This window comes from Thiobacillus sp. SCN 63-57 (genome assembly GCF_001725555.1).
Lineage (GTDB): Bacteria > Pseudomonadota > Gammaproteobacteria > Burkholderiales > Thiobacillaceae > Thiobacillus.
The window spans coordinates 1-56,828 of sequence record NZ_MEGP01000009.1 but is presented as its reverse complement, the minus strand read 5'-3'; the positions used below and the strand labels follow the sequence as shown (position 1 = coordinate 56,828).

At 62.1% G+C, this 56,828-nt stretch carries 58 protein-coding genes, 1 tRNA gene and 1 pseudogene (1 of these 60 running past the window's edge); 50 read left to right on the top strand and 10 right to left on the bottom strand.

The window, feature by feature from the left end:
• The 4 genes in view from bamC to ABT23_RS04435 are tightly spaced (at most 43 nt apart) and all read left to right on the top strand, a layout consistent with a single transcriptional unit that may run on beyond the window.
• A protein-coding gene (bamC, locus tag ABT23_RS04450; protein WP_296631748.1) for an outer membrane protein assembly factor BamC crosses the window boundary here: on the top strand, positions 1 to 999 show its 3' portion. It extends 102 nt beyond the left edge of the window; 999 of the gene's 1,101 nt are visible here — the last part of the coding sequence; its start codon lies beyond the left edge, outside the window; the stop codon is at positions 997 to 999.
• Positions 1,000 to 1,015: 16 nt separating this feature from the next.
• Positions 1,016 to 1,774 carry an MBL fold metallo-hydrolase gene (locus ABT23_RS04445; protein WP_296631745.1) on the top strand — a complete coding sequence of 253 codons (759 nt, stop codon included), beginning with the start codon at positions 1,016 to 1,018 and terminating at the stop codon, positions 1,772 to 1,774.
• A gap of 43 nt (positions 1,775 to 1,817) precedes the next feature.
• Positions 1,818 to 3,206 carry a DEAD/DEAH box helicase gene (locus tag ABT23_RS04440; RefSeq protein WP_296631741.1) on the top strand — a complete coding sequence of 463 codons (1,389 nt, stop codon included), beginning with the start codon at positions 1,818 to 1,820 and terminating at the stop codon, positions 3,204 to 3,206.
• The gene (locus ABT23_RS04435; protein WP_296631738.1) at positions 3,203 to 3,547 is read left to right on the top strand and encodes a DUF3301 domain-containing protein; all 345 of its coding nucleotides are present in this window, start codon (positions 3,203 to 3,205) and stop codon (positions 3,545 to 3,547) included. The genes ABT23_RS04440 and ABT23_RS04435 overlap by 4 nt, the downstream gene beginning before the upstream one ends.
• Positions 3,548 to 3,598: 51 nt before the next feature.
• Here ABT23_RS04435 and ABT23_RS04430 read toward each other — a convergent pair whose 3' ends face one another.
• From ABT23_RS04430 to msrB, 3 genes are all read right to left on the bottom strand, one after another.
• Positions 3,599 to 4,537 carry an MBL fold metallo-hydrolase gene (locus ABT23_RS04430; protein WP_296631735.1) on the bottom strand — a complete coding sequence of 313 codons (939 nt, stop codon included), beginning with the start codon at positions 4,535 to 4,537 and terminating at the stop codon, positions 3,599 to 3,601.
• Positions 4,538 to 4,607: 70 nt separating this feature from the next.
• On the bottom strand, positions 4,608 to 5,312 hold the full coding sequence (locus ABT23_RS04425; RefSeq protein WP_296631732.1) for an FAD-binding oxidoreductase: 705 nt from the start codon (positions 5,310 to 5,312) through the stop codon (positions 4,608 to 4,610).
• A 3-nt stretch (positions 5,313 to 5,315) separates the two neighbouring features.
• Positions 5,316 to 5,717 (bottom strand): peptide-methionine (R)-S-oxide reductase MsrB, encoded by a 402-nt coding sequence (msrB, locus tag ABT23_RS04420; protein WP_296631730.1) that lies wholly within the window; start codon positions 5,715 to 5,717, stop codon positions 5,316 to 5,318.
• 261 nt (positions 5,718 to 5,978) lie between these two features.
• Here msrB and ABT23_RS04415 point away from each other — a divergent pair, with 261 nt between their 5' ends.
• From ABT23_RS04415 to ABT23_RS04385, 7 genes are all read left to right on the top strand, one after another.
• A complete protein-coding gene (locus ABT23_RS04415) occupies positions 5,979 to 6,398 on the top strand; it encodes a rubrerythrin family protein (RefSeq protein ID WP_018508286.1) in 420 nt (139 codons plus the stop codon).
• A gap of 88 nt (positions 6,399 to 6,486) precedes the next feature.
• On the top strand, positions 6,487 to 7,815 hold the full coding sequence (locus ABT23_RS04410; protein WP_296631724.1) for a heterodisulfide reductase-related iron-sulfur binding cluster: 1,329 nt from the start codon (positions 6,487 to 6,489) through the stop codon (positions 7,813 to 7,815).
• 24 nt (positions 7,816 to 7,839) lie between these two features.
• Complete coding sequence (locus tag ABT23_RS04405) at positions 7,840 to 8,424, top strand: DUF3501 family protein (protein ID WP_296631723.1); 585 nt, start codon at positions 7,840 to 7,842, stop codon at positions 8,422 to 8,424.
• 60 nt (positions 8,425 to 8,484) lie between these two features.
• Positions 8,485 to 9,696 (top strand): cyclopropane-fatty-acyl-phospholipid synthase family protein, encoded by a 1,212-nt coding sequence (locus ABT23_RS04400; RefSeq protein WP_296631720.1) that lies wholly within the window; start codon positions 8,485 to 8,487, stop codon positions 9,694 to 9,696.
• Positions 9,697 to 9,784: 88 nt separating this feature from the next.
• Entirely contained in the window at positions 9,785 to 10,642 is an 858-nt protein-coding gene (locus ABT23_RS04395) for a pirin family protein (protein ID WP_296631718.1), read from the top strand.
• Positions 10,643 to 10,657: 15 nt separating this feature from the next.
• Complete coding sequence (locus ABT23_RS04390) at positions 10,658 to 13,234, top strand: cation-translocating P-type ATPase (RefSeq protein WP_296631715.1); 2,577 nt, start codon at positions 10,658 to 10,660, stop codon at positions 13,232 to 13,234.
• A gap of 19 nt (positions 13,235 to 13,253) precedes the next feature.
• Positions 13,254 to 13,637: a DUF2784 domain-containing protein gene (locus ABT23_RS04385; protein WP_296631714.1), complete on the top strand. Its 384-nt coding sequence runs from the start codon at positions 13,254 to 13,256 to the stop codon at positions 13,635 to 13,637.
• A gap of 26 nt (positions 13,638 to 13,663) precedes the next feature.
• Here the strand turns inward: ABT23_RS04385 and ABT23_RS04380 are convergent, their stop codons facing one another.
• Positions 13,664 to 14,563 (bottom strand): cation diffusion facilitator family transporter, encoded by a 900-nt coding sequence (locus tag ABT23_RS04380; protein ID WP_296631711.1) that lies wholly within the window; start codon positions 14,561 to 14,563, stop codon positions 13,664 to 13,666.
• A 167-nt stretch (positions 14,564 to 14,730) separates the two neighbouring features.
• Between ABT23_RS04380 and ABT23_RS04375 the strand changes: the two genes are divergently transcribed.
• The 5 genes from ABT23_RS04375 to ABT23_RS04355 all read left to right on the top strand — a co-directional run bounded on the left by ABT23_RS04375 (position 14,731) and on the right by ABT23_RS04355 (position 18,473).
• The gene (locus tag ABT23_RS04375; protein ID WP_296631709.1) at positions 14,731 to 15,318 is read left to right on the top strand and encodes a nitroreductase family protein; all 588 of its coding nucleotides are present in this window, start codon (positions 14,731 to 14,733) and stop codon (positions 15,316 to 15,318) included.
• Between the two features lie 83 nt (positions 15,319 to 15,401).
• Positions 15,402 to 15,899, top strand: coding sequence for a CNP1-like family protein (locus tag ABT23_RS04370; RefSeq protein ID WP_296631706.1), 498 nt, complete (start codon positions 15,402 to 15,404; stop codon positions 15,897 to 15,899).
• A complete protein-coding gene (gene proB, locus ABT23_RS04365) occupies positions 15,899 to 17,020 on the top strand; it encodes a glutamate 5-kinase (RefSeq protein ID WP_296631704.1) in 1,122 nt (373 codons plus the stop codon). The genes ABT23_RS04370 and proB overlap by 1 nt, the downstream gene beginning before the upstream one ends.
• Positions 17,017 to 17,613: a histidine phosphatase family protein gene (locus tag ABT23_RS04360; protein ID WP_296631701.1), complete on the top strand. Its 597-nt coding sequence runs from the start codon at positions 17,017 to 17,019 to the stop codon at positions 17,611 to 17,613. Before proB ends, ABT23_RS04360 begins: the two co-directional genes overlap by 4 nt.
• Positions 17,610 to 18,473 carry a cobalamin-binding protein gene (locus tag ABT23_RS04355; RefSeq protein WP_296631699.1) on the top strand — a complete coding sequence of 288 codons (864 nt, stop codon included), beginning with the start codon at positions 17,610 to 17,612 and terminating at the stop codon, positions 18,471 to 18,473. Before ABT23_RS04360 ends, ABT23_RS04355 begins: the two co-directional genes overlap by 4 nt.
• Here the strand turns inward: ABT23_RS04355 and fur are convergent.
• A complete protein-coding gene (gene fur / locus ABT23_RS04350; RefSeq protein ID WP_018508299.1) occupies positions 18,461 to 18,910 on the bottom strand; it encodes a ferric iron uptake transcriptional regulator in 450 nt (149 codons plus the stop codon). The genes ABT23_RS04355 and fur overlap by 13 nt on opposite strands.
• A gap of 79 nt (positions 18,911 to 18,989) precedes the next feature.
• Between fur and bamE the strand changes: the two genes are divergently transcribed.
• From bamE to ABT23_RS04315, 7 genes are all read left to right on the top strand, one after another.
• Positions 18,990 to 20,105: an outer membrane protein assembly factor BamE gene (bamE, locus tag ABT23_RS04345; protein WP_296631696.1), complete on the top strand. Its 1,116-nt coding sequence runs from the start codon at positions 18,990 to 18,992 to the stop codon at positions 20,103 to 20,105.
• Positions 20,102 to 20,905, top strand: a complete 804-nt coding sequence (gene dapB / locus ABT23_RS04340; protein WP_296631693.1) for a 4-hydroxy-tetrahydrodipicolinate reductase — start codon at positions 20,102 to 20,104, stop codon at positions 20,903 to 20,905. Before bamE ends, dapB begins: the two co-directional genes overlap by 4 nt.
• A gap of 22 nt (positions 20,906 to 20,927) precedes the next feature.
• Positions 20,928 to 21,182: a glutaredoxin domain-containing protein gene (locus ABT23_RS04335; protein ID WP_296631690.1), complete on the top strand. Its 255-nt coding sequence runs from the start codon at positions 20,928 to 20,930 to the stop codon at positions 21,180 to 21,182.
• Positions 21,183 to 21,337: 155 nt separating this feature from the next.
• On the top strand, positions 21,338 to 22,477 hold the full coding sequence (carA, locus tag ABT23_RS04330) for a glutamine-hydrolyzing carbamoyl-phosphate synthase small subunit (protein WP_296631688.1): 1,140 nt from the start codon (positions 21,338 to 21,340) through the stop codon (positions 22,475 to 22,477).
• 2 nt (positions 22,478 to 22,479) lie between these two features.
• Complete coding sequence (gene carB / locus ABT23_RS04325; protein WP_296631685.1) at positions 22,480 to 25,686, top strand: carbamoyl-phosphate synthase large subunit; 3,207 nt, start codon at positions 22,480 to 22,482, stop codon at positions 25,684 to 25,686.
• 17 nt (positions 25,687 to 25,703) lie between these two features.
• Positions 25,704 to 26,180, top strand: a complete 477-nt coding sequence (gene greA / locus ABT23_RS04320) for a transcription elongation factor GreA (protein ID WP_296631682.1) — start codon at positions 25,704 to 25,706, stop codon at positions 26,178 to 26,180.
• Between the two features lie 2 nt (positions 26,181 to 26,182).
• Positions 26,183 to 26,641, top strand: a complete 459-nt coding sequence (locus ABT23_RS04315; RefSeq protein WP_296631680.1) for a DUF4149 domain-containing protein — start codon at positions 26,183 to 26,185, stop codon at positions 26,639 to 26,641.
• A 17-nt stretch (positions 26,642 to 26,658) separates the two neighbouring features.
• On the opposite strand, the gene ABT23_RS04310 is transcribed toward ABT23_RS04315, so the two are convergent.
• Complete coding sequence (locus tag ABT23_RS04310) at positions 26,659 to 26,955, bottom strand: YhbY family RNA-binding protein (protein ID WP_296631677.1); 297 nt, start codon at positions 26,953 to 26,955, stop codon at positions 26,659 to 26,661.
• A 41-nt stretch (positions 26,956 to 26,996) separates the two neighbouring features.
• On the opposite strand from ABT23_RS04310, the gene ABT23_RS04305 reads away from it, so the two are divergent.
• The 27 genes and pseudogenes from ABT23_RS04305 to ABT23_RS04175 all read left to right on the top strand — a co-directional run bounded on the left by ABT23_RS04305 (position 26,997) and on the right by ABT23_RS04175 (position 52,400).
• Positions 26,997 to 27,647: an RlmE family RNA methyltransferase gene (locus tag ABT23_RS04305; RefSeq protein ID WP_296631675.1), complete on the top strand. Its 651-nt coding sequence runs from the start codon at positions 26,997 to 26,999 to the stop codon at positions 27,645 to 27,647.
• Positions 27,648 to 27,722: 75 nt separating this feature from the next.
• Positions 27,723 to 29,615 (top strand): ATP-dependent zinc metalloprotease FtsH, encoded by a 1,893-nt coding sequence (gene ftsH, locus ABT23_RS04300; protein ID WP_296631670.1) that lies wholly within the window; start codon positions 27,723 to 27,725, stop codon positions 29,613 to 29,615.
• 52 nt (positions 29,616 to 29,667) lie between these two features.
• Complete coding sequence (gene folP / locus ABT23_RS04295; protein ID WP_296631668.1) at positions 29,668 to 30,507, top strand: dihydropteroate synthase; 840 nt, start codon at positions 29,668 to 29,670, stop codon at positions 30,505 to 30,507.
• Positions 30,497 to 31,839: pseudogene (glmM, locus tag ABT23_RS04290) on the top strand (phosphoglucosamine mutase). Before folP ends, glmM begins: the two are co-directional and overlap by 11 nt.
• A 93-nt stretch (positions 31,840 to 31,932) precedes the next feature.
• Positions 31,933 to 32,949, top strand: coding sequence for a phosphate ABC transporter substrate-binding protein PstS (gene pstS, locus ABT23_RS04285; protein ID WP_051082092.1), 1,017 nt, complete (start codon positions 31,933 to 31,935; stop codon positions 32,947 to 32,949).
• Between the two features lie 122 nt (positions 32,950 to 33,071).
• Positions 33,072 to 34,049, top strand: coding sequence for a phosphate ABC transporter permease subunit PstC (pstC, locus tag ABT23_RS04280; protein ID WP_296631665.1), 978 nt, complete (start codon positions 33,072 to 33,074; stop codon positions 34,047 to 34,049).
• Positions 34,050 to 34,056: 7 nt separating this feature from the next.
• Positions 34,057 to 34,902, top strand: coding sequence for a phosphate ABC transporter permease PstA (gene pstA, locus ABT23_RS04275; RefSeq protein ID WP_296631662.1), 846 nt, complete (start codon positions 34,057 to 34,059; stop codon positions 34,900 to 34,902).
• 18 nt (positions 34,903 to 34,920) lie between these two features.
• Positions 34,921 to 35,703, top strand: coding sequence for a phosphate ABC transporter ATP-binding protein PstB (gene pstB / locus ABT23_RS04270; protein ID WP_296631660.1), 783 nt, complete (start codon positions 34,921 to 34,923; stop codon positions 35,701 to 35,703).
• A 192-nt stretch (positions 35,704 to 35,895) separates the two neighbouring features.
• Positions 35,896 to 36,642 (top strand): triose-phosphate isomerase, encoded by a 747-nt coding sequence (gene tpiA, locus ABT23_RS04265; RefSeq protein WP_296631657.1) that lies wholly within the window; start codon positions 35,896 to 35,898, stop codon positions 36,640 to 36,642.
• Positions 36,643 to 36,665: 23 nt separating this feature from the next.
• Positions 36,666 to 37,022 (top strand): preprotein translocase subunit SecG, encoded by a 357-nt coding sequence (gene secG, locus ABT23_RS04260; RefSeq protein ID WP_296631652.1) that lies wholly within the window; start codon positions 36,666 to 36,668, stop codon positions 37,020 to 37,022.
• Positions 37,023 to 37,052: 30 nt separating this feature from the next.
• Positions 37,053 to 37,137 (top strand) — tRNA-Leu (locus tag ABT23_RS04255).
• A 161-nt stretch (positions 37,138 to 37,298) separates the two neighbouring features.
• A complete protein-coding gene (locus tag ABT23_RS04250) occupies positions 37,299 to 37,655 on the top strand; it encodes an NADH-quinone oxidoreductase subunit A (RefSeq protein WP_018508318.1) in 357 nt (118 codons plus the stop codon).
• 8 nt (positions 37,656 to 37,663) lie between these two features.
• Positions 37,664 to 38,140 (top strand): NADH-quinone oxidoreductase subunit B, encoded by a 477-nt coding sequence (locus ABT23_RS04245; RefSeq protein ID WP_018508319.1) that lies wholly within the window; start codon positions 37,664 to 37,666, stop codon positions 38,138 to 38,140.
• Between the two features lie 10 nt (positions 38,141 to 38,150).
• Positions 38,151 to 38,750, top strand: a complete 600-nt coding sequence (locus ABT23_RS04240) for an NADH-quinone oxidoreductase subunit C (RefSeq protein WP_296631649.1) — start codon at positions 38,151 to 38,153, stop codon at positions 38,748 to 38,750.
• Complete coding sequence (locus ABT23_RS04235; protein ID WP_296631646.1) at positions 38,750 to 40,003, top strand: NADH-quinone oxidoreductase subunit D; 1,254 nt, start codon at positions 38,750 to 38,752, stop codon at positions 40,001 to 40,003. Before ABT23_RS04240 ends, ABT23_RS04235 begins: the two co-directional genes overlap by 1 nt.
• A complete protein-coding gene (gene nuoE, locus ABT23_RS04230) occupies positions 40,003 to 40,476 on the top strand; it encodes an NADH-quinone oxidoreductase subunit NuoE (protein ID WP_296631641.1) in 474 nt (157 codons plus the stop codon). The genes ABT23_RS04235 and nuoE overlap by 1 nt, the downstream gene beginning before the upstream one ends.
• Entirely contained in the window at positions 40,473 to 41,753 is a 1,281-nt protein-coding gene (gene nuoF, locus ABT23_RS04225) for an NADH-quinone oxidoreductase subunit NuoF (RefSeq protein ID WP_296631638.1), read from the top strand. The genes nuoE and nuoF overlap by 4 nt, the downstream gene beginning before the upstream one ends.
• A 13-nt stretch (positions 41,754 to 41,766) precedes the next feature.
• Entirely contained in the window at positions 41,767 to 44,121 is a 2,355-nt protein-coding gene (gene nuoG / locus ABT23_RS04220; RefSeq protein ID WP_296631635.1) for an NADH-quinone oxidoreductase subunit NuoG, read from the top strand.
• Positions 44,121 to 45,137, top strand: coding sequence for an NADH-quinone oxidoreductase subunit NuoH (gene nuoH / locus ABT23_RS04215; RefSeq protein ID WP_296631633.1), 1,017 nt, complete (start codon positions 44,121 to 44,123; stop codon positions 45,135 to 45,137). Before nuoG ends, nuoH begins: the two co-directional genes overlap by 1 nt.
• Before the next feature lie 245 nt (positions 45,138 to 45,382).
• Entirely contained in the window at positions 45,383 to 45,871 is a 489-nt protein-coding gene (nuoI, locus tag ABT23_RS04210; RefSeq protein WP_296631630.1) for an NADH-quinone oxidoreductase subunit NuoI, read from the top strand.
• Positions 45,872 to 45,880: 9 nt separating this feature from the next.
• On the top strand, positions 45,881 to 46,522 hold the full coding sequence (locus ABT23_RS04205) for an NADH-quinone oxidoreductase subunit J (protein WP_296631628.1): 642 nt from the start codon (positions 45,881 to 45,883) through the stop codon (positions 46,520 to 46,522).
• Positions 46,519 to 46,824, top strand: coding sequence for an NADH-quinone oxidoreductase subunit NuoK (gene nuoK / locus ABT23_RS04200; RefSeq protein WP_018508328.1), 306 nt, complete (start codon positions 46,519 to 46,521; stop codon positions 46,822 to 46,824). Before ABT23_RS04205 ends, nuoK begins: the two co-directional genes overlap by 4 nt.
• A complete protein-coding gene (nuoL, locus tag ABT23_RS04195; RefSeq protein WP_296631625.1) occupies positions 46,824 to 48,860 on the top strand; it encodes an NADH-quinone oxidoreductase subunit L in 2,037 nt (678 codons plus the stop codon). Before nuoK ends, nuoL begins: the two co-directional genes overlap by 1 nt.
• A 3-nt stretch (positions 48,861 to 48,863) precedes the next feature.
• Positions 48,864 to 50,345 (top strand): NADH-quinone oxidoreductase subunit M, encoded by a 1,482-nt coding sequence (locus ABT23_RS04190; protein WP_296631622.1) that lies wholly within the window; start codon positions 48,864 to 48,866, stop codon positions 50,343 to 50,345.
• 9 nt (positions 50,346 to 50,354) lie between these two features.
• Positions 50,355 to 51,800, top strand: coding sequence for an NADH-quinone oxidoreductase subunit NuoN (nuoN, locus tag ABT23_RS04185; RefSeq protein ID WP_296631620.1), 1,446 nt, complete (start codon positions 50,355 to 50,357; stop codon positions 51,798 to 51,800).
• Positions 51,801 to 51,870: 70 nt separating this feature from the next.
• On the top strand, positions 51,871 to 52,173 hold the full coding sequence (locus ABT23_RS04180) for a DUF2818 family protein (protein WP_296631617.1): 303 nt from the start codon (positions 51,871 to 51,873) through the stop codon (positions 52,171 to 52,173).
• 2 nt (positions 52,174 to 52,175) lie between these two features.
• On the top strand, positions 52,176 to 52,400 hold the full coding sequence (locus ABT23_RS04175; protein ID WP_296631612.1) for an RNA-binding S4 domain-containing protein: 225 nt from the start codon (positions 52,176 to 52,178) through the stop codon (positions 52,398 to 52,400).
• A 2-nt stretch (positions 52,401 to 52,402) separates the two neighbouring features.
• Here ABT23_RS04175 and ABT23_RS04170 read toward each other — a convergent pair whose 3' ends face one another.
• The 4 genes from ABT23_RS04170 to ABT23_RS04155 all read right to left on the bottom strand — a co-directional run.
• A complete protein-coding gene (locus ABT23_RS04170; RefSeq protein WP_296631609.1) occupies positions 52,403 to 53,152 on the bottom strand; it encodes a class I SAM-dependent methyltransferase in 750 nt (249 codons plus the stop codon).
• Positions 53,153 to 53,243: 91 nt separating this feature from the next.
• Positions 53,244 to 53,513: an AF1514 family protein gene (locus ABT23_RS04165; protein WP_296631606.1), complete on the bottom strand. Its 270-nt coding sequence runs from the start codon at positions 53,511 to 53,513 to the stop codon at positions 53,244 to 53,246.
• On the bottom strand, positions 53,510 to 56,035 hold the full coding sequence (gene mutS, locus ABT23_RS04160; protein WP_296631601.1) for a DNA mismatch repair protein MutS: 2,526 nt from the start codon (positions 56,033 to 56,035) through the stop codon (positions 53,510 to 53,512). The genes ABT23_RS04165 and mutS overlap by 4 nt, the downstream gene beginning before the upstream one ends.
• A gap of 169 nt (positions 56,036 to 56,204) precedes the next feature.
• The coding region (locus tag ABT23_RS04155; RefSeq protein WP_296631598.1) for a site-specific integrase at positions 56,205 to 56,828 on the bottom strand (624 nt) is incomplete at its 5' end.

The following is a 56,828-nucleotide window of genomic DNA, read 5'->3' as shown; positions in this document are numbered from 1 at the left end:
ACGCTGGAAGTGCCGCCCGATCTGGTGGCGCCGACGGCGGACAACCGTTATGCGATTCCGGACAGCCAGGGCAGCGGCGCGGCCACGTTGTCGGCCTACAGCCAGGAGCGCAAGGCGACACCGAGCAGCGCGCAGACCCTGTTGCCCACCGAAGAGAAAGCCCACATCGAACGCGCCGGCAGCCAGCGCTGGCTGGTGGTGCAGGCCACCCCGCAGCAAGTGTGGCCGGTGATCAAGGATTTCTGGCAGGAGAACGGTTTCATCATCAACATGGAATCGCCCGAAACCGGCATCATCGAAACCGACTGGGCGGAAAACCGGGCCAAGATCCCGCAGGACGTGATCCGCCGTACGATCGGCAAGGTATTCGACAGCCTGTATTCCACCGCCGAGCGCGACAAGTTCCGCACCCGGATCGAAACCGGCAAGAACGGTACCGAAATCTACATCAGCCATCGCGGCATGAAGGAAGTCTACGCCACCGAGGCCCAGGACAAGACCGTGTGGGAGCCGCGCCAGCCCGACCCCGAACTCGAGGCCGAGATGCTGCGTCGCCTGATGCTGCGCTTCGGCGTAGAGAAGAGTCGCGTCGATGCGCAACTGGCCAAGCAGCAGGCGCCGGAGATGGCGCGCATCGTCAAGGAAGCCGGCGCCCCGGTCCTGGAAATGGATGAAGGCTTCGACCGTGCCTGGCGTCGTGTCGGCCTGGCGCTCGACCGCGTGGGCTTTGCCGTGGAGGACCGCGACCGCTCCAAGGGTGTCTACTACGTGCGCTACATCGACCCCGGTATCGACAACGCCAGCAAGCGCGACGAAGGCATGTTCGCCAAGCTTGCCTTCTGGCGTAGCAAGAAGACACAAACCTCGCCGCAACTGCAAATCGTGGTCAGCGAAGCGGGCGAGAAGAGCCGGGTTGGCGTCACCGGCACCGACGGCAAGGCGGCCGACGCCGACACGCAGAATCGCATCATCAAGCTGTTGCACGACGAATTGAAGTGACGCAGGGACGGGCGTGATGCGGTTCGCCAGCCTCGGCAGCGGCAGCGAAGGCAACGGCCTGGTGGTCGAGGCCGGCTCCACCCGGGTGTTGATGGACTGCGGTTTCGGGCTGGCCGACAGCATTGCGCGGCTGGCTCGGTTAAAGCTGGAGGTCTGCGATCTCGCCGGCATCGTCGTGACGCATGAGCACAGCGACCATATCGGCGGCGTAGGGCGGCTGGCGCGCAAGCACAAGTTGCCGGTGTGGCTGACTGCCGGCACGCTGGCCATGGCGCAGGACCTCGACGGCGTGACGGTGCGGGTGATCGACAGCCATGCGGCATTCGCGGTGGACGATCTGGAAATCCAGCCGTTTCCCGTGCCGCACGACGCGCGCGAACCGGTGCAGTATGTGTTCGGCGATGGCAACCGCCGTCTGGGCGTGCTGACCGATACCGGCTGCAGCACGCCGCATATCGAGGCCATGCTGGCCGGCGTCGACGCGCTGGTGCTGGAATGTAATCACGACGCCGCGATGCTGGAAAACGGGCCGTATCCCGTGAGCCTCAAGCGTCGTGTGGGCGGGCGTTTCGGCCACCTGGAAAACGGGCAGTCGGCGGCCTTGTTGGACAAACTGAAGCATGGCGGGCTGCAATGCGTGATGGCCGCACACGTCTCGCGCAAGAACAACACGGCCGCCCTGGCGCAGCGCGCACTGGCCCAGGTGCTGGATTGCGCGGATGGCGACGTGCGCGTGGCCTGCCAGACGGCGGGTTTCGACTGGATCCGGATGTAGCCGGCCAGAATTTAACCGAACCAGAGCATTCACTGGATAGACTTTGACGACTTTTGCTGAACTCGGGCTGGCGCCCGACATCCTGCGTGCCCTCGACGAAATGGGCTACGCGACCCCGACCCCGATCCAGGCGCAGGTGATTCCCCTGGCGCTGCAGGGCGGCGACATTCTCGGTGCCGCGCAGACCGGCACCGGCAAGACGGCGGCCTTTGCATTGCCGCTGATCCAGCGCCTGCTGCCGTTCGCCAACAACGGCACCTCGCCGGCCAAACATCCGATCCGCGCGTTGATCCTAACGCCCACACGCGAACTGGCGATCCAGGTCGAGGAGGCCGTGCAGGCCTACACCAAGCACGTGCCGCTGCGCTCGCTGGTGGTGTACGGCGGGGTCAACATCAACACGCAGATCCCGATCCTGAAGACGGGCGTCGAGATCCTGGTGGCGACGCCCGGTCGCCTGCTCGATCACGTGCAGAACAAGACGCTGTCGCTCTCCCAGGTCAACACCCTGGTGCTCGACGAAGCCGACCGCATGCTCGACATGGGCTTCATGCCCGACCTCAAGCGCATCGTCGCGCTGCTGCCGGCGCAGCGGGTGAACATGATGTTCTCCGCCACCTTCCCGGAAGAAATCCGCAAGCTGGCCGACAGCATCCTCAACACGCCGACCTTCATCGAGGTAGCGCGTAACGCCACGGCCGTGACGGTGACCCAGGTGGTCCATCCGGTGCATCACGAGCGCAAGCGGCAGCTGCTCGCGCACCTGATCAAGAGCCGTGACCTGCGGCAGGTGCTGGTGTTCACCGGGACGAAACTGGGCTGCAACCGGCTCGCCAACGAACTCAACAAGGCCGGCATCCACGCCGACGCCATCCACGGCGACAAGACCCAGCAGGAGCGCATCAAGGCGCTCGACGCCTTCAAGGCCGGCACCATCCGCGTGCTGGTGGCGACCGACGTCGCCGCCCGTGGCATCGACATCGAGGCGCTGCCTTTTGTCGTCAACTACGACCTGCCGCACAACGCCGAGGACTACGTGCACCGCATCGGCCGCACCGGCCGCGCCGGAGCCCTGGGCGAGGCGATCTCGCTGGTCAGCGAAGCGGAGACGCGCTATCTCCGCGACATCGAAAAACTTATTGGCAGCACGCTGCCGCCAGTGATTGTTCCCGGCTTCGAACCGGGCGCAGCCGATGTGCCGGCCTTCCAGTCGCGTTCGCCACGGCCGGAACGGCACGGCGAGCGTGAGCGTGAACGCAGCGCACCGCGCAGCAAGCCCGCCGCAGCGCGCGATGCCCTGTTCGACGCGCCGTATGTGCCAAGCGATGCGCCGCGTTCCGACAGCGCGCCCGCCCTGACACGCCCGACGGCCAAGAAGCAGGTGGCGGCGCTGTTCCGCAGCCCGGTCAAACCCGATTCCGCCGGGCAGTGAGCTGGGACATCCTGCTGCTGGGGCTGTTGGGCGTGGTCGGCTGGTACTGGTATGCCGGCATGCATGTGCGCGAACAGGCCATTGTGGTGGGGCGCCGCGCCTGCGGCGAGGCCGGGGTGCAGTTCCTGGACGAGAGTGTGGCCCTGAGCCGGACCCGCTTCGCACGCAACGGCAGCGGCCAGTTGCAATTCCAGCGCGATTATCGCTTCGAGTTTTCCGATACGGGGAATAACCGCCGTCCCGGCATCGTCCGCATGCTCGGCAACCGCGCCGAATGGATCGGACTCGATGGGGAATGGCAGCAGGGCCACGTGGCCAGCGTCAGCCGGCTGGTTGAATGATCCTCGAGGCGGCCGCGCCGTGCCGCTGCACGGCGCGGTCGTGTAATCGTTTTATTCCTGCTCGATTTCGAGGATCGCCAGGCTGATCTGCTGGCCCAGATTGGTATCCCATTCCGCCCAGTCCTGATAGGCCTTGAGCTTCTCGGCGATGACCGGTTTCATTTCGTAATCGCTCTTGCCTTCGTCGTACATGCGGCGGACTTCGGACATCAGCGTGGCGAAATAGGCTTTCTGGTCTTCGACGAATTTGCGATCGCCGGTCTTGCCATGGCCCGGAACGTAGAGGGCCATGTTGAGGGCAAGCGCCCGGTCGGTCGCCTTCATTACGCCCTTGAATGTGCCGTCGCGAATATTCATCACCTGGCTGTTCAGCACGTTGTCCGCGGTGAACAGGATGCGGTCTTCAACCATCTCGATCATCAGGTCGGTCTTGCTGTGCGCATCGGTCGACGAGTGGATGCGGAAGGTCTTGCCGCCGATCTTGAATGCCTGGCCGTCGGCTGCCTCGACGGTGGGGATCTCGGCGCGGGTGCCGTCGGTGTAACCGCCGGTCATGTCCGACATCAATTTGATCCAGAAGGCGTCGGCCCCGTTCTTGGCCAGCTTGATCATGTCGGGGTGGGCGATGAACGTGGCCTTGGGCCAGGCCTCCAGGATCGCCTGGTTGCCAAGCCAATGGTCGCCGTGGACGTGGGTGTCGAATACGTGGGTGACCGGTTTGTCGGTCGTCTTGCGGATCTGCTCCACCACCATGCGGCCGACTTGCACGCTGGAGCCCGGATCGATCACCACGACGCCGTCATTCGTGACAACCCAGGCCGGGTTGTTCATGAAGCTCTGGTTGGCCGCGGAGGGCACACCTTGTGGGCCGTGGATGACGTAGGTCCCTACTGCGACCTGTTGGGGCGGGTAGGGGCGGACGACATCATTGGGGCCGGCCATCACAGAAGTGCTGAAAATCAGGGCAGCGAGCAGGGACAGGGTACGCATGGAAATTCTCCGGTTGGATCAAATGTTAAACATACACAGAACAGGGGAGGGGTTTAATGGTCGAATCGGCCTACCACCACTTCTCGAAGATGATGCGGTTCATCGGCACGCCCAGGTCGTGCAGCAGGGTGCTCATGTCCTCGACCATGCCCTTGGGGCCGCATAGGTAGTACAGCGTGTCATCCGGCACTTCGAGCGCATGCAGCTTGACCGGGTCGATGCGACCGGTGAGGCCGCTCCAGTCCGGGTCGGGCTGGGTCACGGTGATGCTCACGTGCAGATTGTCATGTGCGCGGGCCGTGGCTTCGAGCTCGTCGCGGAACAGGATTTCACGGCTGTCCGACACGCTGTAGACCAGATGCGCACAGGTCGGCAGGACTGCGTCACGCACATGGCGGAAGATGGACAGCAGCGGTGTGACGCCGACGCCGCCGCCGATCAGCACCACGTTGTCGCTCATTTCGGGCAGGTAGACGAATGGTCCCTGGCCCTGGCTTACGCGCACACGGTCGCCCACGCGGGCATGCTCGTGTATCCAGCGCGCCACGGGATGGCGCGCACTGGCCTTGATCGCCAGTTCGATCGCACCCTGATGGATGGGCGAGGTGGTGATGGAATAGCCCGAGGTGTACGTCGCGCCGTCGATATCGATGCTGAGATCCACCCATTGTCCCGGCAGAAACCGGAAGCCCGCATTGGGAATGGCCAGCCGCAGGGTATGGATGCTGGGCGTGGCGGGTGTGATCGCCGCAATCCGGGCGTCAAAAATATGCAAGGTTCAATCCTGTTTTTTCTGGAACGTCAGCGACGCCGAGTTGATGCAGTAGCGCATGCCGGTGGGGGCGGGCCCGTCGGGAAAAACGTGCCCGAGATGCGAACCGCAGCGACGGCACAGCGCCTCGGCACGTACCATGCCGTAGCTGGTGTCGGTTTTTTCGGCCACCGCGTCGGTGTTCAGGGGCTGATAAAAACTTGGCCAGCCGGTGCCCGAGTCGAACTTGGTCGATGACGAGAACAGCGGTTCGCCACAGGCGGCGCAGCGGTATTCGCCATGCTCGTGATGGTCCCAGTATTGGCCGGTAAACGCTCGTTCGGTCCCGTGTTCGCGCAGGATGCGGTACTGCTCGGGGCTCAGTTCGGCGCGCCATTCGGCGTCGGTTTTGGTTTTATCAAAGCTCATGGTCTTCTCCGTCAGACAAAGAGTGTACCCGCAAGGGGCAGGCCGTGGCTGTAAGCCGCTAAAGCGGCAACACCCACGCTCTACCCGAGGTTGACAGCGTCATCGCAGCGGGTTTAATCTTCGTTCAGGTATTAGACTTAGTCTAAAAACCGGATTTCACCCTGCGGTGGGCCTGCTATAAATACGAGGCGGGGCGCGTTGCTGTCGGGTGAAAATTTCAATGCTGCAAAGCATGTCTATGTAAATCAAGGAGATCAGGTTATGCAACTCAAAGGCTCGAAAACCGAAGACCATCTGAAAGCCGCCTTCGCCGGCGAATCGCAGGCCAACCGCCGCTACCTCTACTTTGCAGCCAAGGCTGACGTGGAAGGCTACAACGACGTTGCCGCCGTGTTCCGTTCCACTGCCGAAGGCGAAACCGGCCATGCGCACGGCCACCTGGAATATCTGGAGAAGTGCGGCGACCCCGCTACCGGCATGGCGTTCGGCCCCACCGCCGACAACCTGAAGACCGCGATTGCCGGTGAAACCCACGAATATACCGACATGTATCCTGGCATGGCCAAGGATGCGCGTTCGGAAGGTTTCGACGAAATCGCCGACTGGTTCGAGACCCTGGCCAAGGCCGAGCGCTCGCACGCCAACAAGTTCCAGAAGACGCTGGACACCCTGGGCGCCTAATTTCGCCCAGGCAAGAAGCGGGTCGGGTTCGGCCCGCTTTTTTTTGAATCTATAGTTGAATTTATACCAAGTCTAAACTGGAGTTCGCATGAGTACACGCGAAGGCAACCTCGAAGCCCCTACCCGTCATCCGCTCGACTGGAAAAACCCGGATTTCTTCAATGAAGAGAAGCTCAACCACGAGCTTGAACGGATTTTCGACATCTGCCATGGCTGCCGTCGCTGCGTGTCGCTATGTACCGCATTCCCCACGCTGTTCGATCTGGTGGACGAATCCTCGACGATGGAGGTGGACGGTGTCGCCAAGGCCGACTACTGGAAAGTGGTCGACGAGTGCTATCTGTGCGACCTCTGCTACATGACCAAATGCCCTTATGTGCCGCCGCATCCGTGGAACCTCGATTTTCCGCATACCATGCTGCGCGCCAAGGCGATCAAGTTCAGGAAGGGCGGTGCGACGTTCCGCGACAAGCTTCTGTCCAGCACCGACGCGATGGGCAAGCTCGCCTCGATTCCGGTGGTGGTCCAGGCAGTGAATGCCAGCCTGAAGAACAAGCCGATCCGCAAGCTGGTCGACAGTGTGCTGCACATTCACCCTGACCGTGTCCTGCCCGAATACGACAGCGCGAAATTCCGTTCCACCGCGAAACCGCGCAGCGATTTCGCGGTGAAGCCCGGCGAGCGCACCCCGGGCAAGGTGGCGATCTACGCGACCTGCTACGTCAACTACAACGAGCCCGGCATCGGCCACGACCTGCTGAAGCTGCTGGCACACAACGAAATCCCCACCGTGCTGGTCGACAAGGAGGCCTGCTGCGGCATGCCCAAGCTGGAACTGGGCGATCTCGATGCCGTCGAAAAGCTCAAGGAAACGAACATTCCGCATCTGGCGAAACTGGCCCGCGAAGGCTACGCGATCCTGACCGCGGTGCCCTCGTGCACGCTGATGTACAAGCAGGAACTGCCGCTGATGTTCCCGCACGATGCCGACGTGCAGGCGGTGAAGGAAGCGATGTGGGATCCGTTCGAGTACCTGATGGCACGCAACGTCGACGGCCTGCTGAAGACCGACTTCAAGGACCCGCTCGGCAAGGTGGCCTATCACGTGCCGTGCCACCAGCGCGTGCAGAACATCGGCAACAAGACGCGCGATGCGCTGCAACTGGCCGGCGCCAAGGTGACGATGGTCGAGCGCTGCTCGGGTCACGACGGCACCTGGGGCGTGAAGAGCGAATACTTCGACAAGTCGATGAAAATCGGCAAGCCGGTGTTCCGGCAGATGGCCGAACCGCAGCCCGATTACGTGAGTTCCGACTGCGCGATTGCCGCGCGTCATATCCTGCAGGGCATGGGCGAATCCACGGCGCAGAAACAGCACCCGATCACGCTGTTGCGCATTGCCTATGGTCTGGAATGAACTGTTGCTTGCAAGGAGAAAAACATGCCGCTGATTACCCGTGAAAGCCTGCTGACCCTGGAAGGCTACGCCAAGGTCCGTCCCGCGATGCGTGCCGAGATCATGGCGCACAAGAAGAACCGCATGGTCGAACTGGGCGACCACGTCACCCTGATCTTCGAGGACGAGAAGACCATGCGCTATCAGATCCAGGAAATGCTGCGGGCCGAGCGCACCTTCGAGGAGGCCGGTATCCAGGACGAACTCGACGCCTACAACCCGCTGGTTCCGGACGGGACCAACTGGAAGGCCACCATGATGATCCAGTACTCAGACCCGGACGAGCGCAAGGTGGCGCTGGCGAAGCTGAAGGGCATCGAGGATCGCGTGTGGATGCAGGTGGCCGACCAGCCGAAGGTGTTTGCTATCGCCGACGAGGACCTGGAGCGCGAGAACGAGGAAAAAACTTCGTCGGTGCACTTCCTGCGCTTCGAGCTGGATCCCACGTCGATTGCGGCCGCCAAATCGGCGGCACCCATACGCATGGGAATAGACCTCGACGCCTATCGCGTCGAATCCATGACGCTGGCAGACAACACTCGGGCTGCATTGGCGGTCGATTTGTCCTAGATTCATAGTCAGGCGGGAAAACAATTACGACAACGCGCCGCCATCCTTTGAGGAGGTGTGATGCTGGATCAATTGCTGGTTCATCAGGTGCGACGGCGGGTGGAGGCATCCGGACTGCCGTTCGTTGTCGAGTTGTGGAATGGCGAACGAGTCGGTGCCGCTGCCGATGCGGCGGTGAGGGTGAAGTTGCACCAGGCCGCCAGTCTCAAGGCCATGGCCGATCCCAGCCTGGGTTCACTGGCGCGGGCCTATGTCGAGGGCAACCTCGATCTGGAGGGCGATGTCCGTGACATCCTCGCGCTCGGCGACCGCCTGTGCAACGCGGGCGACTGTTCACCGAAAACCGGAACGGACGGCTGGAAGTGGTGGCGCCACACGCGCAGCAAGGACCGCAAGAACATCCAGTACCACTACGACGTGTCCAACGACTTCTACGGTCTGTGGCTGGACTCGCGGCGCGTCTATTCCTGCGCCTATTTCAAGACCCCGGACATGAGCCTGGACGCCGCGCAGGAAGCCAAGCTCGACCACATCTGCCGCAAGCTCGATCTCCAGCCCGACGAGCAGTTCCTTGACATCGGCTGCGGCTGGGGCGGACTGATCCTGCACGCGGCGGAGCGCTACGGCGTGCGTGCAGTCGGCATCACCCTGTCGGACGACCAGCATGCGTATGTCAGCGAACAGATCGCCGAACGCGGCCTGACCGGGCGGGTCGAGGTGCGCCGGATGGATTACCGCGACGTGCCGGAGCATGGCGGCTACGACAAGATCGCCAGCGTTGGCATGTTCGAGCACGTCGGCCGCCCCAACCTGCGCACGTATTTTGACAAAATCAATGCGCTGCTGAAGCCGGGCGGGCTGGTGCTCAACCATGGCATCACCACGTCCGAACCTGAAGCCAGCGGCCTGGGCAGCGGCATTTCCGAGTTCATCGAGGATTATGTCTTCCCGGGCGGCGAACTGGTCCATGCCTCCGAGGTGCTGCGTGCCGCCGCAGGCAGTGGCCTCGAATGCCTCGACGCCGAGAACCTGCGCTCTCATTACGGCAGGACCCTGTGGCACTGGGTGACCCGGCTGGAGGCACATGCCGACGAGGCGCGCCGCCTGATCGGGGAACAGAAGTACCGCATCTGGCGCATCTACATGGCGGGCTCGGCCTACGCGTTCGACCATGGCTGGATGGAGCTGTGGCAGGTGCTGGCAGGCAAGGCTGTCGAAGGCACCCAGCCGAACTACCCGTTCAAGCGGGATTTCATCTATTGCGGCGAGTGAGCCGATTCCGGGAAGCGGCGGCCCGGACAGTTTGAAATCGGGGGGCATCCGGGCGCATCATGGATGCGCATATCGACAAGGAGCCACCATGAACCTGCGCCGCATCCGCCAGCTCGTCCCCGCCTACGAGGTCACCGAAGGGGCGGGGGTCACGGTCCATCGCAGCATCGGCACGCCGGCGCTGCGCAACCTGGATCCTTTCCTGATGCTGGATCACTTCGGCAGCGACAATCCGGACGAATACATCGCCGGTTTTCCGGAGCATCCGCACCGCGGCTTCATCACCTTCACCTACATGCTCGACGGCCATATGGAGCACCGCGACAGCATGGGCAACCGCGGCGACCTCAAGGCCGGCGGCATCCAGTGGATGAAGGCGGCGAGCGGCGTCATCCATTCGGAGATGCCGCAGCAGACCAATGGGCTGATGCGGGGCTTCCAGCTCTGGATCAACCTGCCGGCCCGGGACAAGATGTCGGCGCCGGCCTATCAGGAGTTTTCCGCGGCGGCCATTCCGGAAGTGCGCCTCGATGGCGCGCGGGTGCGGGTGCTGGCCGGAGAACTGGGCGACACGCGCGGCGTCATCGAGGATCCGGCCACCGACGTCCGCTATCTCGACGTGAGCCTGCAGGCTGGCGCGCGTTTCAGCGTGCCGCTGAGCGACACGCACAACGCCTTCGTCTATGTCTTCGAAGGCGGCGCCCGCCTGGCCGGCGAGGCGCTGGCGACCCACAACCTGGCGGTGCTGGGGCCGGGTGACACGATGGACATCGAAGCGGGGTCGTCCGGCGCCCGCTTCATTCTGGTGGCAGGCCGGCCGATCGGCGAGCCCGTGGTGCAGTACGGTCCATTCGTCATGAATACCCGCGACGAGATCAAGCAGGCGTTTGCCGATTACGAAGCGGGCCGGCTGGTGCAGGCCAGGGCGACGATGACGGGGCATTGACAGCAGGTTGAGCGGGTGAGCAAACGCGAATTCACGCCGCCCGGCGAGCCGTCTGCCATCCAGGGCTTGACGTCTGCCGAGGCCGCCGAGCGCCTGGCCGCCGAGGGTTCGAACGCCTTGCCGGCCAGTGGCCCCCGCGGTACGGCCGCCGTCGTGCTGGACGTGATCCGGGAGCCGATGTTTCTGCTGCTCTTGGCTGCAGCGGCGATCTACTTTGTGCTGGGTGACCTGCACGAAGCCCTGATGCTGCTGTTTTTCGTGTGCGTGGTGATGGGCATCACGCTCTATCAGTCCCACAAGACCGAACGTGTCCTGCAGGCCCTGCGCGACCTGACCAGCCCGCGCGCGCTGGTGCTGCGCGATGGCGAGAAGCAGCGCATCGCTGGCAGCGAGGTGGTGCGCGACGATATCGTGTTTCTTGCGGAAGGCGACCGCGTGCCCGCGGATGCGTGCCTGCTGATGTGCAATGGCTTGCAGGCGGACGAATCGCTGCTGACGGGCGAAGCGGCGCCGGTGCGAAAGACGGCAGGAGAAAGGCAGGCAGTCATGGCGCGCCCGGGCGGAGACGATTTGCCGGTGGTGTATTCCGGCACTCTGGTCGTGCAGGGGCAGGGCATTGCCCGTGTGACGGCGACCGGGCCACGGACCGAAATCGGCCGGATCGGCAAGTCGCTGCAGGCCCTGCGCCCCGAACCGAGCCCCATGCAGAGCCAGGTGCGCCGCATGATGTGGGTTTTCGCACTGCTTGGCATCCTTTTGTGCAGCGTGGTCGTCGTGCTGTACGGACTCACGCGCGGCGCCTGGCTCGACGCCCTGCTTGCCGGCATCACGCTGGCGATTTCGCTGCTGCCGCAGGAGTTTCTGGTGGTGCTCACGGTCTTCCTGGCGCTGGGGGCGTGGCGAATATCGCGCAGCAACGTGCTGACGCGGCGCATCCCGGCACTCGAGACGCTGGGTGCCGCCACCGTGCTGTGTGTGGACAAGACCGGCACCATCACCGAGAACCGCATGACGGTGACGCAGCTGGTGACGCGCGACGCACGCTATGCGGTCGATTACGACCATGAGAATTCGCTTCCGGAGGCCTTCCACGAGCTCGTCGAGTTCAGCGTGCTGGCCAGCATGGTCGATCCGTTCGACCCGATGGAGAAGGCCTTCCGCCGGCTCGCCGACCATTATCTGGCGGGGACCGAGCACCTGCACGACGACTGGATGCTGATCCAGCACTATCCGCTGAGCCGCGACATGCTGGCCATGTCGCACGGCTGGCAGGCGACCCACCGCGACGAATACGTGGTCGCCGCCAAAGGGGCACCTGAAGCCATCGCCGATCTGTGCCATCTGTCCGCTGCGGAAACCGCAGCCATCGTGGCAGAGGCCGATCGACTGGCGCTGCAGGGGCTGCGCGTCCTGGCCATCGCCCGCGCGACATTCGCGGGGACAGCCTGGCCGCCGCAACAGCACGATTTTCCCTTCGCCTTTCTCGGCATGATCGCGCTGGCTGACCCAGTGCGGCCGCGCGTGCCGGAAGCGATCCGCGTGGCACGCCGTGCCGGGATGCGGGTGGCGATGATCACGGGCGATTACCCCGGCACGGCCGAAGCGGTCGCACGCGCGGCCGGGATCGATCTCGACGGCGGCATCCTCACCGGACCCGAGATCGACGCGCTCGATGATGCGGTGTTGCGGCAGCGTCTCCGCTCTGCCCGGGTATTCGCGCGCGTGGCGCCGGAACAGAAGCTGCGCCTGGTGCAGGCCTTCAAGGCCAACGGCGAGGTGGTGGCGATGACCGGCGACGGCGTCAACGATGCGCCGGCGCTGAAGGCCGCACACATCGGCATTGCCATGGGCGGGCGCGGCACCGATGTCGCGCGCGAGGCCTCCTCGCTGGTCCTGCTGGACGACGACTTCGCGACCATCGTCGATGCCATCCGGCTCGGCCGACGCATCTTCGACAATCTGCACAAGGCGATGGCCTACATCCTTGCGGTGCACGTGCCGATCGCCGGCATGGCGCTGCTGCCGCTGCTGTTCGGCATGCCGCTTGTGCTCGCGCCGGTGCATATCGTCTTCCTCGAGCTCATCATCGATCCCGCATGTTCGATCGTGTTCGAAGCCGAGCCGGAAGAGGCGGGGGCCATGGAACGACCGCCGCGGCGCCCCGATGCGCCGCTGTTCAGCCTGCGCACGCTCCTGCTGTCGCTGCTGCAGGGCGCGACGGTATTTCTTGCCGTGGCCGCGGTGTATGCCCTCTCGCTGCAGCGCGGCCTGGGCATCGACGAGGCGCGTGCGCTGACGTTCACCACGCTGGTGATCGGCAACCTGGGGCTGATCCTGATCAACCGCTCCTGGTCGAGCACGCTGCTGGCCTCGCTGCGCATCCGCAATACGGCCTTGTGGAAGGTCGTCGGCGGTACCCTTGGCTTCCTGGCCTGCGTGCTCTATGTGCCCGGCTTGCGCAACATGTTCGGCTTTGCGTACCTGCACGCGGGCGACGTGCTGCTCGCTTTCGCTGCCAGTGCGGCTGGCGTCGCCTGGTTCGAATGGTTCAAGTGGGCGAGGGCAAAGCGCGTCGGGAGGGCGCGCGCCTGAGGCAGGGGAGCACAAGCGTATGGAAGACGGACTGGCCCTGATCCTTGCCGATGTGCTGGTGCTGGCGCACCTGCTGTTCGTTGCCTTCGTCATGGCGGGCGGGTTCCTGCTCGCGCGCTGGCCCCGGTTGCTCGCGCTGCAGCTACCTGCCGTCGCCTGGGGCGCCTACATCGAGTTGAGCGGTGGGATCTGCCCGCTGACGCCGATTGAAAATCATTTGCGCACGCTCGGCGGGGGAACACCCTATGGCGGCGATTTCGTCGAACGCTACCTGTTGCCGGTCCTTTATCCTGAACACCTGAGCGTCCCGTTGCAGCAGGCGTTGGGTGGGCTGGTGGTGCTGGTCAACCTGGCGGCGTATGGCTGGGCATACCGGGCCTGGCGATGGAAGCCCGCTGCGTAACCGCCGTTGCAGCGCGTGCTGGACGATCAGCGATCCAGGTCCTGGTCGGCCAGGGAAACCGGATCTTCCTTCGGTTCGAGATGGGTGGTGATGTGGGCGTGCTCGATCGCGGCGCGGATGTCGGCCTCGATGCGTTCCGACCAGTCGTGGCCGTGCTGGACGGTCCAGGCACCCGGCACCAGCAGATGGAAGGAGACGAAGGCGCGGGTGCCGGCCTGGCGCGTGCGCAGGGCATGGAATTCCATTCCTTCCCGACGGTAGCGATCCAGAATGCCCTCGATCGTCCGGACCTCTTCCTCCGGCAGCGAGACATCCATCAGGCCTGCCGCCGAGCGCTGCAGCAGCTGCCAGCCGGTCCACACGATGTTGAGCGCGACCAGCAGGGCGATCACGGCATCGAGCCACAGCCAGCCGGTCGCCCACACCAGGCCGACGCCCGCAATGACGCCCACGGAGGTCCAGACGTCAGTGAGCAGGTGATGCGCGTCGGCCTCCAGCGTGATGGATTTGTATTTGCGGCCGACGCCCATGAGGATGCGCGCGGTGGCAAAGTTGATGATCGACGCGGCCACCGATACCCCGAGACCGATCCCGACCGTCTCGAGTGGCTGTGGATTGAACAGCCGCTCGAGGGCAGCGTACGCGATGCCGACTGCGGCAAGGAGAATGAGAAAGCCCTCGAATGCGCTGGAGAAATATTCCGCCTTGCCGTGCCCGTGCGCATGATTATCGTCGGCAGGCTGGGAAGCCAGCGACAGCATGGCGAGCGCCATCATCGCGCCTGCCAGGTTGACGAAGGACTCGAGCGCGTCGGAGAGCAGGCCGACTGAACCGGTGAGCCACCAGGCCATGCCCTTGAGCACGATGGTGGCGAGGGCTGCGGCGATGGAGAGCCAGGCGTAACGTTTGAGTGCGGGAGGTAACATCTCGATGCTTCGCGAGGAGCGATTGAAGTGTGCCGGATTGTATCCCAGTGCGGACCGACTATTCCCGGAAGCATACGCATGCCGGCCATGCAAGCCTGTTCATTCGCGGTCCGGGGATGCGCGTCCCATGGACTATGGTTAAGCATGATTGCCATGGAGGTGCCCCGATGCCGAATATGCTCAACGATGCGATTCAACAGCGTTACGCCTGCCACGAGTTTGCCGAGGGCAAACCTGTCTCGGCGGACGAACTGGCCTGGGTGCTGGAAGCGGGCCGGCTGGCGCCCTCGGCATTCGGACTGGAGCCATGGCGCTTCATCGTCGTGACTGACGCGGCAGGCCGGGCTGCGGTTGCGCAGGCCTGCCATGGCCAGCCTGCAGCGACGACGGCCGCGGCACTGGTCGTGATCGTGGCGCTGGTTGCAGCGCTCGAACCGGATTCGGACTATGTACGGGCGCGTTTTACAGCGGAAGCCCGGGGCCAGGATGCCGAACCGATTTACTCCGCCTATCGGTCGCTCTACCGTGGCGAATCCATGGCGGAGTGGGCACAGGGGCAGTGCAATTTTGCGGCTGCGCAGATGCTGTTGCAGGCGGCGCACATGGGGCTCGGAAGCTGCCCGATCGGCGGGTATGATGCATCCACGCTGGCAACTGCCGTTGGCCTGCCGGCAGGCGAGGTGCCGGCGCTGGTCATCGCCTTGGGCCGGTGCGGCTATGCCGCACCCGAACGGATCCGCAAGCCGCTCGTTTGATCCCGAGTCTATCCTGCGCATTGCCGCGACGACGGGCATCTTTCTTGAAGACATCCCGCTGTCGAAGCAATAAAATGCCGGGCATGAAAATCCTGCTTGCTCTGCTCCTGTGCCTGCCGTTTGCCGTCCATGCCGAATGGCTGGATTTCGATCATGAGTTCGATCAGGACAAACCCTGGGTCGAAGTGGCGGCCCAGTTGCCGCCCTATCCCAAGCCCGACAAACTCATACCGTTCGATGTGTCGTCTGCGACCCGCAACAAATTCTTTATCGACGCCGATTCGATCAGTGTCGGCTCCGACAAGGTGGTGCGCTACACCGTGGTGATCGAAGCGGCCGGTGGGGCGAAGAACGTTTCGTACGAAGGACTGCGCTGCGAAACCGGCGAGCGCCGCCTGTATGCCTATGGCCACGCCGACGGTAGCTGGTCGAAGGCGCGCAACGCCCAATGGGAAAGCATCCGGGTGCGTTCGTTGCTGTCGTATCACAAGGCTCTGTACGAGGATTATTTCTGCCCCGACGGCATCAATGTCCGCAATGCCAAGGAGGCTGTGGAAAGACTGCGGCGCAGGAGCTACTGATGCAGTCCGTGGTGAAACACGCGCGGCGCATCGTCGTCAAGGTCGGTTCCAGCCTGGTCACTGCCGAAGGACGTGGTCTCGACCACGCCGCGCTGTCGCGCTGGGCCGAGCAGATTGCCGCGCTGACCGCGCAGGGCAAGGAAGTGGTGCTGGTGTCCTCGGGCGCGATTGCCGAGGGTATCGCGCGACTGGGCTGGAAGAAGCGCCCGAAGGCCGTCAACGAATTGCAGGCCGCCGCCGCCGTGGGGCAGATGGGGCTGGTGCAGGCATACGAATCGATCTTTCGCACGCACGATCTTCACGCGGCCCAGGTGTTGCTCACCCATGAAGATCTGGCCGACCGCACGCGCTACCTCAATGCACGCTCGACCTTGCGGACCTTGCTGGAATTGAGAGTAGTGCCGATCATCAACGAGAACGACACCGTCGCCACCGACGAAATCCGCCTCGGCGACAACGACACGCTCGGCGCGCTGGTGACCAATCTGATCGAAGCCGACTGCCTCGTCATCCTCACCGATCAGCCCGGGCTCTATACCGCCGACCCGCGCAAGCATCCCGACGCCACGCTGGTGATGGATGCCCACGCCGGCGATCCCGATCTCGAGCGCATGGCGGGTGGGGCGGGCAGCAGCGTCGGTACCGGCGGCATGCTGACCAAGATCCTTGCCGCCAAGCGCGCGGCGCGCAGCGGCGCGCATACGGTGATCTGCAGCGGGCGCGAGGAGGGCGTGCTGCTACGACTGGCAGAAGGGGAAGCGATTGGCAGCCAGTTGGTGGCGCGGCAGGCGCCGCTTGCCGCGCGGCGGCAGTGGCTGGCCGATCATCTGCAGCTGCGCGGCGGTGTGGTGCTCGACGACGGCGCGGTGCGCGCGCTGCGCGAAGACGGCAAGAGCCTGTTGCCGGTCGGCGTGAAAGGGATCACCGGCGAATTCGAGCGCGGCGAGGTGGTGGCGATCGTCGATATGGACGGCCACGAAATCGCACGCGGCCTGACCAATTACAGCGCCAGCGAAGCGCGCCGTATTGCCGGTAAGCCAAGCAGCGCGATCGAGGCCGAGTTGGGTTATATGGACGAGCCGGAAATGATCCATCGCGACAATCTGGTGCTGCTGGCGTGACCACCACACTGGATTTGCTGCGTCACGGCGAACCTGTCGGCGGCCGCAAATATCGCGGGCAGATCGATGATCCACTGTCGGAGAAAGGCTGGGCGCAGATGCATGCGGCCGTGGGCGACACTGCGCCCTGGACCCGCATCGTGTCGTCGCCCTTGCAGCGCTGTCGTGCCTTCGCCGAAATCCTGGCCGACCGCCATGGCCTATTGCTGACGTTGGACGAACGGCTGGCGGAAGTCGGGTTCGGCGTATGGGAGGGGCGGTCCGCTGCCGAGATCGAGCAGGATGCACCCGGTGCCGTGGCGCGCTTCAAGCATGATCCCGTGAATGCGCGCCCGGAAGGAGCGGAACCGCTGGCCGAATTTCATGGCCGGGTGGCTGCGGCACTGGACGCCATTCTGGCCCGACATCCCGATGGGCATGTGCTGCTGGTCGGACACGCCGGGGTGATCCGGATGGCATTTGCCTGGGCGCTGCATGTGCCGCTGGCGCATGCCTACCGCATCGAAGTGGCGAATGCCGGGCTGACCCGTCTGCGTTTCGACGGCGATCGCGCGAGCCTGGTCTTTCACGGCGGCAGTCTCGCCCCACGGTGATCCGTCGCGGCTTCATTGCTCTGTGCCTGCTGATAGCCGCGTCCGCACAGGCCACAACCCTTCGCCTGCACGACGATGCCGGGCAGACACTTGAATTCAGCCGGCCGCCCCAGCGTATCGTCTCGCTGGCGCCGCATCTCACCGAGCTGCTGTTTGCCGTGGGCGCCGGATCGCAGGTGGTGGGCGTGGATGCTGCCAGCGATTATCCGAAAGCTACACAGTCACTGCCGCGTGTCGGCGATTTCAGCCGCATCAACTTCGAGCGCATCCTGGCGCTGAAGCCCGATCTGGTCGTTGTCTGGGTGGGCGGCAACCGGGCGGCAGACATTCATCGCCTGAAACAGATGGACATCCCTGTATTGCAGACTCAGGCGGCCCGGCTCGATGACGTGGCACGCCTGTTGCGCCTGATCGGCCAGGTGAGCGGCCATGCCGGGGAAGGGGAGGCGGCAGCACGGGATTATTCGGCACAGCTGGCGGCGCTGCGGGTCCGACCCGGCCAGAAGCCGCCGGTTGGCGTGTTCTATCAGGTATGGGACCGTCCGCTGATGACGGTGGGAGGTACGCACTGGATCACCGACGCGCTGGCGCTATGCGGTGCACGCAACGTGTTTGCCGACCTGCAGGCATTGTCGCCTGTGGTGTCGCGCGAAGCCGTGCTGCAGCGCGCGCCGGCGCTGATCGTGGGCGGCACCGATGCACCCGACATGCGCCGTGTGTGGCAGCGTTTCACGCGCCTGCCTGCCGTGAGAAACCAGGCTTTCGTACGGGTGGATGCGGACCGCCTTCATCGTCTCACGCCGCGCCTGATCGAAGGCGTAGCCGAGCTGTGTGCGGCGGTCCAACCCTATGTCCGGTGACGCGACTCGGTCGGTTTGCGGTTGGGGCAGTTTTCCTTGAGGCAGTCGGCGTAGATCTGCAGTGAATGGTCGTGGATGGCAAATCCCCGTTCCTTGGCGATGCGGGTTTGGCGTTTTTCGATTTCGCTGTCGTAGAACTCTTCGACTTTGCCGCACTGCAGGCAGACCAAGTGGTCGTGGTGATCGCCCTGGTTGAGTTCGAACACGGCCTTGTCGCTGTCGAAATGATGCCGCATCAGCAAGCCAGCCTGCTCGAACTGGGTCAGCACGCGGTAGACGGTGGCGAGGCCGATATCCTGGCCTTCATCGGAGAGCAGGCGATACACCTCCTCGGCCGTCATGTGTCGCTTGTTGCTCTGCTCGAACAAATCGAGGATCTTCAGGCGGGGCAGTGTGGCCTTGAGACCGATGTTCTTGAGATCGGACGGATTGCTCAATGGTGTCTCCAGAACGGGAACGCGAATACGTTATGATACGTTTTTTTCCAACCGCCCAAACCTTTCCGGTTTCCTGGCTATGCGTCAATTCCTGATTTCTGCTCTGCTTTTAAGCCTGCTTGCGGGCTGTTCCAGCCTTCACATCGGTCCCCATCACATCGATGTGCAGCAGGGTAATGCGCTCGATCAGGAAAACGTCGCCCGCCTGAAGACAGGGCTGAATCGTTCGCAAGTCCGCTTTCTTCTCGGCACGCCGTTGGTCGTCGATCCGTTCCGTACCGATCGCTGGGATTATGTGTACCTCTATTACAAGGCAGGAAAACTGACCGAGCAAAAGCACATCACCCTGATCTTCGAGGGCGATACGCTGGCACGCATCGAAGGCGACTTGCCTGAACCATCGACACAGTCCGCCCCGCCGGCCGTTGAGACAGAGCGACAGCCCGTATCCATGCCTGCGGCGATGCCGGCCCCTGCTGCGGTGGCGTCAGCCGAAGAACCCGTAACCCGGCCTGCAGCAGTTGTTGCTCAGCCAGCCCAGCCAGCCCAGCCAGCCCAGCCAGCCCAGCCAGCCCAGCCAGCCCAGGCACCGACCGCACCTGCATGGGTGGCCGCCGCGCCCGTCGCGGCGCCTGCCGCACAGGCAGCTCGATCCGAACCCGAGCCGTCGGCATCCGAAACCAGCATCGTGCCGCCGTTGCCGAGCCCGAAGGATGCACCGGCCTATGTCGATCCCCGTCCGGTTCCCGAACTGAGCCTGAAGTCCGAAACCGACGTGTCGCAGATCAAGCCGGATGCCGTGCCGCCTTTTCCCGAGCCTCATGCAGCGGCAGCCAGCGACGATCCGGTACTGAAATCGGTGCATGCCTGGGCCGATGCCTGGATGCAACGTGACAGCGCAGCCTACTTCGCGGCGTATGACGCCAGCTTCGTTCCGGAGGGTGGCAGCCGCGCTGCCTGGGAGGCACGCAAGCGCAAGATGCTGAGCGGAACGGGCCGCATCGAGGTGAGAATCGATTCGCCCTCGGTCGAGCGGACCGGCGAGGGAGCCGCCACGGTGAACTTCAAGCAGTACTACCGCTCTGGCACGTATCACGACACTACCGTCAAGCAGCTGCGCATGATCGAACGCGACGGCCGCTGGGTGATCGTGGAGGAAAAAGTGCTGTCGACCCTGAAAGGTGGACAGCCGTGAGCGTGCGGATTGCCCTTGCCGGCGTATCCGGACGGATGGGGCGTGCCCTGCTCGAAGCGGTGGAGGCCGATCCCGGCTGTACGCTTGGTGCGGCCATCGACCGTCCTGGCAGTCCATTGGTTGGACAGGATGCGGGCGCCGCCTGGGGCGCGGCCAGCGGAGTGCGGGTGACGGATCAGCCCGCCGCTGCCCTGCACGGGATGCATGCGCTGATCGATTTCACCCGCCCCGAGGCCACCTTCGGCTATCTCGATGCCTGCGTCGAGGCCGGCGTGCCGCTGGTCATCGGTACCACCGGCTTCGATGAGGTTGGAAAAGCGTATATTGCGGCGGCGGCGCAGCGGATTCCCGTCGTGTTCGCCCCCAACATGAGCGTGGGCGTGAATCTTCTGATGAAGCTGGCCGAGCTCGCCGCCCAGGTGCTCGAAGACGGCTACGACATTGAGATCATCGAAGCGCATCATCGCCACAAGGTCGATGCGCCCTCCGGTACAGCACTGGGCCTGGGGCAGGCGGTTGCACGGGCGATCGACCGCGATCTGGCGAGTTGCGCCGTCTACGGGCGCGAGGGTGTCACCGGCGAACGCGATCCCAGAACCATCGGCTTTGCCACCGTGCGCGGCGGCGATATCGTCGGCGATCACACGCTGTTGTTTGCCGGCATCGGCGAGCGCGTCGAGCTCACCCACAAGGCCAGTAGCCGCGCCACCTTCGCCCAGGGGGCGCTGCGCGCTGCCAAGTGGCTGCAGGGCCGTGCGCCGGGTCTGTACGACATGCGCGACGTATTGAATCTGAATTAACCGCTTTAATCAGGAACGCACCATGAATGCCGTCAAGGTCTACAGTACCGGTACCTGTCCCATCTGCGTCAAGGCCAAGGCCTTTCTCGACAAGCGCGGTATCGGCTACGACGAAGTCCGCATCGATCTCGACCGCGAGGCGATGAAGGAATTCGCCGTCGTCACCAACGGTGCGCGCACCGTGCCGCAGATTGTCGTCGACGGCACCTGCATCGGCGGCTTCACCGAATTGACCGAACTCGACATGGATGGCGGCCTGGATCATCTGCAGCCCTGAACAGGGCGACAGGCGCGCGGGAAAGCGTGCTTAAGCATTGAAGCCAGGCCGCGAATCGACTATAATCGTGGCATTCAAGTTCAGGCGGGTTCGCGCAAGCGGCTCGCCTGAATTTTGTTACCTGCGTCACGCTCATTCGTCTTGCGGAGTCCTCCTTGTCACGTGCCCAGCCCGCCATCCTTGTTCTAGCTGACGGTTCGGTATTTCGCGGCCTGTCCATCGGCGCCGACGGCATCACAACCGGTGAAGTGGTCTTCAACACCGCATTGACCGGCTATCAGGAAATTCTCACTGACCCCTCGTACTCGCGCCAGATCGTGACGCTGACCTATCCGCATATCGGCAATACCGGTGTCAATGCCGAGGACGTCGAGTCGGACCGCATTCATGCGGCAGGTCTGGTTGTGCGCGACCTGCCACGCCTGCATTCGAATTTCCGCGCCGGCCAGTCCCTGGCCGACTACCTCAAGAGCCAGAACATCGTGGCGATCGCCGACATCGATACGCGGCGGCTGACCCGCGTCCTGCGCGAAAAGGGGGCGCAAAACGGCTGCGTCATGGCAGGCACGGTGGACGAAGCCAAGGCGCTCGAAGCCGCGCGGGCCTTCCCGGGCCTGGCTGGCATGGATCTGGCCAAGGTGGTGAGCGTGTCGAAAGCCTATGAATGGAACGAGACCGAATGGAAGCTGGGGCGCGGCTACAGCCAGCAGGCCGCGCCGCGTTTCCATGTGGTGGCTTTCGATTACGGCGTCAAGCGCAATATCCTGCGCATGCTGGCTGAGCGCGGCTGCCGTCTCACCGTGCTGCCGGCCACGGCCACCGCTGCCGAAGCGCTGGCATTGAAGCCGGACGGCATTTTCCTCTCCAACGGCCCGGGCGATCCGGAGCCGTGCGATTACGCGATCCGGGCGATCGGCGAACTGGTGGCGGCGAAGATTCCCACGTTCGGCATCTGCCTGGGGCATCAATTGCTTGCGCTCGCTTCTGGCGCCAAGACCGTCAAGATGAAGTTTGGCCACCACGGCGCCAACCACCCTGTGAAGGATCTCGACAGCGGCCGGGTGGCGATCACCAGCCAGAACCATGGCTTCGCGGTGGATGCGGCAACCCTGCCGGCGACCTTGCGCAGCACCCACGTTTCCTTGTTCGATGGCTCGCTGCAGGGCCTGGCCCGCACCGATGCCCCCGTGTTCAGTTTCCAGGGCCACCCTGAAGCCAGCCCCGGACCGCACGACATGAGTTATCTGTTCGACCGATTTATCCAGCTGATGGCCGATCACGCCGCAGCACACTGATCATGCCCAAGCGTACCGACCTCAAAAGCATTCTCATCATCGGCGCCGGCCCCATCGTCATCGGGCAGGCGTGCGAATTCGATTATTCCGGTGCGCAGGCGTGCAAGGCGCTGCGCGAGGAAGGCTACAAGGTCATCCTCGTCAACAGCAACCCGGCGACGATCATGACCGATCCGGACATGGCCGACGTCACCTACATCGAGCCGATTTCCTGGCAGGTGGTCGAGAAAATCATCGAACAGGAACGTCCCGACGCGCTGTTGCCGACCATGGGCGGGCAGACCGCGCTCAATTGCGCACTCGACCTGGCCAAGCACGGCGTGCTGGAGAAATACGGCGTCGAGATGATCGGCGCGTCGAAGGAAGCCATCGACAAGGCGGAAGACCGCGAGAAATTCAAGGCCGCGATGACCAAGCTGGGACTCGGCTCAGCGCGTTCGTCGATCGCCCACAGCATGGAAGAGGCGCTGCAGGTGCAGGCGGCCCTCGGCTTTCCGACCATCATCCGGCCGTCGTTCACCATGGGCGGTTCGGGTGGCGGCATCGCCTACAACAAGGAAGAGTTCGTCGCCATCTGCGAGCGCGGCCTGGAAGCGTCGCCCACGCACGAGCTGTTGATCGAGGAATCGCTGCTCGGCTGGAAGGAATACGAGATGGAGGTGGTGCGCGACAGCAAGGACAACTGCATCATCGTCTGCTCGATCGAGAACTTCGATCCGATGGGCGTGCACACCGGCGACTCGATCACCGTGGCACCAGCGCAGACGCTGACCGACAAGGAATACCAGATCATGCGCAACGCCAGCCTTGCGGTGCTGCGCGAGATCGGCGTCGACACCGGCGGCTCCAACGTGCAGTTCTCCATCAATCCGGAAGACGGTCGCATGGTGGTGATCGAGATGAATCCCCGCGTCTCGCGTTCATCCGCGCTGGCGTCCAAGGCAACCGGCTTCCCCATCGCCAAGGTGGCGGCCAAGCTGGCGGTCGGCTATACGCTCGACGAGCTGCAGAACGACATTACCGGCGGCGCGACTCCGGCGTCGTTCGAGCCTTCGATCGACTATGTCGTCACCAAGGTGCCACGCTTCGCGTTCGAGAAATTCCCCCAGGCCGACGATCGCCTGACCACGCAGATGAAATCGGTGGGCGAAGTGATGGCGATGGGCCGCGGCTTCCAGGAGTCGCTGCAGAAGGCGCTGCGCGGGCTGGAAGTCGGCGTCGACGGCTTCGACCCCAAGACTGCCGACCGCGACGAGATCGAAGCCGAGTTGATGTCGCCCGGCCCCGAGCGCATCTGGTACGTGGGCGATGCGTTCCGTATCGGCATGACTCTCGAGGAGATCCATGCCGTATCGAAAATCGACCCGTGGTTTCTCGACCAGATCCAGGAGTTGATCGAGCTGGAAATCTCCCTGGCCGGACGGGCGCTGAGCGATCTTGGGCGCGACGAACTGCGCGTGTTGAAGCGTGCCGGCTTCTCCGACCGTCGCCTGGCCAAACTCCTGAACACCGACCAGCATGCGGTGCGCACGCGCCGCCACGAACTGGCACTGCACCCGGTGTATAAGCGGGTCGATACCTGTGCGGCCGAGTTCGCCACGCAGACCGCCTACATGTACTCGACCTACGAGGAAGAGTGCGAGGCGCATCCGACCGACGCGAAAAAGATCATGGTGCTGGGTGGCGGGCCGAACCGTATCGGTCAGGGCATCGAATTCGACTACTGCTGCGTGCATGCCGCGCTGGCGCTGCGCGAGAACGGGTTCGAGACCATCATGGTCAACTGCAACCCGGAGACCGTGTCGACCGACTACGACACGTCCGACCGCCTGTACTTCGAGCCGCTGACGCTGGAAGACGTGTTGGAGATCGTGCGCATCGAGAAGCCCTTCGGCGTGATCGTGCAATACGGCGGGCAGACGCCGCTGAAACTGGCGCGCGACCTGGAGCGCAACGGCGTGCCCATCATCGGCACCAGCCCCGACATGATCGATGCGGCCGAAGACCGCGAGCGCTTCCAGCAGATGTTGCATGATCTGGGCCTCAAGCAACCGCCAAACCGCACCGCGCGCAATCCCGACAGCGCGATCCGCATGGCCGAGGAAATCGGCTACCCGCTGGTGGTGCGTCCCTCCTATGTGCTGGGCGGCCGCGCCATGGAGATCGTGCGCGAGGAGGCCGACCTGCGCCGCTACATGACCGAGGCGGTCAAGGTGTCGAACAAGTCGCCGGTGCTGCTCGACCGCTTCCTCAACGACGCCATCGAGGTCGACGTCGACGCGCTGTCCGACGGTGAGCAGGTGGTGATCGGCGGCATCATGCAGCACATTGAGCAGGCTGGCGTGCATTCGGGTGATTCGGCCTGCTCGCTGCCGCCGTACAGCTTGTCGCAGGAGGTGCAGGACGAGTTGCGCCGGCAGACGGTGGCGATGGCGAAGGCACTGAAAGTGGTCGGTCTGATGAACGTCCAGTTCGCGATCCAGGGCGACGTCGTGTATGTGCTGGAGGTGAACCCGCGTGCCTCGCGTACCGTGCCTTATGTGTCCAAGGCGATCGGCGCGCCGCTGGCGAAGATCGCCGCGCGTGCGATGGCGGGCATCTCGCTGAAAACGCAGGCGTTCGAGAAGGAAATCATCCCACCGTATTTCTCAGTGAAGGAAGCAGTGTTTCCGTTCCGCAAGTTCCCCGGCGTGGACACCATTCTCGGCCCGGAAATGAAATCGACGGGCGAAGTCATGGGGGTGGGCGACAATTTCGGCGAGGCCTTCGTCAAGTCGCAGCTGGCGTCGAGCTCCGAACTGCCCAAGCCGGGCGGGCGCGCGTTTGTCAGCGTGCGTTCGGGCGATCGTGATGCCGTGATCGAGGTGGCACAGATGCTGCACGACCTGGGCTTCAGCGTGGTCGCCACCCGCGGTACGGCGCAGGCGATCGAGTCGGCCGGCATCCCGGTGGCGGTCGTCAACAAGGTCAAGGAAGGCCGCCCGCATATCGTCGACATGATCAAGAACGGCGACATCGATTTCATTGTCAACGTGGTCGAAGACAAGAAGGCGGTGAAGGATTCCTACGCCATCCGTGCCGAAGCGCTGGCGCGTCGGGTCGTGTACTTCACCACGCTGGCCGGCGCGCGCGCCGCCTGCATGGGTATGCAGCACGGCAATGAACTGAAAGTGTATTCCCTGCAATCGCTACATCAGCGGCTGCACTGAACTGAAAAGGCAAGCTTGTGAGCAAATTTCCCCTCACCGTTGTGGGCGCAGAGAAATTGCGCGTTGAACTGCAACACCTGAAGAGCGTCGAGCGCCCCGCAGTGATCCAGGCGATTGCCGAGGCGCGCGCGCAGGGTGACCTGTCGGAGAACGCCGAATACGATGCCGCCAAGGAAAAGCAAGGGTTCATCGAAGGCCGCATTGCCGACCTCGAAGGCAAGCTGTCCAACGCGCAAATCATCGATCCCACCACGCTGGATGCGGATGGCCGCATCGTTTTCGGCGCCACGGTCGAACTGGAAGACGTCGAATCGGGCGATTCCGTCACGTATCAGATCGTCGGCGACGACGAGGCCGACATCAAGCAGGGCAAGATTTCAGTCTCATCCCCGATCGCACGCGCGCTGATCGGCAAATATGCCGGCGACAGCGTTGACGTCCAGGCGCCGGGCGGCGTGCGTCAATACGAAGTGCTGGACGTGCTGTACAAATAGCCATGCGCCGTTTCTGGGACGGTCTTGCCGGCGGATTACTGGTGCTGTGGATCGGTGGCATGTGGGCGACCGGCTACGTCGCCGCGCCGGTATTGTTCGCCAATCTGGGCGACAAGCAACTGGCGGGGATGCTGGCCGGCAGGCTGTTTGCGGTGATGGCGTGGATCGGTATCGCCGCCGCGGCCTACCTGCTGATCTACCGGTTTGCCCGCGATGGTGCCGCAGCGCTGAAAACCTTGTTTTTCTGGGCGGTGGCGCTGATGCTGGCATTGACGCTGGCCGGCCACTTCGGCATCCAGCCCATCATGCAGAGTCTGAAGGATCAGGCCATGCCGCATGCCGTGATGCAAAGCGTGTTTGCCGACCGCTTTGCCCGTTGGCATGGGGTATCGAGCATTCTTTATCTGATTCAGAGTGCGTTGGGGCTGTGGCTGGTCTGGCGCTCGGGGCTGGCGAAATAAGCCTCGTCGGACAGATTTCAACCCGGCAGGACGATCACAGGCTTGCCGGCAGAGCGATAAATCACCAATATCTTGCCGATCTGCTGCACCGGCGCGGCTCCTGTGGTTGTACAGATTTCCTCCAACCAGGCGCGACGCGTGTCCGGCTCGTCGCTGGCCGCCTTGATCTTGATCAGTTCGTGCGCATCAAGTCCGCGTTCGATTTCCTTCAATACGGCCGTGGTCAGCCCCTGGTTACCGATCATGACCACCGGCTGGCGGCTGTGGGCCAGGCCCTTGAGGAATTGTCGCTGGGCGGGCGTGAGTGGTTTCATTGCATCTTCCTTAAACTGAGCGCGGATTGTAGCCGATAGAGATGGTGCAGAAAGCAAAGCGAACCAAATCGGGCAGTGCCTGGATGCACGAGCACGTGACGGATCCCTACGTCAAGAAAGCGCAGCAGGATGGTTACCGTTCGCGCGCCGCCTACAAATTGCTGGAAATCGACACGCGCGACCATCTGTTGCGGCCCGGCATGACGGTGGTGGATCTGGGTGCCGCACCTGGCAGCTGGTGCCAGGTGGCCGTGCAGAAGATGAAGAAGCAGGGCAGGGTCCTGGCAATCGATCTCCTGCCGGTGGCGCCGATAGCGGGCGTCGACAGCCTGGAAGGCGATTTCACCGAACGGACGGCGCTGGCTTGGCTGGAAGAAAAGTTGCACACTGGGCGGGTTGACCTTGTTTTAAGCGATATGGCCCCCAATATCAGCGGAGTGATGCTGCGCGATCAGGCTCGACATTATGAATTGTGCGAATTGGCGCTTGATTTCGCGGTGAACTGGCTGAAACCAGACGGGGCTTTCCTCGTCAAAGTGTTTCAGGGGGTCGGGTTTGAGGATTTTCGTGCCCGGATGCGACAGGCATTCGAACAGGTGCTGATCCGCAAACCCGACGCATCGCGCGACCGCAGTACCGAGGTTTATTTGCTGGGACGCCGCCCTGTTGCAGCGCGGGATGGCGAGACGTGATGATGCCGTGACAAGCTGGCAGTATAGGGTTTAGAATGAGTCTAAACGTGCTGGGTTCAGCACCAAGGAGTAAACGTGAACAATTTGTCCAAGAACATCGCCATCTGGCTAATCATTGCGGTCATCCTGATGACGGTGTTCAATCAGTTCGGCGCGCAGCGCACCTCGCAGTCGCAGATGCCGTACTCGCAGTTCATCGAGGAGGTGCGTCAGCAACAGATCTCCAAGGTGGTGATTGAAGGTAACGTGCTGAAAGGCGAGCGTAGCGATGGACAGCGCTTCACCAGCTATGCGCCGAGCGATCCGTGGATGGTCTCCGACCTGCTGAAAAACGGCGTTTCAGTCGAGGCTAAGCCGGAAGAGCAGCCCTCTTTCCTGATGAGTCTGTTCATTTCGTGGTTCCCCATGCTGTTGTTGATCGGCGTCTGGATCTTCTTCATGCGTCAGATGCAGGGTGGCGGCCGTGGCGGTGCCTTCTCGTTCGGCAAGAGCCGGGCGCGCCTGCTCGATGAAAATGCCAACCCGGTGACCTTTGCCGATGTCGCAGGCTGTGACGAGGCGAAGGAAGACGTCGCCGAACTGGTGGATTTCCTGAAAGATCCGTCCAAGTTCCAGAAACTGGGCGGTCGCATCCCGCGCGGCGTGCTGATGGTGGGACCTCCTGGTACCGGTAAAACGCTGCTGGCCCGGTCCATTGCGGGCGAGGCCAAAGTGCCGTTCTTCAGCATTTCGGGTTCCGACTTCGTCGAGATGTTCGTCGGTGTCGGTGCCGCGCGCGTGCGCGACATGTTCGAGCAGGCGAAGAAGAACTCACCCTGCATCATCTTCATCGACGAAATCGATGCGGTCGGCCGCCAGCGCGGCGCCGGCCTGGGCGGCGGCAACGACGAACGCGAGCAGACACTCAACCAGTTGCTGGTCGAGATGGATGGTTTCGAGGCGAGCGTTGGCGTGATCGTCATCGCGGCGACCAACCGCCCCGACGTGCTCGATCCGGCGCTGCTGCGCCCGGGCCGTTTCGACCGTCAGGTCGTCGTCGGTCTCCCCGACATCCGTGGCCGCGAGCAGATCCTGCTGGTGCACATGCGTAAGGTGCCGGTGGCGCCCGACGTGCGGGCCGATATCCTGGCGCGCGGCACCCCCGGCATGTCAGGGGCCGACCTGGCCAATCTGGTCAACGAAGCAGCCTTGTTTGCCGCGCGCCGCAGCAAGCGTCTGGTGGACATGGAGGACTTCGAGCAGGCCAAGGACAAGATTTTCATGGGTGCCGAGCGCAAATCCATGGTGATCACGCCCGAGGACAAGAAAAAGACGGCTTATCACGAGTCCGGCCATGCCGTGATCGGCATGACGTTGCCGGGTTGCGATCCGGTGCACAAGGTCACGGTGATCCCGCGCGGTCGTGCGCTGGGTGTGACCATGTCCCTGCCTGAACTGGACCGTTACAGCCTGTACCAGGATCAGATGTTGTCGCAAATCTGCATGCTGTACGGCGGACGGGTGGCTGAAGAAATCTTCGTCGGCAGCATTTCGACCGGTGCATCGAACGACTTCGAGCGGGCAACCAGCATCGCCCGCGACATGGTGACGCGCTACGGCATGTCGGATGCGCTGGGCCCGATGGTGTACGGCGAAAACGAGGGTGAAGTATTCCTTGGACGCTCGGTGACCACGCACAAGAACATGAGCGAGGCCACCATGCAGAAGGTCGATACCGAAATCCGCCGCATTCTGGATGAGCAGTACGCCCGGGCCACGAAGATCCTGACCGAGGGGCGTGACAAGGTCGAGGCGATGACCGCCGCCCTGATGGAGTGGGAAACGATCGATGCCGAGCAGATCGGCGACATCATGGCCGGCCGGCCGGTACGTCCGCCCAAGCCGGCGGCCACGCCCCAACCGCCGGCGAACGGGGGCGACAAACCCAGCGCGCCCGCTCCGACCGCCCAACCTGCCCAGGAAACCTAAGCGGGGACACAGCGTTACCCACTACAATAGAGGGGCTTTGGCCCCTCTTTTTATGTCTGTTCTTCACGCCGGTTCGCATCGCCTTCTGCTCTCTCGCCCCCGCATCGTGGGGGTCGTCAATGTCACGCCTGATTCATTCTCGGACGGTGGGCAGTTGCACGATACGCAGGCTGCGATTGCCCATGCACTCAAGCTGAACGAACAAGGCGCCGATATCCTTGACGTCGGTGGGGAGTCGACCCGCCCCGGCGCGACAGCGGTACCGGTCGATGAGGAAATCGGGCGCGTGGTGCCGGTGATTGAGGCACTTGCCCGCGAAGGTTGCCTGGTATCGGTGGATACCAGGAAGCCAGAGGTGATGCGTGCAGCGCTCGCTGCAGGGGCGGGGATGGTGAATGATGTCGCCGCCTTGCGGGCATCAGGTGCGATGGAGGCAGTGGCTGCATCGGGGGCCGCCGTGTGCCTCATGCACATGCAGGGCGATCCTCAAAGCATGCAGCAGTCGCCCCGGTATGCCGACGTGGTGGATGAGGTGAAACAGTTTTTGCGGGCCCGAGTACAGGTCTGTGAGGCCGCCGGGATCGCGCGCGAGCGGCTGGTGATCGATCCGGGATTCGGCTTCGGCAAAACATTGCAACACAACCTGGCGCTGCTGAAGCATCTGGGAGAGCTGGCTGAGCTGGATGTGCCGATACTGGCTGGACTGTCGCGCAAGTCGATGCTGGGCACCCTGACAGGGCGTGTCGTGGATGAACGGGAATTCGCCGGCGTGGCGGCGCACCTGATGGCGGTGGCGCAGGGTGCCCGCTTGCTCCGGGTACATAATGTAATGGCCATGCGCGATGCATTGGCCATCTGGAATGCAGTGGAGGAATACGGGGATGGGACGTAAATATTTTGGTACCGACGGCGTACGGGGAAAAGTGGGCGAATCGCCCATTACGCCCGAGTTTGTGATGCGTCTGGGCTACGCCGCCGGTCAGGTTTTGGTGGCCGACCGTGGCAGCCTGCCACCGAACGAGCACCCGACCGTACTGATCGGCAAGGACACCCGTATTTCAGGCTATATGCTGGAAGCTGCGCTGGAGGCCGGGTGCTGATGACCGGGCCGATGCCGACACCGGCGGTAGCCTATCTGACTCGGGCACTGCGTCTGCAGGCCGGCGTGGTGATCTCGGCGTCGCACAACCCATTCGAGGACAACGGCATCAAGTTCTTTTCTGCCAGCGGCCAGAAGCTGCCGGATAGCGTGGAGGAGGCAATCGAAGCGCGGTTGGACAGCCCGATCGTGACCGTCGAAGCGCGCCAGCTGGGACGTGCCCGCCGCATCGAGGATGCTGCAGCGCGTTACATCGAGTTCTGCAAGAGCACCTTCCCCAACAACCTCGATCTGCGCGGGATGCGTATCGTGGTGGACTGTGCCAATGGCGCGACCTATCACATTGCGCCGCATGTGCTGCACGAGCTGGGGGCCGAGGTGATCGCCATCGGCAATGAACCGAATGGCTTCAATATCAACGACGAATGCGGCGCCACGCATACCAAGGCGCTGTCCGACTCAGTGCGCGCCCATCGCGCCGATCTGGGCATTGCGCTGGATGGCGATGGCGACCGGCTGATGATGGCTGACGCTCAGGGACGCGTGTATGACGGCGACCAACTGGTCTACGTCATCGCCCGTCATCGCATCCAGACGGGCTACATGAAGGGGGGCGTGGTCGGTACGCTGATGACCAATCTCGGTACCGAACATGCACTGGCACGCATCCAGATTCCGTTCGAGCGTGCCAAAGTGGGTGACCGTTATGTGCTCGAGCGACTGCATGCCAATGGCTGGACGCTGGGCGGAGAAACCTCCGGCCACATCTTGTGTCTGGACAAGCACACTACCGGCGATGGGATTGTTTCGGCCTTGCAGGTGCTGCGCGCACTGCGTGAGACGGGCGAAACCCTGGATGCGTTTACCGCGGATCTGGAGACCTATCCCCAGGTGATGATCAATGTACCGGTGGCCAAGGGGTTCAAGCTGGATATGGCATCCGCGGTCAGCGCATCGGTCGCGGAGGCGGAGGCTGCATTGAACGGCAGTGGCCGGATTGTCCTGCGCGCATCCGGGACCGAGCCGCTGATTCGTGTGATGGTGGAAGGGCGCGACGCCGATCTGGTTCGACATACGGCTGAAACAATTGCCACGGCCGTCAAGGCTGCAGCCACGAGCGGGTGATTTCCCGTCCTGAAATATATCTGTAATATTCGCCCGTTAGTATGGCGACGTCGCCCCATGCGGCAACGTCAACTACTACCGGAGATATTACACATGCGTACACTCAATAAACTGGCTCAAGGGACGCTGGCTGCGGCCATGGGTCTGGCTTTCAGTGTGGGTGCCTTGGCTGCCGACATTACCGGCGCAGGCGCAACCTTCCCCTATGCTGTTTACACGAAGTGGGCTGAGGCATACAAGACCGCTACGGGCAACCAGGTCAACTACCAAGGGATCGGCTCGTCGGGCGGCGTCAAGCAGATCAAGGCCAAAACCGTTGATTTTGCCGGTAGCGACGCGCCGGTTCCGGTCGCCGATCTGGAAGCGAACCATCTGGTCCAGGTTCCCACCGTGATGGGTGGCGTGACCATCGTCATGAATGTCCCCGGTTTCGAGTCCGGCAAGCTGAAGCTGGACGGCATGACCGCAGCCGACATTTTCCGTGGCGCGATCACCAAGTGGAACGACCCTGCCATCGCCAAACTGAATCCCGGCGTCAAGCTGCCGGATCTGGCCATTACCGTGGCACACCGTTCGGACGGTTCCGGCACGACCTATGCGTTCTCCAACTACCTGGCCAAGCAATCGATGGCATTCAAGCGTGATGTCGGTGCCGGCAACACGGTGAACTGGCCTGCCAACGGCGTGGGCGGCAAGGGCAACCCGGGCGTTGCAGCCAACGTGCAGAAGATCAAGGGTGCGATCGGCTACGTCGACATCGCCGACGCTATGAAGAACAACATGAATTTCGTGGCGCTGAAGAACCGTGCCGGCAATTTCATTGTTCCGAATCAACAGTCGGTTGCCGATGCCGCTGCGGGTGCCGACTTCCATGTCAAGGGCATGGCCCCCGACCTGCTGGATCAGTCCGCCAAGAATGCATGGCCCATCACGACGGCCACTTTCATGCTGGCCTATGAAAAGGGCGATGCCGCGAAGCAAAAAGGCGTAGTCGACTTCTACACCTGGTCGCTGAACAACGGCCAGAAAATGGCGGCTGAGCTTGGTTTCGTGCCCCTGCCGCCCAATGTTGTGAAGATGGTTGAAGCGGAAATGAAAAACATCAAGTAATGCATTAGGTTTGACCTGACTTGATGTTGGCCGGGGGGGCGTCTACCCCGGCTTTCTACGAAAGCGGCTGCTTCAGGCGGCTGTTTTCGCAGACAAAAAATCGAATCGATAGGCACCCCACAGTGAGTGAGCCCAGCGCAACCGCCGGAATCGATCTGCATGCCAAGCAGGTCCGGAAATTTCGGCTGCAGGACAGGTTTTTCCATCATTCCACGCAGATTTTCGCCTTTGTTGTGCTGGCGGCGCTGGTGGGTATTCTGGTATCGCTTTCCATCGAAGCCTGGCCCAGCCTCAAGGCGTTTGGTCCGTCCTTTCTGTGGACCAACATCTGGAGCGTGCCGGACGATAAATTCGGCGCACTGGCTGCGATCTATGGCACGGTGACGACGTCTGTTCTAGCTTTGCTGATAGCGGTGCCGGTCAGTTTCGGGATCGCGCTGTTCCTGACCGAAACCTGTCCGCTCTGGCTGCGTCGCCCCCTGGGGACGGCGATCGAGTTGCTGGCCGGGATTCCCTCCATCGTATATGGCATCTGGGGATTGTTCGTGTTTGCACCGTTGTTCGCCGACCATATCCAGCCGCCTTTGCAGGCGTTACTGGGCGACGTTCCGATCATCGGCGGCTGGTTCTCTGGCCCGCCCATTGGGGTCGGCATCCTCACCGCCAGCATCGTGCTGGCCTTGATGGTCATTCCCTTTATTGCGTCGGTGATGCGAGATGTGTTCGAGACCGTGCCGCATGTACTGAAGGAATCCGCCTATGGCATCGGCTGCACCAACTGGGAAGTGGTGCGCAACGTCGTACTGCCTTATACCCGTGTGGGCGTCATTGGTGGCATCATGCTGGGACTGGGCCGCGCGCTGGGCGAAACGATGGCGGTCACCTTCGTGATCGGGAATGCCAACCGTATCAATGGCAGCCTGTTTGCACCCGGTACCTCAATCGCGTCGACACTGGCGAATGAGTTCGGCGAGGCCACCCCCGGCCTGCATATTGCCTCTCTGTTCGCGCTGGGTCTGGTGCTGTTTGTCATCACCTTTATCGTGCTGGCCATTTCGCGCTGGCTGATCAGCCGCAGCATGGGCTCCGAAGGTCTGTAAGGCGCGCATGATGAAACTGTATACCCGTCGCATCTGGATCAACCGCATTGGCATCACGCTGTCCATGGTTGCGATGAGCCTGGGGCTGATCGCGCTGCTATGGATTTTGTGGACGTTGTTTTCAAAAGGCTTTGCCGCCTTGAACTGGGACATGTTTACCCAGGACACACCGGCGCCGGGCTCCGAAGGCGGCGGCTTGCGTAACGCCATCGTGGGCAGCGGTCTGATCCTGCTTTTTTCCATGCTGATCTCGACCCCGATCGGCATTCTGGCGGGGATTTATCTGGCAGAGTTCGGGCGCGTCTCCAAGTTTGCGTCGTTCACCCGTTTCATGACCGACATCATGCTGTCGGCGCCGTCCATCGTCATCGGTCTGTTCGTGTATGCGCTGTTTGTAACGACAACCGGTGGTTTCTCCGGCTGGGCAGGGTCGCTGTCACTGGCGTTGATCGCTATTCCAGTGGTGGTGCGAACGACCGAGAACATGCTGAAACTGGTGCCGACCAGCTTGCGCGAGGCGGCCTTTGCCGTGGGTGCGCCACGCTGGCAGGTATCGCTCAAGGTAACTCTGCGCGCGGTCAAATCCGGCGTGGTGACCGGCATTCTGCTGGCCATGGCACGGATTACCGGCGAGACTGCGCCGCTATTGTTCACCGCGCTCAACAACCAGTTCTTCAGTACCAACATGGACAAACCCATGGGCAACCTGCCTGTGGTGATTTACCAGTTTGCCTTGAGTCCGTACGACAACTGGGTCAACCTGGCCTGGGGCGGCGCACTGTTGATCGCTTTTTTGGTGCTGGCGGTCAACATCGGCGTGCGCGTGGTTTTCCGCAATAAAGACAAACGTTAATTTCCCCGGAGCTTTCTGATGCCCGTTCAAGCCATGCCTGCAGGCGAAAATATTGCTTTGCAAGTCCGTAATCTGGATTTCTTTTATGGCGATTTCAAAGGCCTCAGCAACGTCAATCTGGACATTGCCCACAAGAAGGTGACGGCCTTCATCGGGCCGTCCGGTTGCGGGAAATCCACACTGCTGCGTACCTTCAACCGCATGTACGACCTGTATCCCGGACAGCGTGCCGAAGGCCAGATCCTGTTCCATGGCAAGAACCTGCTGGATAAAGGCCAGGATGTGAATCTGGTGCGTGCCCGGATCGGCATGGTTTTCCAGAAGCCGACGCCGTTTCCCATGACGATCTACGAAAATATTGCCTTCGGTGTACGGCTGTATGAGCGCATGTCGAAAAGCGCCATGGACGATCGTGTCGAATGGGCACTCAACAAGGCGGCACTGTGGGGCGAAGTGAAGGACAAGCTGCAGCAGAGCGGCCTGTCGCTGTCCGGCGGCCAGCAGCAGCGGCTGTGTATTGCGCGCGCGGTGGCGGTGAAGCCCGAAATCGTGCTGCTGGATGAACCGACCTCGGCATTGGACCCGATTTCCACCGCCAAGATCGAGGAACTCATCAACGAACTGAAAAGCGATTACACCATTGCCATCGTCACCCACAACATGCAGCAGGCCGCGCGGATTTCGGATTACACGGCATTCATGTACCTGGGCGAACTCATCGAATTCAACGAGACCGGCACCATTTTCATGCGCCCGGGCAAGAAGCAGACGGAAGACTACATTACTGGTCGGTTTGGTTAACCGCCAGTAATGTAGCGGAGGAGGCTAACGTGGGCGAAGCGAACGTTAAGGTTAATGCCGGCCGGAGCCACGACATCGCCGGCCGTTTCGTCTGATTGCGCCGCGCAGCTTTGGCCGGGCGGTTGACCGTCCGGCGCGTAGCGCTTACCATCGCGCACTTTTGTTTGGCAGATTCCTGCTGTGGATAAGACTATGCGCAAGAAGCTCGTAGCCGGTAACTGGAAAATGCACGGCAGCCTGGCTGAAAACGCCGCCCTGCTGGCTGCAATCAAACCCGCTTTGACCGGAATCGAGGCCGCGGTATGCGTGCCTTTCCCTTATCTTGGACAAGCGCAGGCCGCACTCGCCGGATCGTCGATTGCCTGGGGTGCGCAGAACGTGTCCGAACAAGCCAAGGGTGCATTCACCGGTGAAGTGTCGACCTCGATGCTGCTGGATTTCGGCTGCAAGTATGTGATCGTCGGACATTCCGAACGTCGCAGCCTGTATGGCGAATCCGATGAACTGGTTGCAAGTAAATACATGGCCGCGCAGGCAGCCGGCCTGACCCCCATCCTGTGCGTAGGCGAATCCCTGGACGAGCGCGAATCCGGCGTGACCGAAGCGGTCGTGGCGCGTCAACTCGATGCCGTGATCAAGGTCGCCGGTGTGGCGTCCCTGGCCAAGGCAGTGGTGGCTTATGAGCCCGTATGGGCGATTGGGACCGGTAAGACGGCCACGCCGGAGCAGGCACAGGCCGTCCACGCCTACATTCGTGGCAAAGTCGCAGCGCTCGATGCGGGCGTGGCGGCACAGCTGATCATCCAGTACGGGGGTAGCGTAAAAGCCGCGAATGCGGCAGAATTAATGGCTCAGCCGGATATCGATGGCGGACTGATTGGTGGCGCTTCACTGGTTGCCGACGAGTTCATCGCGATTTGCCGGGCCGCCGCCAAGTAAGCGTTGTCGAGTAAGAATCAAGCATGGAAACACTGGTCTGGGTCGTTCACGTTATTGTTGCCATTGCGCTGATCGCGCTGGTGCTCCTGCAGCATGGCAAAGGCGCGGACATGGGCGCGGCATTCGGTAGCGGCTCGTCGGGAAGCCTGTTCGGCGCCAGCGGCTCAGCCAACTTCCTGAGCCGGAGTACTGCGGTACTGGCAAGCCTCTTCTTCCTGACCAGTTTGGGTCTGGCATATTTCGGACTGCAGCAGCACAAACCGGCTGCCAGCGTGCTTCAACGCGTGGTTGTTCCTGCGCCGACGCAGGCTCAGCCTGCAATGCCTGCACAGGTGCCGGGCAAGGATGCCGGTTCGAAAGCGGGAGACATCCCGCAGTAATAAGAGTACCTGTCTGGGCGCATGCCCTTGGCCGACGTGGTGGAATTGGTAGACACGCTATCTTGAGGGGGTAGTGACCTAGGTCGTGCGAGTTCGAGTCTCGCCGTCGGCACCATCAAATTTCCTGATTTGTTCATTAGCGTTTGCTATCGAATAAATGATTGATTATTAAGATAAAAATACCAATTTTTCGGCTTGACAGTCGATGCTCTGCACTAATACACTCGGGTCATAATTACTCAACAGCCTGACACAGGCGTAGTTCGGAGGAACCCGGTGCTGGAGAATTACCTCCCCATTCTGTTGTTCATTCTGGTCGGCCTGGCTTTTGGAATTGGCCCGATCATCGCCGGTGGCCTGCTGGCACCGCACCGCCCCGACAGCGAAAAACTCTCCCCTTACGAGTGCGGATTCGAAGCGTTCGAGGACGCGCGCATGAAATTTGATGTGCGCTATTATCTAGTTGCCATCCTGTTCATTCTGTTCGACCTGGAAATAGCCTTTCTCTTTCCCTGGGCCATTGTTCTGGAGGAAATCGGTCTGGCAGGTTTCATTGCCATGATGGTATTCCTCGGCATCCTGGTTGTGGGCTTCGTCTACGAGTGGATGAAGGGTGCCCTTGAGTGGGAATGATCTGAATTATGGGTATTGAAGGCGTCCTCGAGCAGGGCTTTGTCACCACCAAGGCCGATCAGCTCATCAATTACATGCGCACCGGCTCGATGTGGCCGATGACTTTCGGTCTGGCCTGCTGCGCAGTGGAGATGATGCAGGCCGGCGCCTCGCGTTACGATCTCGACCGCTTCGGCATCGTGTTTCGCCCGAGTCCGCGCCAGTCTGACGTGATGATCGTCGCCGGCACCTTGTGCAACAAGATGGCGCCGGCCCTGCGCAAGGTCTATGACCAGATGGCCGAGCCGCGTTGGGTGATTTCCATGGGCTCGTGCGCCAACGGCGGCGGCTATTACCATTATTCCTATTCGGTGGTGCGCGGTTGCGATCGCATCGTGCCGGTGGATATCTATGTTCCGGGTTGTCCGCCGACAGCAGAGGCTTTGCTGTTCGGCATCATCCAACTGCAGAACAAGATTCGCCGCACCAACACCATCGCCCGCTAAGACGCCCCCCATGTCCGCGAAGCTGGAGTCACTTTCCCTTTGTCTGCAAAATCTGCTTGGCGATACGCTCGTGCAAACTGTCGAGCGATTGGGCGAGCTGACGTTGATTGTCAAACCGCAAGCCTATGCGGCCGCCATGCGTACCTTGCGCGATCATCCTGACTGTCGTTTCGAGCAATTGATCGATTTGTGCGGCATGGATTATTCCGATTATGGCGACGGCGCCTGGGAAGGTGCCCGCTTTGCCGTGGTCGTGCATCTGCTGTCGGTCTCAAACAACCAGCGCGTGCGGGTCCGCGTGTTTTGCCCCGACGACGACTTGCCGGTGGTGGCATCGGCGGTCGATATCTGGCCCTCCGCCAACTGGTTCGAGCGTGAGGCCTTCGATCTCTATGGCATCGTGTTCGAGGGACATCCCGACCTGCGCCGCATCCTGACCGACTACGGATTCATCGGCCATCCGTTCCGCAAGGATTTCCCGCTTTCGGGCAACGTCGAGATGCGCTACGACCCGACCCAGCAGCGCGTGATCTACCAGCCGGTATCGATCGAGCCGCGCGAAATCACCCCGCGCATCGTGCGCGATGAAAGTTACGGGGAAGGGCGCTGATGGCCGAGATCAGAAATTACACGATGAACTTCGGTCCGCAGCATCCGGCTGCGCACGGCGTGTTGCGCCTGGTGCTGGAGCTCGACGGTGAGGTGATCCAGCGTGCCGACCCGCACATCGGCCTGTTGCACCGCGCGACCGAGAAGCTGGCCGAACACAAGACCTTCATCCAGTCGGTTCCCTACATGGACCGCCTCGACTACGTGTCGATGATGGTCAACGAGCATGCCTACGTGATGGCGATCGAGAAGCTGCTCGGCATCGAGGTGCCCGAACGCGCGCAGTACATCCGTGTGATGTTCGACGAGATCACCCGCATCCTGAATCATTTGTTGTGGCTGGGCGCGCACGCCCTCGACGTCGGTGCGATGACGGTGTTCCTGTATGCCTTTCGCGAACGCGAGGACCTGATGGATTGCTACGAGGCGGTATCCGGTGCACGCATGCATGCGGCCTACTATCGCCCCGGTGGCGTTTATCGCGATCTGCCGGACAGCATGCCGCACTATCAGGCACAGCACACGCGCAACGAAGCGACGATGAAGTCGATGAATGCCAACCGCCAGGGCTCGCTGCTCGACTTCATCGAGGATTTCACCCAACGCTTCCCGACCTATGTCGACGAATACGAAACCCTGTTGACCGACAACCGCATCTGGAAGCAGCGCACCGTGGGCATCGGCGTCGTCTCGCCGGAGCGCGCCAAGGCGTTGGGCTTCACCGGCCCCATGTTGCGCGGCTCCGGCGTCGAATGGGATCTGCGCAAGAAGCAGCCCTACGAAGTCTACGACCGCATGGACTTCGACATTCCGGTAGGCACCAACGGCGACTGCTACGACCGCTACCTGGTCCGGATCGAGGAAATGCGCCAGTCCAATCGCATCGTCAAGCAGTGCATCGACTGGCTGCGCAAGCATCCCGGTCCGGTCATCGTCGACAATCACAAGGTGGCGCCGCCCGATCGCCTGTCGATGAAGCAGAACATGGAAGAGCTGATCCACCACTTCAAGCTTTTCACCGAGGGCATGCACGTGCCGGCGGGCGAGGCCTATGCCGCGGTGGAGCATCCCAAGGGCGAGTTCGGCATCTACCTGGTGTCCGACGGCGCCAACAAGCCCTATCGTCTGAAAATCCGTGCGCCAGGCTATGCGCATCTGGCAGCGCTCGATGAAATGAGCCGTGGCCACATGATCGCCGACGTCGTCGCCATCATCGGCACGCAGGATATCGTTTTCGGGGAGATCGACCGCTGATGTTGTCACAGGAATCACTCGCGTTGATCGATGCCGAAATCGCCAAGTACCCAGCCGACCAGAAACAGTCTGCGGTGATGGGGGCGTTGCGCATCGCGCAGGCTGAGAAGGGCTGGCTGAAGCCCGACGTGATCGAGTACGTCGCCGACTATCTGGAGATGCCGGCGATTGCCACCTACGAGGTGGCGACCTTCTACAACATGTACGACACGCAGCCGGTGGGCCGTCACAAGATCACCGTGTGCACCAACCTGCCATGTGCGCTGATGGGGGCGAACGAGATCGCAGAACACCTGAAGCGGAAGCTCGGCATCGGCTTCGGCGAGACCACCGAGGACGGCCGCTACACGCTGAAGGAAGGCGAATGCATGGGTGCCTGCGGCGATGCGCCGATGTGCCTGCATAACAACCACAAGATGCATACCCACCTGACGACCGAGAAGGTGGACGAACTGCTGGACAAGATGGAATGAGCCTCCTCACGCCCACCCACCAGGTCTGCAGCTGGACTCAGGCGCTCGACGATCCGGCGTCGCTCGCGACCTATGTCGCCAACGGCGGCTACCAGGCGTTGCGCCGCGTGGTCACCGAACAGGTATCGGGTGACGCCATCATCGCCGAGTTGAAGACCAGCGCGCTGCGCGGACGAGGCGGCGCGGGCTTTCCGACCGGCCTGAAGTGGAGCTTCATGCCGCGCGCATTCCCGGGCGACAAGTACATCGTGTGCAACAGCGACGAGGGCGAGCCGGGTACGTTCAAGGACCGCGACATCCTGCGCTACAACCCGCACCAGCTGATCGAAGGCATGGCGATCGCCGGCTACGTGCTGGGCGCTAAGGTTGGATACAACTACATCCATGGCGAGATCTTCGAGATCTATGAAATCTTCGAACGTGCGCTGAAGGAGGCGCGCGAGGCCGGCTACCTCGGCGATAATCTGTTCGGTACCGATTTCTGCTTCCAGCTGCATGCACATCACGGCTACGGCGCCTATATCTGCGGCGAGGAAACCGCGCTGCTCGAATCGATCGAGGGCAAGAAGGGCCAGCCGCGCTTCAAGCCGCCGTTCCCGGCGAGCTTCGGCCTCTACGGCAAGCCGACGACCATCAACAACACCGAGACGCTGGCTTCGGTGCCGTGGATCGTCCAGCATGGCGGCCAGGCTTTTCTGGAACTTGGCAAGCCCAACAACGGTGGGCCCAAGCTTTTTTCAGTCTCGGGCCATGTCAACAAACCCGGCAACTACGAAGTTCCGCTCGGTACGCCGTTTGCCGAATTGCTGGAAATGGCGGGCGGCGTACGGAATGGGCATAAACTGAAAGCCGTCATTCCCGGGGGTTCGTCCGCGCCCGTGTTGCCGGCCGACGTCATGATGGACTGCACGATGGATTTCGATTCCATCGCCAAGGCGGGTTCCATGCTGGGCTCAGGTGCGGTCATCGTGATGGACGAAACGGTGTGCATGGTGCGCGCGCTGGAACGACTGTCCTATTTCTACTTCGAGGAATCCTGCGGCCAATGCACGCCTTGCCGCGAAGGAACCGGCTGGATGTACCGGGTGATCCACCGCATCGAACACGGCCAGGGTCGGCCCGAAGATATGGAATTGCTCAATAGCGTGGCAGGGCGCATCGGTGGCCATACCATCTGCGCCCTGGGCGACGCGGCGGCGATGCCGGTGCAAAGCTTCCTCAAACACTTTGGCCGCGAGTTCGAGCACCACATCGAACACAAGCGATGCATGGTCTGAACGGAATTTAACGATGGCTACGCTCAATATCGAAATTGACGGACGCACGCTGCAAGTCGAAAGCGGCGACACCATCATGGATGCGGCGAATCAGGCCGGCATCACGATTCCACATTTCTGCTATCACAAGAAGCTGTCCATCGCCGCCAATTGCCGCATGTGCCTGGTGCAAGTGGAGAAGGCCCCCAAGCCCCTGCCTGCCTGTGCCACGCCGGTGACCGATGGCATGAAGGTCTACACGCGCTCGGAATACGCCATCAACGCGCAGAAAAGCGTGATGGAATTCCTGCTCATCAACCACCCGCTGGACTGCCCGATCTGCGACCAGGGCGGCGAGTGCACGCTGCAGGACCTGGCGGTGGGTTACGGCGGCTCGTCGTCGCGCTACCAGGAAATCAAGCGGGTGGTGCGCGACAAGAACCTTGGTCCACTCATCGCCACCGACATGACGCGCTGCATTCATTGCAGCCGCTGCGTACGCTTTGGCCAGGAAATCGCCGGCGTGATGGAACTCGGCATGCCGGGCCGCGGCGAGCATACCGAGGTGATGCCCTTCCTGGAAAGCCAGGTGGCGTCCGAACTGTCGGGTAACGTCATCGACTTGTGCCCGGTCGGCGCGCTCACCAGCAAGCCGTTCCGCTACACGGCCCGCAGTTGGGAACTGTCGCGCCGGCCCTCGATCAGCCCGCACGACAGCCTCGGCTCCAATCTCGAAGTCCACGTCAAGGACAACAAGGTGATGCGCGTGCTGCCGCGCGAGAACGAGGACGTCAACGAGTGCTGGCTGGCCGACCGCGACCGCTTTTCCTATGAAGGCCTCAACACGGCCGAGCGCCTGACCCAGCCGATGGTCAAGCACAACGGCCAGTGGGTGGAGACGACCTGGCAAGCTGCACTCGAGTTCGTCGCGGATAAATTGAAGACGATTCCTGCCGAGCAGATCGGTGCATTGTCGACGCCATATCGACCGGCGGAGGAGCTCTTCCTGCTGCAAAAACTGATGCGCGGCATGGGCTGCGGCAATGTCGACCACCGTCTACGACAGTCGGACTTTTCGCTCGACAACAAGGCGCACGGGGGGTTCTGGCTCGGCATGCCGGTGACCTACATGTCGCGCCTGAACCGCATGCTGGTGGTCGGTGCCAATCTGCGCAAGGATCATCCGCTGATGGCCCATCGCATCCGCGAGTCGGTGCGCTGGTATGGCGAACTCAACCTGATCAACGCGCACGAGGACGAATTCCTTGGCAAGGTGCACGCCAAACGTATCGTTGCGCCGTCGCAGCTGGCCACCACGCTGGCTGGCGTATGCCGGGCGCTGGCTGAACTGAAAAAACTGCCGGTGCCGGAACTTGCTGTGCATGGTGTGGCTGACGACACCGCACGCAAGATGGCCGACAGCCTGTCAGGCGGCGAAACGCGCGCCGTGTTCCTTGGCAACATGGCGCAGCATCATCCCAGCTATTCGCAGATTCATGCGTTGGCACAGGAAGTGGCCCGCCTCGCGGGCGCCAGCTTCGGCGTGCTGGGCGAAGCGGCCAACAGTGTCGGCGCAGTGGCGGTCGGCGCGATTCCGGGATGCGGCGCACTGGGGCAGCCTGCCGTCAAAGGCCTGAATGCCCAGCAGATGTTGGCCCAACCGCTGCGTGCCTATCTGCTATTGAGCGTGGAAGCCGAACTCGACACTCATGATCCGGTCGCGGCGATGGCCAGTATCAACGCGGCGGAGTTCGTCGTGATGATGTCGCCCTACAAAGGCAAGTCGCTCGACTACGCTGATGTGTTGTTGCCGATCGCGCCGTGGACCGAAACCTCGGGTACCTTCATCAATACGGAAGGTCGCGTGCAGAGCTTCAGCGCGGTGGTGAAACCGCTCGGCGAAACCCGCCCGGCATGGAAGGTGCTGCGTGTCCTGGGCAACCTGCTCGGATTGGCGGGATTCGAGCACAACGATTCCAAAGAAGTGTTGCGCGATGCGCTGGGCGACACGCCTCTGGGCTCGGTGCAGGCCTTCCTCGACAATGAAGTCAATGGTGTCAGGGTGGAACCGCCTTCGTCCGGCGAGGGGCTGGAACGTGTCGCCGAAGTGCCGATCTACCAGACCGACGCCGTGGTCCGTCGCTCGCCCTCATTGCAGATGACGCTGGATGCGTCGCTTCCGGTGGCGCGAATGAACAGCCGGTTGATTGCGAAACTGGGGCTGCAGGAAAACGGCCGCGTCTCGGTGCGCCAGACCGCGAGTGCGCTGACCCTCAAAGTCCAGCGCGATGATTTGCTGCCAGACAACTGTGTGCGCATACCCAGCGGCCATCCGTTGACGGCCGGACTGGGCCCGATGTTCGGCCCGATCACGGCGGAGCCGGTCTGATGGAGAACGTGGGCATGGACTGGGCAGCCATTCAAACCGTCGTCTGGATCTTGATCAAGATCCTGGCGCTGGTGGTGCCGCTGATGCTGGGCGTGGCCTACCTCACTTACGCGGAAAGAAAGATCATCGGCTGGATGCAGGTTCGAATCGGCCCCAACCGCGTCGGCTTCCAGGGCCTGCTGCAGCCCATCGCCGATGCGGTGAAGCTGCTGATGAAGGAAATCATCATTCCGTCGGGGGCCAGCCGCGGCCTGTTCATCCTCGGTCCCATCCTGGCCATCGCCCCGGCGCTGGCAGCGTGGGCGGTGATTCCGTTCACTGACACGCTCGTGCTCGCCAACATCAATGCTGGACTACTGTATGTGATGGCAATCACCTCGATGGGTGTGTACGGCGTCATCATCGCGGGCTGGGCGTCCAACTCCAAATATGCCTTCCTCGGGGCCATGCGTTCGGCCGCGCAGATCGTATCGTATGAAATCGCCATGGGTTTCGCACTGGTCGGCGTGCTGATGGCGGCACAATCGCTCAATCTCAGTGACATCGTGCATGGCCAGGCGGGTGGTCTGCACCACTGGTATATCTGGCCGCTCTTCCCGTTATTTATTGTCTACTTGATATCCGGTGTGGCCGAGACCAACCGTGCGCCATTCGACGTCGCCGAGGGCGAATCCGAGATCGTCGCCGGTTTCCATGTGGAATATTCGGGCATGGCCTTCGCGGTGTTCTTCCTTGCAGAATACGCCAACATGATCCTGATCGCCGCGCTGACCACGCTGATGTTCCTCGGCGGCTGGCTGTCGCCGGTGGGCTTCCTGCCCGACGGCATCGTCTGGTGGTTGCTCAAGACGGGTTTCGTGCTGTTCCTGTTTCTGTGGTTCCGCGCCACCTTCCCGCGCTATCGCTATGACCAGATCATGCGCCTGGGCTGGAAGGTATTCATTCCCATCACCCTCGTCTGGATCATCGTGGTCGGCGGCATGATGCAGACACCGTATGGGTACCTCTTCCATTGAGCGCGCCATGATCCTAGAAACCGCAGTTGACCGCTTATCATGTCTCAAAGGCCAGATGGGAGCTGAGTTCCGTGCCTTCGATGCGGTTTGTCATCGGTTTGGGTACGCTGCGCACCCGCTGCCGCGTCCAGACAAGCGCCTTGCTTTGTCGCTTCTCCTTGCCTACCCCGGTAGGCAGCGTCGTCGCTTCGCGCCAGCCACTCGCCTGAACGCACCATCGAGTGCGTCCAACTACGGTTTCTAGGATGAAACAGATCACCAACTTCTTCGGCAGCCTGCTCCTGATCGAACTCCTGCGCGGCATGATGCTCACGGGCCGGCATCTGTTCGCGCGCAAGATCACTGTGCAGTTTCCCGAGGAAAAAACGCCGCAATCCCCGCGTTTCCGCGGTCTGCACGCACTGCGTCGCTACCCCAATGGCGAGGAGCGCTGCATCGCGTGCAAGCTGTGCGAGGCTGTGTGCCCGGCTCTGGCCATCACCATCGAGTCGGAAAAGCGTGTCGACGGCACGCGCCGCACCACGCGCTACGACATCGACCTGACCAAGTGCATTTTCTGTGGCTTCTGCGAGGAGTCCTGCCCGGTCGATTCCATCGTCGAAACGCGAATACTCGAATACCACGGCGAGAAACGCGGCGACCTCTACTACACCAAGCCCATGCTGCTCGCGATCGGCGACCAGTACGAAGAACAGATCGCACGCGACCGCGCTGATGACGCCAAGTACCGCTGAAACCAGACAATGACCTATACGACCGCGATTTTCTATTTCTTCGCCGCCATCCTGGTGTTTGCCGGGTTGCGGGTCATCACCGCGCGCAACCCGGTCCACGCCGCGCTCTACCTCGTGCTGGCGTTCTTCACCGCGGCCGGGCTGTGGATGCTGCTGGAGGCCGAGTTCCTCGCCATCACCCTGGTTCTGGTCTACGTGGGTGCAGTGATGGTGCTGTTCCTGTTCGTGGTGATGATGCTCGACATCAACCTGGAAAAATTGCGCGAGGGCTTCTGGGATTACCTGCCTCTGGCGGGCGTCGTCGCGGCACTGCTCGTGATCGAGATGGCGCTGATACTCGGCAAACGCCACTTCGGCCTCGAGGTGATGGGGGCACCCGCGCCGCACGCCGCCGATTACAGCAACACCAAGGAACTTGGGCGGGTGCTGTACACCGAGTACGTCTATGCCTTCGAACTCGCGGCGGTGATCCTGCTGGTGGCGATTGTCGCTGCCATCGCGCTGACGCTGCGCCGCCGCAAGGACAGCAAGTACATCGACCCCGCCGAGCAGGTGAAGGTCAGGCGCAACGACCGTCTGCGGATAGTCAGGATGGAAGCGGTCAAAATGCAGGCCACGCAGAAGCCGGGCGCAGGGGAGGGCGGCGCATGATTTCCTTATCGCATTACCTGGTGCTGGGCGGCATCCTGTTCGCCATCAGCGTGCTGGGCATCTTTCTCAACCGGAAGAACGTGATCATCCTGTTGATGGCAATCGAACTGATGCTGCTGGCGGTGAACATGAACTTCATCGCGTTTTCGCATTACCTCGGCGATATCCACGGGCAGATCTTCGTCTTCTTCATCCTTACCGTCGCCGCGGCCGAATCCGCCATCGGCCTGGCGATCCTGGTGGTGCTGTTCCGCAACCTGCACACGATCAACGTCGATGACCTCGACCACCTGAAAGGCTGATGCGCGTGGACATGCAGACGCTCTATCTCGTCGTGCCGCTGGCGCCGCTGTTCGGCGCGATCGTCGCCGGCCTGTTCGGCAGGCTGGTCGGCCGCACCGGCGCCCACGTCGTCACCATCGCCGGCGTGGCGGTGTCGTTCGTCGCCTCGGTGCTGGTGTTCCAGGACGTGCTTGCCGGCCACACTTTCAACGGCACCGTCTACACGTGGATGACGCTGGGTGATTTGCATTTCGAAGTGGGCTTTCTGGTCGATGCGCTGACGGCGATGATGATGCTGGTCGTCACCTTTGTCTCGCTGATGGTGCACGTCTACACCATCGGCTACATGCACGACGATCCGGGCTATCAGCGCTTCTTCAGCTATATTTCGTTGTTCACCTTCTCGATGCTGATGCTGGTGATGAGCAACAACTTCCTGCAGCTGTTCTTCGGCTGGGAAGCGGTGGGCCTGGTGTCCTACCTCCTGATCGGCTTCTGGTACACCAAGGAAACGGCGATCTACGCCAACCTCAAGGCCTTCCTGGTCAACCGGGTCGGTGACTTCGGTTTCATCCTGGGCATCGGCCTGGTGCTGGCGCATTTCGGCTCGCTCGACTACGCCACGGTGTTCGCCAAGGCGCCGTCGCTCGCCAGCGAAACCATCACCCTGTGGCCTGACACACCATGGATGCTGATGAGCGTGATCGGCATCCTCCTGTTCATCGGCGCGATGGGCAAGTCGGCACAGTTCCCGCTGCACGTCTGGCTGCCTGACTCGATGGAAGGCCCGACACCGATTTCCGCGCTGATCCATGCGGCGACGATGGTGACCGCCGGCATCTTCATGGTCGCGCGCATGTCGCCACTGTATGAGCTGTCCGACACGGCGCTGAGCTTCATCATGGTGATCGGCGCGATCACGGCCTTGTTCATGGGCTTCCTCGGCATGGTGCAGAACGACATCAAGCGCGTGGTGGCCTATTCGACCCTGTCGCAGCTCGGCTACATGACGGTCGCGCTCGGCGCGTCGGCCTATTCGGTCGCGGTATTCCACCTGATGACGCATGCCTTCTTCAAGGCCCTGCTGTTCCTGGCCGCCGGTTCGGTGATCATCGCCATGCACCATAACCAGGACATCCGTTACATGGGTGGCCTGAAGAAATACATGCCGATCACCTGGGTGACCTCGCTGATCGGATCGCTGGCGCTGATTGGCACGCCTTTCCTGTCGGGCTTTTATTCCAAGGAAAGCATCATCGAAGCGGCCAAGGTGTCGCATCTGCCGGGCGCGGGCTTCGCCTATTTCGCCGTGCTGGCGGGCGTGTTCGTCACCGCCTTCTATTCCTTCCGCATGTATTTCCTGGTATTCCACGGCAAGGAACGTTTCCATCAAGGGCATGGGCATGGCAACGAGCCCGACGCCCATCACGGCCATGCCGGCGCCGGGCATGATGGGGCGCATGGCCAGGGCCATGACGTCCAGCCGCACGAAACGCCGTGGGTGGTCACCGGCCCCTTGCTTGCGCTGGCGCTTCCATCGCTCGCGATCGGCTACATGACCATCGAACCGATGCTGTTCGGCGACTTTTTCGGCAGCGCGATCTACGTCGCTGACCGCCATCCGGTGATGCACGAACTGAATCAGGAATTCCACGGTGCCATGGAAATGGGGCTGCATGCATTGGCGACGCTGCCGTTCTGGCTGGCCGTGGCGGGCGTCGGCCTGTCGGCATTCTTCTACCTCAAGCGCCCGGATATTCCGGCGGCCATTGCCCAGCGCTTCAGCTTCCTGCACCGGATGCTGCTCAATAAATACTGGTTCGACGAACTCTACAGCTGGGTATTCGCCAAAGGCGCACGTGCGCTCGGGGGCAGCCTGTGGCGGCGTGGCGACCAGAACATGATCGACGGTTTTTTCGTCAACGGTTCGGCGCATCTGGTCGAACGTTTCTCGCGCCTGGTCAAGGCCTTCCAGTCGGGCTACATCTACCACTACGCCTTCGCCATGCTGATCGGGGTGTTTGCCCTGGTGACGTGGTTTGCGCGCTTGAACTGAGCCATGCTGAACAACTTCCTTTCCCTCGTCATCTGGGTTCCGATTCTGGCCGGGGTGATCGTGCTTGCCACCGGCTCCGACCGCAACGCGGCACTCGCACGCTGGCTGGCACTGGCCGGTGCGCTGCTGGGCCTGATCGTGGCGATTCCGCTGGCCAGCGGATTCGACACCACCACCTCGGCGATGCAGTTCGTCGAGAAGGCCGCGTGGATCCCGGCGTTCAACATCCATTACCATCTGGGCGTCGACGGCATCTCGATGCCGCTGATCCTGCTGAACAGCTTCGTCACCGTGCTGGTGGTGATCGCGGGCTGGCAGGTGATCCAGGACAAGGTCGCGCAGTACATGGCGGCCTTCCTCATCATGTCCGGCCTCATCAACGGCGTGTTTGCGGCGCTCGACGGCATCCTGTTCTATGTCTTCTTCGAAGGCATGCTGATCCCGCTGTACCTGATCGTCGGCGTTTGGGGCGGGCCGAACCGCGTCTATGCCGCGTTCAAGTTCTTCCTCTACACGCTGCTCGGCTCGCTGCTGATGCTGGTGTCGATGATCTATCTCTACTTCCAGTCCGGCGGCAGCTTCGACATTCAGACCTGGCATACCACCGCGCTCGGCATGACGGCCCAGTCGCTGATGTTCTTCGCCTTCCTGCTGGCGTTCGGCGTCAAAGTGCCGATGTGGCCGGTGCACACCTGGTTGCCCGACGCCCACGTCGAGGCGCCCACCGGCGGCTCGGTGGTGCTGGCGGCCATCACGCTCAAGGTCGGCGCCTACGGCTTTCTGCGTTTCATCCTGCCTATCCTGCCGGACGCCAGCCACGAATTCGCCTGGTTCGTCATCCTGCTGTCGCTGATCGCAGTCGCCTACATCGGCCTCGTCGCCTTGGTCCAGGCCGACATGAAAAAGCTCATCGCCTATTCGTCGATTGCGCACATGGGTTTCGTCACCCTCGGCTTCTTCCTGTTCAATCCACTCGGCCTGGAGGGCGGCTTGGTGCAGATGATCTCGCATGGCTTCGTCTCCGCCGCACTGTTCCTCTGCATCGGCGTCATGTACGATCGGCTGCATTCGCGCCAGATCAAGGACTACGGCGGCCTGGTGAACAGGATGCCGGTATTCGCTGCGCTCTTCATGCTGTTCGCCATGGCCAACGCGGGTCTGCCGGCCACCAGCGGATTCGTCGGCGAATTCATGGTCATCATGGCTTCAACCCAGGTCAATTTCTGGTTCGCCTTCATCGCCGCCACCACGCTGATTTGGGGCGCAGCCTACACGCTGTGGATGTACAAACGCGTGGTGTTCGGCAGTGTCACCAACCCGCACGTCGAGGAAATGCGCGACCTCAACGCGCGCGAGGTCCTGCTGCTCGGCGTGCTCGCCATCCTTGTGCTGGCCATGGGGCTCTATCCCAAGCCGTTCACCGATGTCATGCATGTGTCGGTAGTCGACCTGTTGGCGCATGTCGCCCGAAGCAAACTGCCTTAAGGTTCAAAAATGCGCCACGCCCTTATGCAATTCGCGCCTGTTTTTCCTGAGATGTTCGTGTTGGCCATGGTCTCGCTGATCCTGGTGGTCGACGCTGCAGCCAGCGACGGAAAACGTTATCTGGCCTATCTTCTTTCACTTGTCACGCTGGCCGGAGCGGCCTTTCTTACCCTACGTGATTTTTCCACCCTGCCAGTGCTGACGCTGGGCGGGCTGTTCATCGACGATCCGCTGTCCGACGTGCTGAAGCTGTTTCTCTATCTGACAGTGGCCGTCGTGCTGGTGTATTCGCGCGATTACCTGCGTCAGCGTGGGCTCTACAAGGGCGAGTTCTTCGTGCTGGCGTTGTTCGCGCTGCTGGGCATGATGGTGATGGTGTCGGCCAGCCATTTCCTGACGCTGTACCTCGGCCTCGAACTGCTGTCGTTGTCGCTCTATGCCATGGTTGCGTTGCAGCGCGACTCCAGCGTGGCAACCGAGGCTGCGATGAAATATTTCGTGCTGGGTGCGCTGGCGTCGGGCATGCTGCTCTATGGCATGTCGATGGTCTACGGCGTCACCGGTTCGCTGAGTCTGGGGGATATCGCCATCGCCCTGCAGGACGGCACAGACCTGCGCATCCCGCTGGTGTTCGGCATCGTCTTCATCGTGGCGGGCCTGGCGTTCAAGCTTGGCGCGGTGCCGTTCCATATGTGGATACCCGACGTCTATCATGGCGCGCCGACCGCGATGACGTTGTTCATCGGCTCCGCGCCCAAGATCGCCGCATTTGCCTTCGTGATCCGTATTCTGGGACAGGGGCTGGAATCGCAAGTGAATGATTGGCGCGGCATGCTGGTGATCCTGGCGGTATTGTCGATGGCGCTTGGCAACATCGCGGCCATTGCGCAAAGCAACCTGAAGCGGATGCTTGCCTATTCGACCATTTCGCACATGGGCTTCATGCTGCTGGGCATCCTCGCCGGCTCGCAGAACGGCTATGGCGGCGCGATGTTCTATGTACTGGCGTACGCGCTGATGAGTCTGGGCGGTTTCGGCATGATTCTGCTTTTGTCGCGAGCCGGTTTCGAGGCAGATCGGCTGGAGGACTTCAAAGGCCTGAACCGCCGCAGCCCGTGGCTGGCGTTCATGATGCTGCTGCTGATGTTCTCGATGGCCGGCGTGCCGCCTACCGTGGGGTTCTATGCCAAGCTGTCGGTGCTGCAGGCCGTGGTCGAGATCGGTTATGTGTGGCTGGCGGTGGCGGCAGTGCTGTTTTCCCTGATCGGCGCGTTCTACTATCTGCGCATCGTCAAACTGATGTACTTCGACGCGCCGCACGATGCGGTCCCGATTGCAGCGAGCCCCGATGCCCGTGTCGTCATGTCGATCAACGGACTGGCCATTCTGGCGCTGGGGATCATGCCGCAGCCGTTGATGGCAGTATGCATCCACGCCATCCGTGCGTCTTTCTGAACCGGAATATTTGAACCAAATCGTGCCGGGGCGGGTCTGCTCCGGCGTTATCTAGCTTTTCGGATCCACCGTGAATTTCTCGACTACCCTGCTGCTGATCCTGGCGTTCATCGCTGCCAACCTGCCTTTCCTCATCGAGCGGATCTTCTTCGTCATACGGCCCAAAGCAGGCGCGAAAAATTTTGCCTGGCGGCTGTTGGAACTGGTGGTGCTGTTTTTCGTGGTGGGGGGCATCGCGCGCCTGTTGGAAGGCAAGCTCGGCGATATTCAGCATCAGGACTGGGAGTTCTATGCGGTCAACGCCTCGCTATTCGTGGTGTTTGCGTATCCCGGCTTCGTCTACCGCTATCTGTGGCGGCGGCGCGGCGCATAGGCATGGACACACTGGAATTCAAACTGCGCGGCGAACACGTCGCGCTTTGCGATCTGCTCAAACTCAGCGGTATCGCCGACAGCAGCGGGCAGGGCAAGCACCTGATCGCCAACGGCGATGTCACCGTCGACAGCCAGCCCGAAAGCCGCAAGACGGCGAAAATCCGAGCGAACCAGACGGTGCGGTGCCTAGGGCAGACCGTTCGGGTCGTGGCCAGCCAAGCGTAGTCTTAAGCGAGTATCCAAGTCCGATCCACTACGGGCCGTCTTTTCTGAAAAGATCGACCCGGATGGGCATATGGAAAGTTGCCCCGCTTGGCGACATATGGCGATTGAATCCCGAGCGTACGGTTTCGTGAAGCGCAGGGGATAAACGATGCTCGGTGTGGGTCACCTTGAGTATCCGATTCTCGAACTGGCTGAAATCGTCGAAGTGCATCGGTTGCAGAAAAAAAAGTCTGTGATACGAGTGATAGCCGCTGAGTCGTAACGGCTTTCATTTCTGCCGCGAAAGCGGCTTCCCTCACCACTTTCTCGTCGTGGAACAGCCGCAGGATCTCATTGAAGTCGCCGGCATAGACGGGTTCCGAGATGTATGCCAGGCCACCCGGTTTCAATACCCTGTGGATCTCGGAGAAGGTATCGTCCATCCGTTCGATCGGAACGTGGTGCAGAGATTTGAACATCAGGACGATGTCGACGCTCGAATCGTCTGCCGGGATGCTTTCTGCACCGCCAAACGCGAATTGGACGTTGCCCGGTTTTTCCGCTGCCTGATTTTCGGCGAGCTGCATGACATCCACTTCCAGGGCAAGCACCGAGGCAGCCGTTTGGGCGACCAAGCGGGTCTTCTCCGCCTTGCCGCAACCGAGTTCAAGCACTTTTGCGCCAGGCAGCGGCAGGCATTCCTTGAGGATGTCGCCTTCATCGGCAATGCGAAGGGCATTCGGGTCTGCAATACGCATTTCGCTGGCTTTCATATCGTGGTCTCGATTGCGTAATTACAGGTCTAAGGCCGATCGGGCTGTCCATGCTGCGGGTTGGGCATGCCCAGTTGTCCTGATACGCGGCTTACAGGAAGCAGAAGGTATAACGCCCGGAATCGAAATCGACAGCCAGGCGCGCCCCACGGTTGAGCGCATAGTCCCAGGATCCTTTTGTGGCGCAGCCTTCGTGACATTCGCTTACTCCGGCTGGCGATTCGAGATCGCGCTCGCGATCGTACCAGCTCAACAACATGGTGTCGTCCCCTAGGTGATGGAGGGCGATGGCCGTCGCCAATTTGAGCGCGGCATTGAAGTCGAGATCGAGCTCAGCGGTATCGAGGCGAAGCGACTTCATGGCGAAGTATCCGTCAGTGCCTTCAAGGCATAAAGCATGTCGAGCGCCGCCTTTGGCGTGAGGGTGTCGGGGTCGAGTTCGCGCAACTGGTCGAGCGCAGGATGGGGAGGCGGCACGTCGTTGGGGAGATGGGCGGCAAACAGATCGCCTTGTGGGCCGGGCTGCAGCTGTGCGTCCTCAAGTTCGCGCAGATGGCGCCGCGCAGCATGGATCACCGGGCTGGGTACGCCAGCGAGCCGGGCGACCTGGATGCCGTAGCTCTGCGATGCCGGGCCTTCTTCCACCGCATGCAGGAACACCAGGTCGGCACCGTGCTCCTTGGCGTCGAGATGCACGTTGGCGAGTTGACGGAACTCCTGTGCCAGTTGGGTCAGCTCGAAATAGTGGGTGGCGAACAGGGTGAACGCACGGGTGGCGGTCACCAGGTGACGCGCGACCGCCCAGGCCAGTGCGAGGCCATCGAAGGTGGAGGTGCCGCGACCGATCTCGTCGAGCAGGACGAGACTGTTGGCGCTGGCGTTGTGCAGGATGTGCGCGGTCTCGGTCATCTCGACCATGAAGGTCGAACGTCCCCCTGCCAGATCGTCGGAGGCGCCGATGCGGGTGAAAATCTGGTCGATGTCGCCGATTTTCGCCGAGCTGGCCGGCACCCACAGCCCGCAGCAGGCCAGCAGTGCAATCAGCGCCGCTTGCCGCATGTAAGTCGATTTGCCGCCCATGTTGGGACCGGTGATCAGCAGCATCTGCCGCGTACGGTTGAGCGTGACGTCGTTGGCGATGAAGTGGTCGACTTGTGCCTCGACCACGGGATGGCGGCCGCCACGAATGAGGATGCCTGGCTCACTGGTGTAATCGGGCGCACATAATTTCAACGAAGCGGCGCGTTCGGCCTGGCTCGCCAGTACGTCGATCTCGGCCAGCGCGGCGGCAATTGTAAGCAACGCCGGCACATGCGGCGTCAGTGTTTCCAGCAGCGCCTCGAATAATGCTTTTTCGCGTGCCAGCGCCCGGTCCTGTGCCGACAGCGCCTTGTCTTCGAAGGCCTTCAGCTCGGGCGTGATGTAGCGCTCCGCATTCTTGAGCGTCTGCCGGCGGCGGTAATCGTCCGGCACGTTTTCCGATTGCGCGCGGCTGACCTCGATGTAGAAACCGTGCACCTTGTTGTATTCGACCTTGAGGCTGCCGATACCTGAGCGCGCGCGTTCGCGGGTTTCCAGTTCGAGCAGGAAGGCGCCCGCGTCGCGCGTCAGGGCGCGCAACTCGTCGAGTTCGGCGTCGTACCCATCGGCGATGACGCCGCCTTCGCGCAACACGTTGGCGGGTTCGGATTGGATGGCTTGCGCGAGCAGGGTATGCAGCTCGGGGCGGGCGGCGAGTCGGGATTGCAGTGCCGAAAGGTGTGCACGGTCGTCGGGCAGCGCGGCGGCAAGTTCGGGCAGCTGCGCCAGGGTGTCGCGCAGGCCCGACAGGTCGCGCGGACGGGCGCTTTTCAGGGCGATGCGGCCACTGATCCGCTCCACGTCGGCGCAGCTTTTCAGTAGCCGGGTAAGGGTGGCGGCGGTGTCGGGCAGTTCGGCGAGCACGCCGATGGCATCGCGCCGCTGGATCAGGATTCCGCGGTCACGCAGCGGATGGTGCAGCCAGTGGCGCAGCAGGCGCGTGCCCATGCCGGTGGCGGTGGTGTCGAGTACCGACAAGAGGGTTGGCGCCGCCTCGCCGCGCAGGGTTTCGGTGAGTTCCAGGTTGCGCCGAGTAGCGGCGTCGAGCTGCACGAAGTCATTGTCGCGTTCGGCGTGGATGGCCTGGATATGCGGTAGCGCAGTACGTTGCGTACTCTGGATATAGTCGAGCAGCGCGCCCGCGGCGGCGATGCTCAAAGCCAGATCGGCCACACCGAAGCCGGTGAGATCGCGACTGCCGAATTGCTGCGCCAGGCGGGTCTGTGCGCCGTCCGCATCGAATTGCCACGGTGCCAGCCGACGTACCGCACAGGCGGTGCCCTCAAGAATGAAGTCGTCTGGCGCGAGGATTTCCGCTGGGCGCACCCGCGCCAGCAGGGCGGGCAGGGCTGTGGCGTGGATTTCGGTGACCTGGAAACGCCCGGCGGCGAGATTGAGCCAGGCGATACCGAGCCTGGCTGGACCGGGCGCAATCGCCAGAATCAGTGTGTCGCGTGTCTCGTCCAGCAGGCCAGAATCGGTCAGCGTGCCCGGCGTCACGATGCGCGTAACCTGACGTTCGACCGGACCTTTCGACGTTGCGGGATCGCCCACCTGCTCGGCAATCACCACCGATTCACCCAGCTTCAGCAACCGCGCCAGGTATTGCTCGACGCTGTGGTAAGGCACCCCGGCCATCTTGATCGGCGTGCCCGCCGAGGCGCCGCGCGTCGTGAGAGTGATGTTGAGGAGTCGCGCCGCTTTTTCGGCATCCTCGAAGAACAGCTCGTAGAAGTCGCCCATGCGGTAGAACAGCAGCATGTCGGGATGGTGTGCCTTGATCCCGAGGTACTGCTGCATCATTGGCGTGTGCTTAGATAAGTCTATGTTATTCATATTTATCAATAGCTTATCGAAGCATAGTGCAATTATTGGGGCAAATTTGGGGCAATTTGAACGAGTTTTTTCATGCCCTGCCAGATGCGCCCCAGCTCTCTGGGGGACTCCGAATCTATCCAGCGGCCATAGACTTTCACGAGCAGAGGTTCCAGCAGGCGTAGGTGTGGCGGGTCTGATAAGGCGGGCGATGCCGTACCTCGGCGCGCCTGGTCAGGTTGGCCCATTTGGTGTTCCATGCGCTCGGCACGTACCACGCATTCACGTTGGTCTTGCGCGCCTGCGTCTTCGGCGATAACAGCAGCCGGGCGCGATCAACGCGCGACTCATGACGATTCAGCCAGACTTCCAAGTCTATCGCATCGCGCGTCAGTGCATCTTCGATCAGCACCTTGAGCGCGGCTTGTGCTGGTGGGAACAGCAGAATGGTACGTTCCTTGTTCGTCTTCGGAATCTTGAAAGTGAGCGACTGCGTGACCGAGCGCCGCACCGTCAGCTTGCTCAGATCCGCGGCAATGTCCTCCACGGCGAGCCCGCATAACTCACCTGGCCGCAGGCCTGTGTAGAACGCGAGTGTCACTGAGGCTGCGTCCACTGGGTGCAGACAACCCTTCGTGATTAGTGCGCTGTACTCCTGATAGGTGAACGGGTCCGGGTCCTTGTTGCTCTTGGTGAAGCGCGTGCAGTGTTTGGCCAAGCCTTCGGCGCAGAAGTGGTTCTGTTCGCACCAGTAGAGAAAGCCCGCGAATGTTGCGAGGTA

Bases quoted from the DNA above. Each gene is read 5' to 3' on its own strand.
- ABT23_RS04445 (WP_296631745.1), top strand. From the start codon at position 1,016: ATGCGGTTCGCCAGCCTCGGCAGCGGCAGCGAAGGCAACGGCCTGGTG.
- ABT23_RS04430 (WP_296631735.1), bottom strand. From the start codon at position 4,537: ATGCGTACCCTGTCCCTGCTCGCTGCCCTGATTTTCAGCACTTCTGTG.
- msrB (WP_296631730.1), bottom strand. From the start codon at position 5,717: ATGAGCTTTGATAAAACCAAAACCGACGCCGAATGGCGCGCCGAACTG.
- ABT23_RS04415 (WP_018508286.1), top strand. From the start codon at position 5,979: ATGCAACTCAAAGGCTCGAAAACCGAAGACCATCTGAAAGCCGCCTTC.
- ABT23_RS04410 (WP_296631724.1), top strand. From the start codon at position 6,487: ATGAGTACACGCGAAGGCAACCTCGAAGCCCCTACCCGTCATCCGCTC.
- ABT23_RS04405 (WP_296631723.1), top strand. From the start codon at position 7,840: ATGCCGCTGATTACCCGTGAAAGCCTGCTGACCCTGGAAGGCTACGCC.
- ABT23_RS04400 (WP_296631720.1), top strand. From the start codon at position 8,485: ATGCTGGATCAATTGCTGGTTCATCAGGTGCGACGGCGGGTGGAGGCA.
- ABT23_RS04395 (WP_296631718.1), top strand. From the start codon at position 9,785: ATGAACCTGCGCCGCATCCGCCAGCTCGTCCCCGCCTACGAGGTCACC.
- ABT23_RS04385 (WP_296631714.1), top strand. From the start codon at position 13,254: ATGGAAGACGGACTGGCCCTGATCCTTGCCGATGTGCTGGTGCTGGCG.
- ABT23_RS04380 (WP_296631711.1), bottom strand. From the start codon at position 14,563: ATGTTACCTCCCGCACTCAAACGTTACGCCTGGCTCTCCATCGCCGCA.
- ABT23_RS04375 (WP_296631709.1), top strand. From the start codon at position 14,731: ATGCCGAATATGCTCAACGATGCGATTCAACAGCGTTACGCCTGCCAC.
- ABT23_RS04370 (WP_296631706.1), top strand. From the start codon at position 15,402: ATGAAAATCCTGCTTGCTCTGCTCCTGTGCCTGCCGTTTGCCGTCCAT.
- proB (WP_296631704.1), top strand. From the start codon at position 15,899: ATGCAGTCCGTGGTGAAACACGCGCGGCGCATCGTCGTCAAGGTCGGT.
- bamE (WP_296631696.1), top strand. From the start codon at position 18,990: ATGCGTCAATTCCTGATTTCTGCTCTGCTTTTAAGCCTGCTTGCGGGC.
- ABT23_RS04335 (WP_296631690.1), top strand. From the start codon at position 20,928: ATGAATGCCGTCAAGGTCTACAGTACCGGTACCTGTCCCATCTGCGTC.
- carB (WP_296631685.1), top strand. From the start codon at position 22,480: ATGCCCAAGCGTACCGACCTCAAAAGCATTCTCATCATCGGCGCCGGC.
- ABT23_RS04315 (WP_296631680.1), top strand. From the start codon at position 26,183: ATGCGCCGTTTCTGGGACGGTCTTGCCGGCGGATTACTGGTGCTGTGG.
- ABT23_RS04310 (WP_296631677.1), bottom strand. From the start codon at position 26,955: ATGAAACCACTCACGCCCGCCCAGCGACAATTCCTCAAGGGCCTGGCC.
- ABT23_RS04305 (WP_296631675.1), top strand. From the start codon at position 26,997: ATGGTGCAGAAAGCAAAGCGAACCAAATCGGGCAGTGCCTGGATGCAC.
- folP (WP_296631668.1), top strand. From the start codon at position 29,668: ATGTCTGTTCTTCACGCCGGTTCGCATCGCCTTCTGCTCTCTCGCCCC.
- pstS (WP_051082092.1), top strand. From the start codon at position 31,933: ATGCGTACACTCAATAAACTGGCTCAAGGGACGCTGGCTGCGGCCATG.
- pstA (WP_296631662.1), top strand. From the start codon at position 34,057: ATGATGAAACTGTATACCCGTCGCATCTGGATCAACCGCATTGGCATC.
- pstB (WP_296631660.1), top strand. From the start codon at position 34,921: ATGCCCGTTCAAGCCATGCCTGCAGGCGAAAATATTGCTTTGCAAGTC.
- tpiA (WP_296631657.1), top strand. From the start codon at position 35,896: ATGCGCAAGAAGCTCGTAGCCGGTAACTGGAAAATGCACGGCAGCCTG.
- secG (WP_296631652.1), top strand. From the start codon at position 36,666: ATGGAAACACTGGTCTGGGTCGTTCACGTTATTGTTGCCATTGCGCTG.
- ABT23_RS04245 (WP_018508319.1), top strand. From the start codon at position 37,664: ATGGGTATTGAAGGCGTCCTCGAGCAGGGCTTTGTCACCACCAAGGCC.
- ABT23_RS04240 (WP_296631649.1), top strand. From the start codon at position 38,151: ATGTCCGCGAAGCTGGAGTCACTTTCCCTTTGTCTGCAAAATCTGCTT.
- ABT23_RS04235 (WP_296631646.1), top strand. From the start codon at position 38,750: ATGGCCGAGATCAGAAATTACACGATGAACTTCGGTCCGCAGCATCCG.
- nuoE (WP_296631641.1), top strand. From the start codon at position 40,003: ATGTTGTCACAGGAATCACTCGCGTTGATCGATGCCGAAATCGCCAAG.
- nuoF (WP_296631638.1), top strand. From the start codon at position 40,473: ATGAGCCTCCTCACGCCCACCCACCAGGTCTGCAGCTGGACTCAGGCG.
- nuoG (WP_296631635.1), top strand. From the start codon at position 41,767: ATGGCTACGCTCAATATCGAAATTGACGGACGCACGCTGCAAGTCGAA.
- nuoH (WP_296631633.1), top strand. From the start codon at position 44,121: ATGGAGAACGTGGGCATGGACTGGGCAGCCATTCAAACCGTCGTCTGG.
- nuoI (WP_296631630.1), top strand. From the start codon at position 45,383: ATGAAACAGATCACCAACTTCTTCGGCAGCCTGCTCCTGATCGAACTC.
- ABT23_RS04205 (WP_296631628.1), top strand. From the start codon at position 45,881: ATGACCTATACGACCGCGATTTTCTATTTCTTCGCCGCCATCCTGGTG.
- nuoK (WP_018508328.1), top strand. From the start codon at position 46,519: ATGATTTCCTTATCGCATTACCTGGTGCTGGGCGGCATCCTGTTCGCC.
- nuoL (WP_296631625.1), top strand. From the start codon at position 46,824: ATGCGCGTGGACATGCAGACGCTCTATCTCGTCGTGCCGCTGGCGCCG.
- ABT23_RS04190 (WP_296631622.1), top strand. From the start codon at position 48,864: ATGCTGAACAACTTCCTTTCCCTCGTCATCTGGGTTCCGATTCTGGCC.
- nuoN (WP_296631620.1), top strand. From the start codon at position 50,355: ATGCGCCACGCCCTTATGCAATTCGCGCCTGTTTTTCCTGAGATGTTC.
- ABT23_RS04175 (WP_296631612.1), top strand. From the start codon at position 52,176: ATGGACACACTGGAATTCAAACTGCGCGGCGAACACGTCGCGCTTTGC.
- ABT23_RS04170 (WP_296631609.1), bottom strand. From the start codon at position 53,152: ATGAAAGCCAGCGAAATGCGTATTGCAGACCCGAATGCCCTTCGCATT.
- ABT23_RS04165 (WP_296631606.1), bottom strand. From the start codon at position 53,513: ATGAAGTCGCTTCGCCTCGATACCGCTGAGCTCGATCTCGACTTCAAT.
- mutS (WP_296631601.1), bottom strand. From the start codon at position 56,035: ATGATGCAGCAGTACCTCGGGATCAAGGCACACCATCCCGACATGCTG.